Source organism: Alistipes sp. i18-0019-D1 (assembly GCF_042852885.1).
Taxonomy (GTDB): domain Bacteria; phylum Bacteroidota; class Bacteroidia; order Bacteroidales; family Rikenellaceae; genus Alistipes.
In genome coordinates, this window is the sequence record NZ_AP031424.1 from 3,736,061 (window position 1) to 3,793,731 (window position 57,671).

A 57,671-nucleotide genomic window follows, 5' to 3' on the forward strand; every position below is an offset into this window, starting at 1 on the left:
TTGCGATGCGCTGGACTCGCTGTTTTCAAGCGCGACCGAGGGCGACGAACTGCTCGAAAAAACGAACGCAATAGCTGCCGGATTCGGGCGGCAGCTCAAATTGTCCTACGATATCCGGGTGATCGGGGCCGATTACCTGATCTGGAATATCGACTACTCGTTCGGGCTGTGGCGGACGCTGAATTACCTGCGGCATCTCCGCTTCGAGGAGTTCTGCGAATACGTGCTGCCCTACAAATGCGCGGAGAAACAGCCCCTCGACACCTGGAAACGGGACTGGCGCGATTACGGGCGCGGGGAACTGGACCACATCGGCCAGATCAGGGACTACAAGTACAATGCGCGGCGTGCCGCGGAGGCTGTGAATTTCCAGTTCCAGGACAGCGTCAAGATGCGCAGGGTGAAGGACGCGAAGCTGATCGAAGTGCTGCGGCTGAATACCCTGGCCAAACAGCCCTACGGCGATTGCCGCGACCGTTCCCGTTTCGGGCTGCTGAACTGCCGGAGCAAGGGAATCCCCGTAGCGTTCGACTTCACCCCGAACTGGCCCGACCGCTCGGGCGGTCATTACTGGAACATCGTCCTGGCCACCAAACGGCGGAACGTCGACTACGAACCTTTCAGATCCTATCCCGGAAGTTACCATTACACCGATAACGGGCTGGCGAAGGTGTTCCGCGAGACCTACGCCCCGCACCCGCTGCTTCTGGAGGCGTTGGAACGCGAAGGCAGTCTCCCCGCGTCGCTGTCCTACCTGTTCATGCAGGACGTCACCGGCGAATACGGACGGACGGTCGACATATCCGTCCCGCTGTTCCGGGAACGCCTCCGGACGAAATACGCCTACCTCGCCGTCTTCGACAACAGCAAATGGGTTCCCGTCGACATCGGCAGGATACGGCGCAACCGGGCGTCGTTCGCAAGCGTCGGGCGGGACATTCTCTACCTGGTCGTCGGATTCCGCGACGGGGAGACCGTCCCGATGTCGGAGCCGTTCATCGTCGATTCGCGCGGCGACGTCTCGTACCCCCGTGCGGACACCACGCGGCTCGGAAGCATCCGGCTCGACCGGAAATTCCCGGCGTTCACCCATATTTATTCGATCCGGAAGTATTTGCAGCGAGGACGGATACAGGCGGCCGACAATCCGGATTTCAGAGGAGCGAAAACCGTTGCGGAGTTTCCCGAGTGGAACCTCCTCGCGGGCGAAACGGCTCCGTCCGACACCCTGCCTTACCGGTATTGGCGGCTCATGTCCTCTTCGGAGAAGTCGACCGATTTCGCAGAACTCTATTTTTACGAAAAAGGAACGGGGCAACGGATAACCGGAACGCTTCTTTCATCCGGCGCGGCGGTCCGCAATCCGAACTACGACACCCCCGGACACATCAGCGACAACGACCCGATCACTTACTTTGCGGTGCAGGATTCGACGCGGTGGGTCGGTTTCGACTTCGGGAAACCGGTCTCCCTGGAAACGATCGCCTACATCCGGCGCGGCGACGGGAATACGATATGCCCGGGCGACGAATACGAACTCCACTACTGGCAGGACGGCGGCTGGAAACTGCACGACCGCAAGAAGGCCGAACGGATCTACGTCGATTTCGACAGCGTTCCGCTCGGCGGACTGTATTACGTCAAGGGGATTTCCCGGGGCGAGCAAAACCGCACGTTCCTCTATGAAAACGGGGAAGTCGTCTGGTACTGATCCCGTCCGGACAGGCTATTTCTTCCTGCGCAAAAAGCGGTCGGTCAGGAACCGGCGCACCGGTTCGTCGTACAGTTTCAGACAGAGGTAAGCCAGTATCACGGAACCTGCGACGAGCGCCAGGGCGCCGGGCAGGGACTCCGTGAAGGTGAGGTTTTCGTTCTTGACCCAGGCGTAGTAGAGGTAGATGAAAGGGTAGTGCACCATGTACAGCGGGTACGAAATGTCCCCCAGGAATTTGCAGACCCGGGTCGTCACCCGGTCCGTCGTCTTTCCCGAAGCCCCGAGAAAGACGAGCAGCGGAAAGAGAACCACGGCGCACAGGGTGTCGTACAGCCCGTTCATCCACAAATGTTCGCTTCCCCCGATGCGCGGCACGGACAGCAGCGCCACGACCGCCAGCCCGCATATCCAGAACGCACCCCGAATCTGCACGGGTCGGAACACACGTGAAAGCAACAGCCCGGCCGAGAAGGCGAACAGCAGACGCAGGGAACCGCCGAGCATATTGTCCCCGTCCATGGCGAACCCGACGCAGATGTCGCCGAGGGGTCCCCAGACGGCGAACGCCGCCAGCCCGCAGCCGGCGAGCAGCACCAGCACGGAAAGCGCCCGGGTCGGGAGCTTATGGATGAAGAGGGCGTAGAGGATATTGCCGATATACTCGAAAAACAACGACCAGCTCGGGCCGTTGAGCGGATACATTTCGCCGAGTCCCCGTATTTCGGAGCCGGGTGTCGCCGGAATCAGCAGCGCGTTCAGCAGCGTGGCCGCCAGCAGCATGGATACGGACACCGTCGATACGTCCCAGACGGAACAGCCCTGGAAATAGAACATGACGGCGCCGATCACGGCCCCCATGACGACCATCGGATGCAGCCGGATCAACCGCCGCTTGAGAAAATCCGCTACCGACATCTTTTTCTTCCAGCGGTCGTCGTAAGCGTAACCGATGACGAAACCCGAAAGTATGAAGAAGAAATCGACGGCCAGATAGCCGTGGTTGATCCGCTGGTCGAGATGGCTGGTCGCATAGGCTTCGAACAGATGAAACCAGACGACCGTGATCGCCGCCACGCCGCGCAATCCGTCGAGTATGTCGTAGTGCGGTTTGGTGTCCGCAAATGCAGCTGATGAGATTTTTGACATCGGCTTTCGTTCGTTTAGGAGGAGCAAAGATCGTAAAAAAGCCGGATGGATGCAAAACCGGATCGTGTCCGGTCCGGCAGAGCCTCCCGACCAAAAAGTGTCGTTACGGCCCCAAAGATAATAAAATATCGCCGCTTTCAAAACGAAAACGGGGAACCCGTTTTTCCAGATTCCCCGTTTTCGGGTTTTCCGCGGCTTGCGGGCGTCAGGGATTCACCTGCACCACCTGCTTCCAGTCCAGTTTTCCGGGATAGCCCCAGTCAGGTTTCGCGGGGTCGCAGAAATCGCCCGCGGCTTTCATCCGGGCATAGAGCAGCCCGGTCAGCTCCTCGCGCTTTTCGCGGTAGGCGGGATCGTCGTAGAGGTTCTTCATCTCCATCGGGTCGGCCTTGAGGTCGAACAACTGCGGATGCCGCTGTCCGTCGACGTTGTAGAGGATGAGTTTGAAACCGTCCTTCTTGATGGCCCGCTGGAGGTTGATGTAGGTCAGCAGAATGTCCTCGCGTTTTCCGGCTTCGGGGTTGCGCAGGGTCTCCTCCAGCGAAACACCCTTCACGGTGGCCGGGACCTCGATGCCCGCCAGGCCGCAAAGCGTGGGGTAGAGGTCGTACAGATAACAGTAGGCGTCGCGCACGGTGTTCTGCGGGATGCCGGGTCCGCAGATCACCATCGGAATCCTCACGGCCGCCTCGTACAGGTTCTGCTTGCCCAGCAGGCCGTGCTCGCCGACGCAAAGCCCGTTGTCCGACGTGAAGACGATGATCGTATTAGCGGCCTTGCCGCTCTTTTCGAGGGCGTCGAGAATGCGCCCGATCTGGAAATCCACCTCGCTGACCATGCCGTAGTAATTGGCTCGTTCGGCGAGCACCTGCTCCGGGACGCGGGGCGTGGGGAGCAGTTTTTCGTCGCGTTCGTTGAGGTCGCCGTTGTCGAAGGGGTGCTGCGGAACGAAGTTCGCGGGCATCGACAGTTCCGCGGAGGCGTATTTGCGCCCGTAGCCGGGCAGCACGTTGCGCGGGTCGTGCGGCGAGGTGAACGCCACGTACATCAGAAACGGGTCGCCGGACGACGCTTCGGCCTCCAGAAATCCGATGGCGGCGTCGGCATAGAGTTTCGACGAAAATGTTTCGGGCGACGCATCCGCCCATGCGCCGTTCCTGTCGTTGTAATCGCCCGCAGGGTCGTACTGGTGGAGGTAAGGCCGCCGGTGACCCAGCTCGTTGTTCCGGCCGTAGGGATGCATTCCCCCGAAAAAGATGTTCGCCCCCGTGGAGAACGAACGGTTGAACGAGGCGTTGTCGCTGTGCCACTTCCCGGTTGCGAAGGTCGTGTAACCGTTCTCGCGGAACACCTCCGGGAAGGTCTTCTCCGCTTGGGGAATGAAGCCGCCGTTGCGGTGCACGTCCATCAGGCCGCGCCCGGTGAGAAGCATCGCGCGGCTGGGCTGCGAAACGGCGCCGTTCAGACCGCCCATCACATGGGTCTGGGTGAATGCCACGCCGCGCCGCACGAGCCGGTCCATGTTCGGGGTATGAATTTCGGTATTTCCCAACGCCCGGATCGTGTTGAACGTCTGATCGTCGGTCAACAGGAAAAGCACGTTGGGACGCCCGGTCTTTTCGCCGTCGTCTTCGGGTGTCTCCTTGCCGGAAGCATGCGCCCCGAACAACGGCGCGCCCAGGATTGCCGGAAGGCAGAACAGCAGGGTTTTGTTATTCATCGCGTATTCTCTTTAGTTTAATCGGTACAAATTACGCGATTCCGGCCCGAAATCCGGGGCCACGGCTATTCAAAAAACACCAGAATCTGGTCATGCCGTAACGGCGCAAGCCGAAAATGTCTTACCTTTGCCCGAAAGAACGGAACGAGCGAACGACATGGCGAAAATTCTGATTATCGACGATGAAGAGCAGCTGCGGCGGCTGATGGCACGGATCATCGGGCTGGAAGGTTACGAGGTGGCCGAGGCTCCGGACTGCGCTTCGGGGCTGAAAATGCTCCGCCGGTACGACCCCGACGTGGTGTTGTGCGACGTCAAGCTGCCCGACGGCAACGGCGTCGAAATGGTGGCCCGCATCAAGGAGGCCGCACCCGCTGCCGAAGTGATCCTGCTGACGGCCTACGGCAATATCCCCGACGGCGTGCAGGCCATCAAGAACGGCGCCTTCGACTACATCACCAAAGGCGACGACAACAACAAGATCCTGCCCCTGTTGAGCCGGGCGGCCGAAAAGGCCGAAATGCAGCGGCGGCTGACCCGCATCGAGAACAAACTCTCCGAAGAGCACTCCTTCGACCGGATCGTCGGCGACTCGGAGGTCCTGCGCCGGGCCGTGGACCTGGCCCGCAAGGTCGCCGTCACCGACACCTCGGTGCTGCTCACCGGCGAGACGGGAACCGGCAAGGAGGTCTTCGCACAGGCCATCCACCACGCCAGCCGCCGCGCGAAGGGGGCTTTCGTGGCGATCAACTGCTCGGCCTTCTCGCGCGAACTGCTCGAAAGCGAACTGTTCGGCCACCGGGCCGGCAGTTTCACGGGCGCCGCCAAGGACAAGAAAGGACTTTTCGAGGAGGCCGACAAAGGCACGCTGTTCCTCGACGAGATCGGGGAGATGCCCGTCGAGTTGCAGGCCAAACTGCTCCGGGTGCTCGAAAGCGGCGAATTCATCAAGATCGGCGAAACACGTCCCACACGGGTCGACGTGCGCCTGATCGCCGCCACGAACCGCGACCTCGAAAAGGAGATCGCCGCCGGGAATTTCCGCGAGGACCTCTATTTCCGCCTCTCGGTGTTCCGCATCCACCTTCCCTCGCTGCGCGAACGTCCCGGCGACATCGCCGGATACATCCGCGTCTTCGCGGCGCAGTTCGCCGACAAAATGGGGCGCCGCATCGACTCGATCGACGCCGGCTACATCGCCGCTCTCGAACGCCACACGTGGCACGGCAACGTCCGCGAACTGCGCAACGCCGTGGAACGCAGCATGATCATGGCCGAAGCCGCCCGCCTGCTGGGCATCGGCATCGCCACGCTGTACCGAAAACTCGACGGCTACGGGGTGAAATAGCCCCCGCACCGTCTCATTCCGAGAGGGCCGCCTTATCATTCTGATAGGGCGGCCCTCTTTTTCGGCACGCATAGCAAACCGATAAACAGCTATTTTTCAACACATTGAATCCGGAACAAAAATTCCGGCACCCCCTTCGTATGCTTACGGGCAACAAAACCCGACGGCAAAATGGCAATCGTTATCCTCATACTGATTTTCTGCGGCGCAATGCTGCTGCTGGACCTGATGCTGTGCGGGTTCGTGAAAAAAATGTCTAATTCAAAAAAACGAAGAGATGAATGAAATCATGCTGTTCCTGCTGCTCTGCGCCCTGGGTGCGCTGTGCTACGGATTCTATTTCAAATGTGTGGATTGGTTCGAAAAGATCTGATGTCTTATGTTTACGAGTCTCCTTATCTTGAGCATCCTCGGATTCGTCTATCTGATGTACGTGCTCGTAAAACCCGAAAAATTCTGAATCGATGAATACCGAAATTTCAGGCGTAATTCTGCAATGGACCCTTCTGGTGGCGCTCTGCTACCCGCTGGGGCGTTACATGGCCAAAGTCTACCGCGGCGAGCGCACGTGGCTCGATTTCATGGCTCCCGTCGAGCGCCGTATCTATAAGTTCTGCGGCATCGACCCCGCACAGGAGATGAACTGGAAACAGTTCCTCAAGGCCCTGCTGACGGTCAACCTCTTCTGGTTCTTCTGGGGCATGCTGCTGCTGGTCTTCCAGGGCTGGCTGCCGCTCAATCCCGACGGCAACCCGGGACAGTCGCCCGACCTGGCGTTCAACACCTGCATCTCGTTCATGGTCAACTGCAACCTCCAGCATTACAGCGGCGAAACGGGTCTGTCCTACTTCACGCAGCTGTTCGTCATCATGCTCTTCCAGTTCGTCACGGCCGCCTGCGGCATGGCCGCCATGGCAGGCATCATGAAGGCGCTGGCGGGCAGAACGACGAAGACCATCGGCAACTTCTGGGTGTTCCTCACCCGGAGCGTGACGCGCATCCTGATGCCGCTGTCGCTCGTCGTCGGCATCCTGCTCGTCATCAACGGCACGCCGATGTCCTTCGACGGCAAGCAGACGCTCACAACGCTCGAAGGCGCCGAGCAGGTCATCTCGCAAGGCCCCACGGCGGCCATCGTGCCCATCAAACAGCTGGGAACCAACGGCGGCGGTTACTTCGGAACCAACTCGGCACACCCGCTCGAAAACCCCAACGCCTTCACCAACATCCTCGAATGCTGGTCGATCCTGATCCTGCCGATGGCGATGGTCTTCGCCTTCGGGTTCTACACGCGCCGCCGCAGGCTCGCGGCATGGATTTTCGGTGTGATGCTCCTGGCCTACACCGCGGGCGTCGTCCTCTCCGTCTGGCAGGAGACGGGCGGCAGCCGGCAAATCGACGAGATGGGCATCGCGCAGGACCTCGGCTCGATGGAAGGCAAGGAGATCCGCATCGGCTCGGCCGCCTCGGCCATGTGGGGCATGACGACCACCGTCACATCGAACGGCTCGGTCAACTCGATGCACGATTCGCAGACCCCTCTGAGCGGCATGCTCCAGATGCTCAACATGCAGATCAACTGCTGGTTCGGCGGCGTCGGAGTGGGGTGGATGAACTACTTCGCATTCCTCATCATCGCCGTCTTCATCAGCGGGCTGATGGTGGGCCGCACGCCGGAATTCCTCGGCCGGAAGGTCGAGGCGCGCGAGATGAAGATCGCCACGCTGGTCGTGCTGATGCACCCCTTCCTGATCCTCGTCGGCACGGGCATCTCGGCCGCCGTGGCCGCCGCGAACCCCGAAATAGGGTGGCTGAACAACCCCTCGTTCCACGGATTGAGCGAAATGCTCTACGAATACACCTCCTCGGCGGCCAACAACGGCTCGGGCTTCGAGGGCCTTGCCGACAACACGCCGTTCTGGAACATCTCGACGGGCATCGCGCTGATCATGGGCCGTTACTTCCCGATCGTGGGACAGGTCGCCATCGCGGGACTGCTGGCCTCGAAGAAATGCATTCCCGAGAGCGCCGGCACGCTCCGCACCGACACGGGAACCTTCTCGCTGATGACCTTCGCCGTCATCATCATCGTCGCGGCCCTCTCGTTCTTCCCCGCACTGGCGCTGGGCCCCATCGCCGATTACCTCACTTTCTAACCATGTTACCGCTATGAAACGAAACAGAAATAACTCGCTTTTCGACCCTGTCCTGCTACGTCGGAGCCTCCGCGCTTCGTTCACGAAGCTCGACCCGAGGCAGATGATCAAGAACCCGATCATGTTCACCGTCGAGGCCGTCACCTTCGCCATGCTGCTGCTGATCGTCTGGATCGCCGTGACGGGCAACACGTCGCAGGGTTCGCTGCTCTACAACCTCGTGGTTTTCGCCGTGCTTCTTCTAACGGTGCTCTTCGCCAACTTCGCCGAGGCCATCGCCGAAGCCCGCGGCAAGGCGCAGGCCGACTCGCTGCGCAAGACCCGCGAGGAAACCCCCGCCAAACGCATCGAACCCGACGGGCAGTCGCACATCGTCAGCAGTTCCGAACTGAAACAGGGCGACCTGTTCGAGTGCGGCGCGGGCGACACCGTCGCCGCCGACGGCGAGATCGTCGAGGGCCTCGCCTCGATCGACGAGAGCGCCATCACAGGCGAATCGGCCCCGGTGATCCGCGAGGCGGGCGGCGACAAAAGCTCCGTCACGGGCGGCACGAAGGTGCTCTCCGACCGCATCCTCGTGAAAGTCACCGCCCGGCCCGGCGAGAGTTTTCTCGACAAGATGATCGCCCTGGTCGAAGGCTCCTCGCGCCAGAAGACACCCAACGAGATCGCGCTGACCATCCTGCTGGCAGGCTTCACGCTCGTCTTCGTCATCGTCTGCGCCACACTCAAGCCCTTCGCCGACTACGTGGGCGCGAACATCACCGTCGCGGCATTCATCTCGCTGTTCGTCTGCCTGATCCCGACCACCATCGGCGGCCTCCTGTCGGCCATCGGCATCGCCGGCATGGACCGCGCCCTGCGGGCCAACGTCATCACCAAATCGGGCAAAGCCGTCGAGACCGCGGGCGACATCGACACGCTACTCTTGGACAAGACGGGCACCATCACCATCGGCAACCGCAAGGCCACGCGCTTCCATCCCGCCGAAGGAACCGACCCCAAGGCTTTCGTGCGCATGTGCGTGCTCTCGTCGGAAGCCGACCCGACCCCCGAAGGCAAATCCATCGTGGAGCTGGGCGCCGCCGAAGGGGTCCGCACCGACCCGGTGGCGATGGTCGGCGTGCGGATGGTGAAATTCACCGCTGAAACCAAGTGTTCGGGCGTCGACATGCCCGACGGACGCCGCATCCGCAAGGGAGCCGCCGAAGCGATCTTCCGCATCGCCGCCGAGCACGAAAACCCCTGCCCGTCCGGAATCGCAGCCACCGTGCGCACCATCTCCGAAAACGGCGGCACGCCGCTCGTAGTCTGCGAAAACGAACGGATCACGGGCGTCATCGAGTTGCAGGACATCATCAAGACGGGCATCCGCGAACGCTTCGAGCGGCTGCGCCGGATGGGCGTGAAGACCGTGATGGTCACAGGCGACAATCCGCTCACCGCCAAATATATCGCCGAGAAGGCCGGCGTCGACGACTTCATCGCCGAGGCCCGGCCGGAGGACAAGCTCGAATACATCCGCCGCGAACAGCGGGCCGGCAAACTGGTGGCCATGATGGGCGACGGCACGAACGACGCCCCGGCGCTGGCGCAGGCCGACGTGGGCGTGGCGATGAACAGCGGCACGCAGGCCGCCAAGGAGGCAGGCAACATGGTCGATCTGGACAACGATCCGACGAAGCTGATCGAGATCGTCGAGATCGGCAAACAGCTCCTCATGACGCGCGGCACGCTCACGACCTTCTCCATCGCCAACGATGTCGCGAAGTACTTCGCCATCGTCCCGGCGCTGTTCATCGCCTCGATTCCGTCGCTCGGCGCCCTGAACGTCATGCACCTCCATTCGCCCGAAAGCGCCATCCTCTCGGCAGTGATCTTCAACGCCCTGATCATCCCGCTGCTCATCCCGCTGGCCCTGCGCGGCGTGACCTACAAACCGATCGGGGCCTCGGCCCTGCTGCGCCGCAACCTCTTCATCTACGGACTCGGCGGCGTGATCGTCCCGTTCATCGGCATCAAACTGATAGACATGTTAATAAGTGTATTTTTCTAAAGCATTGCTTCAACTATGAAAAACCTCTGGATTTCACTCAAAATAACGCTGGCAATGTGCCTGTTGCTCGGCGTGGGGTATGTCCTCGTACTGCGCGGCATCTCGGCCGTCGCAGGTCCCAACGGCGGTGAAGCCGATGTCGTGACCTTCAACGGAAAGGTCGTCGGCGCGGCGAACGTGGGGCAGCAGTTCACCGATGTCCGCTATTTCTGGGGCCGTCCCTCGGCCGTGGACTACAACGGCGGCGGTTCCGGCGGCAGCAACAAGGCTACGACCAACCCCGAATACCTCGCCGATGTGGAACAGCGCGTGCAGGACTTCCTCGCGGCGCATCCCTACCTCACCCGCGCGGAGGTTCCCGCCGAAATGGTCACGGCCAGCGGCTCGGGACTCGACCCCGACATCTCGCCCCGCGGGGCGCAGGTGCAGGTGCGCCGCGTGGCCGAGGCCCGCGGACTGGACATCGCTACGGTACGGCACCTGGTCGACTCGCTGACCCGAAAACCGTGGCTGGGACTTTTCGGTACGGAGAAGGTCAATGTGCTGCGCCTGAACGTCGCTTTGGAAGAACTGAACGAAAACTAATCGCAAACCATGAAAATCAATAAAACGATGAAACGCTGGATATTTATTCTGATCGCCGCTTTGGCCATTTTCCTGACCGCCGACCTCTGCGCCCGGGAGCGCGGGGTGAAATTCTCGGGCGGAACCGACCTGGTAAGCACCTACGTATGGCGCGGCGTCCGCGAAAGCGGCCCGGCCTTCCAGCCGACGCTGACGATGAGTGCCGGAAACTTCTCGGCGACGGCCTGGGGTTCGGTCGATTTCGACAGCACCTACAAGGAGATGGACCTCACGCTGGCCTACTCGCTCGGACCCGTGACCCTTTCGGTGGCAGACCTCTACTGGACCGGACACGCCGACGACCGCTATTTTGCCGTCGGCAGCAACTCGCCCCACCGCATCGAGGTGGGCGCCAGCTGGGTCGTTTCGGAAAAGGTCCCCGTCACGCTGTCGTGGTACACGGTTCTCTTCGGCGCGGCCGACGTGAACGACAAGGGCGAGCGCGCTTATGCCTCGTATTTCGAGGCGGCCTGCCCGTTCACGGTGAAGACCGTCGACATGAAGGCCGGCGTGGGCATGGTCCCCTGGAACGCCGCCGCGACCTACCTCACCGGAGACCGCGGATTCTGCGTGCAGAACGTCTTCCTCAATGCCGGAAAATCGTGGAAGATCAAAGGGACGGATTCGATGTCGGTCGGCGTTTTCACCAACCTGATCTGGAATCCGGCCCTGGACGACGTCAACTTTGTGGGAGGCATCTCCTTCCGGATGTAACCGATGGAAAAGCAGGACAGCGTTCAGCGGTTTCTGGAACTGATCCGGCGTTCGCACCGCGGCAAGTTCAAGGTCTACATCGGCATGAGCGCCGGCGTGGGCAAGACCTGCCGCATGCTGCAAGAGGCCCGTCAGCTGCTCGATGCGGGCGTCGACGTCCGCATCGGCTACATCGAAACGCACGGCCGCGCCGAAACGGAAGCCCTCGCCGAAGGGCTTCCGTTCGTGCCCCGCCGCAGGCTCTTCTACAAAGGCAAGGAGCTGGAGGAGATGGACACGCAGGCCATCGTCAGTCTCCACCCCGAGATCGTCGTCGTGGACGAACTGGCCCACACCAACATCGAGGGGAGCGAAAACCCCAAGCGGTGGCAGGACGTGATGCAGATTCTCGACGCGGGGATCAGCGTCATTTCAGCCGTCAACATCCAGCACATCGAGGGTCTGAACGAGGTCGTCGAGGAGATCACGGGCATCGAGATCCGCGAGCGGGTCCCGGACAGCGTGCTGGCGATGGCCGACGAGGTGGTGAACATCGACCTCACGGCCGACGAACTGATCGCGCGGCTGAAGGCCGGAAAGATCTACCGGCCCGACAAGATCGCCGCGGCGCTCGGCAACTTCTTCACGCAGGACAACCTGCTGCAACTGCGCGAACTGGCGCTGAAAGAGGTGGCGCTGCGCGTGGAGAAGAAGGTGGACAGCGAGGTGACCGGTTCCGAAACCTTCCGGCGCGACAAACTGCTGGCGGTGATCGACTCCTCCGAGAAACGCGCCCGGCGGGTCATCCGCAAGACGGCGCGCATGGCCACGCATCTGAACGCCGGCTTCACGGTGCTCTACGTGCAGGGCGACCGCGAGGCCGACGACCGCATTCCGCTGGCCCGGCAGCGTTACCTGATCAACAACCTGAACCTGGCCACGGAACTCGGCGGCGAGGCCCGCCGCATACGCTCGAACGCCCCGGTGGAGAGCATCGCCGGACTGTGCCGGGAGCAAAAAATAAACATCGTCTGCGTCGGGCGTCCCGAATTTTCACTATTTTCGCTGCTGAAAAGCGCAATCCGCCTGCGGCGTCTGACCGTCCGGCTGTCGCGCATGAACATCGACCTTTTCATTTTTTCATAAGCCATGAGAATACAAAGGAGAATCACCCTGGGCATCGGCATCCTCTTCACCATGATCCTGCTGCTGGGCATCCAGTCGGTCAGCTACGTCCGCCAGCTGTCGCGGGCGACGGGAACCATCCTCGCCGACAACTACAACTCGCTGCAATACGCCGGAGAGATGCTGCGGTCGCTCAACGACATCGGGCAGGATTCCATATCGCGGCACGCCCTGCGCGAAAACCTCGCCCTGCAACAGCAGAACATCACCGAGATCAGCGAGAAGGAGACCACCGCGGCGCTCGAACGCCACGTCGCCTCGCTGAGCGACCCGGTCACCGAAGCCGAAATCCGGACCGTGCGCGAAGACCTGTTCCGGATCATGGAGCTGAACATGGCGGCCATCCGCGCCAAGAGCGCCGGGGTGGAGCAGCGCGCCGACTACGCCATGTGGTGGCTGATCGCCGTCGCCGCGCTCTGCGCCCTGATCGCCGGGGGCATCCTCGTCTGGTTCCCGCAGTCGGTGCTGCGGCCGATCGACGCCCTGAAAAAGGGCATCACCCAGATCGCCAACCACAACTACCGGGAACGGCTCGATTTCCCGGGCAACCGCGAGTTCGAATCCGTCGCCGAGTCGTTCAACGACATGGCCGCCAAGCTCGACGAATACCGCCGCAGTTCGCTCGACGACCTGATGACCGCCAAGAAACGCATCGAAGCGATTGTCGACACGCTGCACGAACCGATCGTGGGGCTGGGTCCCGACCGCAGAATCCTCTTCATGAACCGCGAGGCGCTCTCGGTGCTGAACCTCCGGGAGGACGCCGTGGGGCGCGACGCCGCCGAAGTGGCGCTGTCGAACGACCTGCTGCGGCGGCTCGTCCGGGGGCTGAACGACACGAAGAAGGGCGCCGACGAGGAGCCGCTGAAAATCTACGCCGACAACAAGGAGAGCTATTTCCAGGTGGAGAACACGCCGCTCTACATCACTCCCGTCGGCGGACGCGAACAGCAGTTCGTCGGCAACCTGATCGTCTTGAGCAACATCACCCGCTTCAAGGAGCTGGATTCCGCCAAGACCAACTTCATCTCGACCGTCTCGCACGAAATGAAAACCCCGATTTCGTCGATCCTGATGAGCTTGCAGCTGCTCGGCGACGACCGGCTGGGCACGCTGAACAGCGAGCAGAAACAGCTCGTCACGAGCATCAAGGAGAGCAGCGACCGCCTGCTTTCGATCACGGGCGAACTGCTGAACATGACCCAGATCGAGACCGGCAAACTTAAACTGATACCTAAAGTAACCAAGCCTATCGAACTGATAGACTACGCCGTAAAGGCCACGCAGGTGCTGGCCGAAAGGTTCTGCTGTTTCGTCGAAGTGGACTATCCCGAAAAGATCTCGAAACTCTTCGTCGACAACGAGAAGATCGCCTGGGTCATCACCAACCTGCTGTCGAACGCCATCCACCATTCGCCCGAACGGTCGCGCATCATCGTCGGCGCCGTACAGCGCGAAAAGGCGGTCGAAATCTACGTTCAGGACTTCGGGCGCGGCATCGACCCGCGTTACCACAAGAGCATCTTCGAGCGCTATTTCCGTGTCCCGGGAACCAAGGTGCAGGGCAGCGGGCTGGGGCTTGCCATCTCGAAGGAGTTCGTCGAGGCGCACGGCGGCACGATCTCGGTCGAGAGCGAAATCGGCCGCGGCAGCCGATTCTCGATTCTGCTCCCGGCCTGAAAAGCCGCCCGTCGCCCGCTTCGGCGACAGTCCGGAGCGCCGCGGACGGACGGGATCCCTTACTTCGGCTGCACCGTCGGCCGGGGTCCGGTCTTGGCAGCGGCGGGCAGGCGGCAGGGCACGGCGCTGTCGGCCTCGGAGGTGAGGATCACGACCGGCATGCCGACGTAAACATACTTTTTCACCAGTTCGAGCAGATCGCCGTTGTTCAGCCGGATGCACCCCTCGGTCGCACGCGTGCCGATCGAGGCGGGGTCGTGGGTTCCGTGGATGCCGATGCCGCGGTGGCCGGGTGTCTTCAGACGGATGAAATGCGAACCGTAGGCCCCCCTGATCTCCCCCTTGCCGTCGCCGAAATCGTGCGTCCACGCCCTCGCGTCCTGAATCTGCTGGACGGAGAAAAGCCCTTCGGGTGTCTTCATGTCGCCCGGCTTCTCCTTGTTGCCCAGCGCCCGGCCGCAGGCGACGGGGTAGACGGCCAACAGCCGGCTGTTGAAATCGTAGACCGCGAGGGTCATCGACTCCTTGCTGACGGCGATAAGCGCCGCGCCCGAAGGCGGCGTCTGCTGCGCACGCACGCCGGCGGCGCAGAACAGTGCGCATGCGAGAAAGATGCGTAGAATTGTTTTCATAGGTGCAAAGATACGATTTCCCGGAGAAAATCCGCAGCATCGTTCCGAAAAGCCGTACGCCGTCCTCCGGAAAGACGCCAATAGCCTCCGTATGAACAAAAATAGGCATTCCGGCATCATATTCGCCCAACTTCTTCGTTTAAATAGCATATCGGCGAAAAAATCGTATTTTTGCGCCGACATACCGGACACCAGGCAAACAATTCCGGAATTTGGAAACAACATGAAACTATCACGCGAGAAAATCGTGCAGCAGGCGGCCCGTGCCGGCCGCCGTACGCTGCAACTCGGCGGAGAGGCGGGCGGCAGAATCCGCCGTCTGTCGAAACGTACCTGGCTGATCCTGGCCGCAATCGCCGTATTGATTGCCGGAGGGCTTTGGTGGTGGCTGCGCCCCGAACCCGTACAGCCCATATTGCCCGTGGTCCAGGTCGAACCTGTCGAAACCGACGACATCGAACTCTACGGCGAATACGTAGGCCGCATCCGCGCCCAGCAGTTCGTCGAAATCCGCGCCCGGGTGGAGGGTTTCCTCGAAAAAATGCTCTTCGAGGAGGGAACCTACGTCAAGAAGGGGCAGCCGCTGTTCATCATCGACCCCAAGCTCTACGAAGCCCGGGTAAACAAGGCAAAGGCACAGCTGAACAAGGACAAAGCCATGGCGCTCAAGGCAGACCGCGACCTGAAACGCATCCGCCCGCTCTACGAGCAGAACGCCGCGAGCCAGCTGGACCTCGACAACGCCATCGCCTCCTACGAAAGCGCCACGGCCTCCGTGGCGATGAGCGAGGCCGACCTCACGCAGGCCGAAACCGCCTTGAGCTACACGACCGTCAGTTCGCCGCTGTCGGGCTATATCTCCGAGCGCAGCGTCGACATCGGCACGCTCGTAAGCCCCAACGGCAAATCGCTGCTGGCGACGGTGGTCAAGAGCGACACCGTGCGCGTGGACTTCAGCATGACGGGACTCGACTACCTCAAAAGCAAGGCCCGCAACGTCAACCTGGGCCAGAAGGACTCCACCCGCAAGTGGGACCCCTACATCACCATCACGCTGGCCGACAACACGCAGTATCCGCTGCGCGGACTGGTCGACTTCGCCGATCCGCAGGTCGACCCCGAAACGGGAACCTTCTCCGTGCGCGCCGAGATGGCCAACCCCGACCGCATCCTGCTGCCGGGACAGTTCACGAAGGTGCGCCTGCTGCTCGACGTGCGCGAGGACGCCACGGTCGTGCCGGCCAAATCGGTCGTCATCGAGAAAGGCGGCGCCTACGTCTTCGTCATACGCCCCGACAGCATCGCCGAACGCCGCCTGATCGAACTCGGCCCCGAGGTACACAACCGGGTGATCGTCGAACGCGGCGTCGTTCCCGGCGAGAAGATCGTCGTGGAAGGCTTCCACAAACTGACGCACGGCGACAAGGTCGACCCCGTGCCGGCCCCCGAAAAGAGTAGTGCAACCGAGGCGGAGACCTCCGAAAAATAGCGGGCCATGAAATCGGATTTCTTTATCGACCGGCCCGTGTTTTCAACCGTCCTGTCGGTGGTCATCGTGATCGTCGGCCTGCTGGGACTGGTGATGCTCCCCGTGGACCAGTATCCGCGGATCGTGCCCCCGGTGGTCAAGATCTCGGCCTCCTATCCGGGAGCCAGCGCCCAGACCGTGACGCAGGCCGTGGCGACGCCCATCGAGCAGGAGCTGAACGGAACCCCCGGCATGCTCTACATGGAGTCGACGAGCAGCAACTCGGGCGGATTCTCCGCCACCGTAACCTTCGACATCGACACGGACGCCGACCTGGCGGCCGTCGAGATTCAGAACCGCGTGAAGGAGGCCGAAGCGCGCCTCCCGGCCGAAGTCATCCAGAACGGCATCTCGGTCCAGAAACAGGCGTCGAGCCGGCTGATGACCATCACGCTGCTGTCGAACGACCCCAAGTTCGACGAAATATACCTCTCGAACTACGCCACGCTCAACGTGCTGGACATGCTGCGCCGCGTGAAGGGCGTCGGCAGCGTCTCGAACGTCGGCAGCCGCTACTACGCCATGCAGATATGGGTGCAGCCCGACCGGCTGGCCAACCTCGGGCTGACGGTGCAGGACCTGCAGAAGGCGCTCAAGGACCAGAACCGCGAATCGGCGGCCGGCGTGCTGGGCCAGCAGCCCATCACGGACCTCGACGTCACCATCCCGATCACCGCCCGCGGCCGTCTTTCGTCGGTCGGGGAGTTCGAGGAGATCGTCGTGCGCGCCAACCCCGACGGATCGCTCATCCGCCTGCGCGACGTGGCGCGCGTCTCGCTCGAAGCCTCGTCGTACAGCACCGAGAGCGGCATCAACGGCGGCAACGCAGCCGTAATGAACATCAACATGCTGCCGGGCGCCAACGCCATGGAGGTCGCGCGCGCCGTCCGGGAGACGATGGACGAAATCAGCCGCAACTTCCCGGAGGGAATCTCCTACGAAATTCCGTTCGACATGACCTCCTACATCTCACAGTCGATCAAGGAGGTTTACCACACGCTGTTCGAAGCCCTGCTGCTCGTGATCCTCGTGGTCTACCTCTCGTTGCAGAACTGGCGCGCGACGCTGATTCCGACCATCGCCGTGCCGATCTCGCTGATCGGAACCTTCGGCGTGATGCTGGCCTTCGGCTTCTCGCTCAACATGATGACCCTGCTGGGCCTGATCCTGGCCATCGGTATCGTCGTGGACGACGCCATCGTGGTCGTGGAGGCCGTGGAACGCACGATGGACGAAGAGGGGCTTTCGCCCTACGAGGCCACGAAGAAAGCCATGAGCGGACTGGGCAGCGCCATCATCGCCACGTCGCTGGTGCTGTGCGCCGTGTTCGTCCCCGTGAGCTTCCTCTCGGGCATCACCGGCCAGCTCTACCGGCAGTTCACCATCACGATCGCCGTGTCGGTGCTGATTTCGACCTTCGTGGCCCTGACCCTCTCTCCGGCCCTCTGCGCCCTAATCCTGCGCCCCGACACGGGACGGAAGAAGAACCGTCTGTTCCGCCGCATCAACCTCTGGCTGGCCGGCGGCAACAAGTTCTACGAAAGGATGATCCGCGGCGGCGTGCGCCACTCGAAACGCATGCTGGCGCTGTTCGGGCTGACGTTAGTGGCGCTGTGGGTGCTCAACAAGGCCGTTCCCCAGAGCTTCATGCCCCAGGAGGACCAGGGCTATTTCACCGTCGAACTCGAACTTCCCGAAGGGGCCACGCTCGAACGCACGCGCCGCGTGACGGAACGCGCCATGAAATACCTGATGTCGCAGGAGGACGTGGAATACGTGCTCAACGTCACCGGGTCCAGCCCGCGGGTGGGGACCAACCAGTCGCGCAGCCAGCTGACGGTGATCCTCAAGCCGTGGGACGAACGCAAGACCTCGGACATCCGCAGACTGATGGACCGCGTGCGCAGGGAGATGCGCCGCTATCCCGAAAGCAAGGTCTACCTCTCGACGCCGCCCGTGATCCCGGGACTGGGCGCCTCGGGCGGCGTCGAGCTGGTGCTCGAAGCGCGCGGAAACGCCTCGTACGGCGATCTTCAGCGCGCCGTCGACACGCTGCTGCACTACGCCTCGCAGCGCAAGGAGCTGACGGGTCTTTCGTCGTCGATACAGAACGACATCCCGCAGCTCTATTTCAATGTGGACCGCGACAAGGCCCAGATGCTGGGCGTGCCGATGGCCGACATCTTCTCGACGATGAAGACCTTCACCGGATCGGTCTACGTCAACGACTTCAACATGTTCAACCGCATCTACCGCGTCTACATCCAGGCCGAAGCCCCGTACCGCGCCCACCAGGAAAACCTCGGGCTGTTCTTCGTCCGGGGCGCCGACAAGGCGATGATTCCCATCACGGCGCTCGGCACGACCTCCTACACCACGGGACCGGGCACGATCCGCCGTTTCAACATGTTCAACGCGGCGACCATCTCGGGCGAGGCGGCACAGGGATACAGCTCGGGGCAGGCGATGGCCATTCTCGAACAGATCGCACGCCGCCACCTGCCGTCGACGATCGGCGTCGAATGGAGCGGCCTTTCCTATCAGGAGAAGCACGTCAGCGGGCAGACGGGCTACGTGCTGGCACTGGCCTTCCTCTTCGTCTTCCTGTTCCTCGCGGCGCAGTACGAGAGCTGGCTGATCCCCGTGGCGGTGATCCTCTCGCTGCCGATCGCCGGCATCGGCGCCTATCTGGGCAACTGGGCGTGCGGGCTGGAGAACAACATCTATTTCCAGATCGGACTGGTGATGCTGGTGGGCCTCGTGGCCAAGAACGCCATCCTGATCGTCGAGTTCGCCAAGGACGCGGTCGAGAAGGGGCACGATACGCTGACGGCCGTCATCATGGCCGCGCGCCTGCGCTTCCGGCCCATCGTCATGACCTCGCTGGCCTTCATGCTCGGCATGATCCCGCTGGTCTTCGCCAGCGGTCCCGGGTCGGCCAGCCGCCAGGGCATCGGCACGGGCGTCTTCTTCGGCATGCTCGTGGCGATCACCGTGGGCATCGTCTTCGTACCGCTCTTCTTCGTCTGGGTTTACAAACTGAAAGAAAAATGGACAACACGATGAAACGAAGCGCAACATATCTCCTCGGACTGCTTCTGCTGCTCGCGGCGGGAAGCTGCTCCGTGCAGAAGAAGTGCAAGGCTCCGAAGCTCGACATGCCCGCGGAGATCGTCGCGGGGCAGAGCGACACGCTGACGCTGAGCGACCGGAAGTGGTGGGAGGTCTACACCGACACGACGCTCTGCCGGCTGATCGGCCGCACGCTCGACCGCAACCGCAACATGCTCTCGGCCGAAGCGCGCATCCGCCAGCTGGAGGAGCTTTACCGCGTGAGCCGAGCGGCGCAGCTGCCGTCGCTCGGCGGACTGGTTCTCGCCGACAACGAGACCAACGACTACTACGGCGAAGCGCACAAAAGCGACGCCGAATTCAGCGTCAAAGCCACCTTGAGCTGGGAAGCCGACCTATGGGGCAGCCTGCGCTGGGCCAAGCGCAAGGGCGCGGCGGAATATCTCGCCTCGGTCGAGGCGGCGCGCGCCGTACAGATGACGCTTGTCGCCGAGGTCGCCACGGCCTACTTCGAACTGGTGGCCCTGGACCACGAACTGGGCGTCGTACGCCGCACGGCGGAGACCCGTGAGGAGAGCGTGCGCCAGGCGAAACTGCGTTTCGAAGGAGGACTGACCTCCGAGACGGCCTACCAGCAGGCGAAGGTCGAACTGGCGAGCGCCTCGGCGCTGATTCCCGACCTCGAACTGCGCATCGCCCAGAAGGAGAACCAGATTTCGGTGCTCGCGGGCGACTATCCCTCGCGCGTGGCGCGCTCGAAGATGGATATGAACGTCCGGATGCCCGACTCGCTGCCCGTGGGCCTGCCTTCGACGCTGCTGCAACGCCGTCCCGACGTGCGGCAGGCCGAGCAGAACCTCAAGGCGGCGATGGCCGCGGCAGGCATGGCCTATGCCGACCGGTTCCCGCGGCTGACGATCTCGCTGACGGGAGGACTCGAAAACGACGCGGTCAAGGGGCTGATCAACTCGCCCTTCTCCTACGCCGTCGGCAACCTCACCGCGCCGCTGTTCGCCTTCGGATCGAAGCGTGCGAAATACCGCGCGGCACTGGCGGCCTACGACCAGGCGCGGCTGGCCTACGAACAGAAGGTGCTGGAGGTTTTCCGCGAGGTGAACGACGCCGTGACGGCCTACCGCAACATGCGCAGGACGGCCGAACTGAAATTCAACCTCAAGGAGGCGGCCCGGCAATACGTCGTGCTGGCCAAATTGCAGTATATCAACGGTGTGATCCGCTACATCGACGTGCTCGACGCCCAGCGGAAGTTCTTCGACGCACAGGTCGAGGAGAGCAAGGCGGTGCGCAACGAGCACCTCGCGCTCGTGGGATTGTACAAGGCCCTCGGGGGCGGGTGGCAGCCGTCGGATGTCGAAAAAAAGGGTTGACCTCAAAGGTCAACCCTTTTTCTTGCCCAGTTTGGCCCGGATGCGGCTCAACGACTGCGGCGTGATCCAGAGGTAGGAGGCGATGTGCTTCAGGGGCACGTATTGCAGCAGTTCGGGGCTTTCTTCCATCAGCGTCCGATAGCGCTCCTCGGCTCGCGGGGCGCCGCCCGAGAGTATCCAGTTTTCGAGGGCCAGGAACTGCTTCTCGAAAAGCCGCCTCCCGAAGTTGGCCGTCTCGGCGGATTCGGCGAAGAAGACCTCCAGGTCGGCTTTGGAGATGCCGTAGAGTTCGGCGTCGCACATCGCCTCGATGGAGATTTTCGAAACCTCGTTGCCCACGTAGCCCCACGTCGAAAAGAGCGTCTCTCCCTCGCCGGCGAACCAGACCGAGACATCCGCGCCGTCGTCGGAATAGTGTCCCAGCCAGATGCCGCGGCTCACGATGTAGAAATCGGAATTCCGCTCGCCCTGACGGACGACGCACTCCCCCTTGCGGAACACGCGCCGCTCCATCAGCCCGATCAGCCGCAGGCAGTCCGCCGCGGACAGGTTGTATTTCCTGCTGAATTTCTCGATAAACGCCTCCATGCCTTACAGATTTGAGGCGGTAAAGATAGCAAAAAAACAAATTCCCGGCTTCGTTTCAGCGGCAAAGCTACGCCGCGATCCTCCTAAAACCCGCTTCTTAAACGGGTCCGCCAGTAAATCGCCGCGACGACCGCGAAAGTGAGCACCTCGGCCAGCGGCACGGCCAGCCAGATGCCCTCCACGCCGAACAGCAGGGGCAGTCCGAAGAAGCACGCCGCCATGAAGACGAATCCGCGCAGGACGGTCACGGCCATCGCCGGGCGGGGCCGCTCGACGCTCTGGAAATAACCGATCGAGACGATGTTCACCGCAAAGAAAACGAATCCCGAAGCGAAGAGCGGAAGTCCCCGGACGGCAATCGCGTAGGCGGGGCAGGAACTGTCGATGAACATGGCCACGATCCAACGGCTGAACAGCGCCGTAACGCCGAAAAACGCCAGCCCCGCCACCACGGCCGTCAGGAGCGCCAACCGGAAGGCCTTGCGCACGCGCGCGCTGTTTCCCGCGCCGAAATTGTAGCTCAAAATCGGCTGGGCCGACTGTCCGATGGCGTTGTAGACCATGAAGATGATCGGGAAAAAGTAGCAGGCGATGCTGAACGCCGCCACGCCGTCCTCGCCCAGATAGCGGATGAAGACGTAGTTCCCGGCGAACATCATCGTGGCGATGGCCCCCTCGCAGAGGAAGGTCGACAGCCCCAGCCGGCACATGTAGCCCACATTGCGGAGGGTCAGGCGCATGCTCTTGCGGCTCGTCTTCACACGGCAGAAACGCACGACGTTGCGGCGGCGTCCCAGGTAGCCGAGGATCATCCCCGCACCCACGATATAACCGAGGCTCGTGGCCAGCGCCGCGCCCGTCATGCCCCAGCCGAGGATGAAGATGAAAACGTAGTCCAGCACGATGTTGATGACCGCCGGAACGGCGTTGCAAAGCATCGCGTAGTTGGGCGACCCGTCGAGCCGGATGAAGAACATGCCCGAGCTTAACAGCGCGCTGAAGGGCAGGAACGGCGCGAACCAGTGCATGTACTCCACGGCCAGCGGAAGAAGCCGCTCGGAACTGCCCAGCAGCAGGGCCACCTCACGGGCGTAGAAAGTGATCAGGAAGCTGTACGCCGCCAGGAGCAGCGACGACACCGCGACGGCCTGCGTGACGTTGATGCGCGCCGCCTTGACCTTCCTCTGCGAGAGGTGGATCGACGCCACGACCGACGCCCCGACGCCGAACATCAGCCCGACGCCCGTGCTGATGAGGAACAGCGGCGCGGTGATGTTGACGGCGGCCAGCGCGTCGCTGCCGATGCCGCGCCCCACGAAAATCCCGTCCGTAATCACGAAAACGGCCGAGAAAACCATCCCCAGAACAGTGGGGATCAGCAGTTTCCGAAAAAGTCTCGGAATCTCCATGCTGCCGAAATCGATACTGTCTTTCATCGCATTCATTTTTTGGAGTGCAAAGATACTCGCTTCAGGCCGGGCAAAAGTTAACATTTGGTAAAAAAAAGCCCCTCCCGTCGGGGATGAGTGTTTTTTAAGAACGGGGAGGTAAAAAGTGTAAAACGCAGATAATCAAGATATATAAAATCTGTCTTTTGCACGAATTTCAGGCAGAAGAGCCTGAAAAAGTAGAATTCGACGGGAGTTTCGTTACCAAATCGTAACCCCGTCGAATTGCTTTACAATAGCATATATGCGACTGAATTACAATTTCTTGCGCAAATATACGTAATTCTTGAGAACTCAACAACCGATACCTTTGTCACATTAAAAATTGTTGAGTTATGAAAAGTACGTTCAAAGTTCTGTTTTATCTGAAAAAGGATAAAATCTCGAAAGACGGGAAAGTTCCGGTCATGGGCCGCATCACGGTCAATGGCACGCAAGCCGGTTTCAGTTGCAAGTTGAATATCGACCCGGCGCTATGGGATGAGAAAACCAATTATCTGAAATCGCAACGAAATACGCTTTCGCGCGAAATTCACCAGATGCTTGAAAACATCAAGGCTCAAATCACCAAACATTATCAGTCGATCTGCGACCGTGATGCGTATGTCACGGCCAATAAGGTCAAGAATGCTTACCATGGTTTCGGCGACCGATATAAAACGCTTATCGCAGCTTTCGACTACCATGCCGATTCTATAAAAGCGAGAATCGGACGTGACAGAGCGCAACGTACTTACGATAGGCTGATGGAAGAACGCCGTTGCCTGGTGCGGTATCTGGTTCTGAAAAAACTGGAAGATGTGACTTTGAAGGAGTTGGATGTTACGTTCATCGAAAGATATTACGCATGGATGCTCTCAGACGGACATTGCGGCAAGACAACGGCTTTCAAACGCACCCAGACGTTGAAATGTGTTTTATATGTAGCCGTTGAGCAAGGCTGTATAGACCGTCATCCCTTTCTGGCGTTCAAATGTGCTCCGGATTATAAGCCCCGCATGTTCCTGTCCGACGAAGAAATACAACGGCTTATGAATATAGAATTGCGTTATCATCGGCAGCGGGCCGTGCGGGATATGTTTATTTTCTGTTGTTTCACCGGACTGGCTTATATAGATCTGAAGAATCTGACTTACGATCATATCGTAACAACTCCGACGGGAGAACAATATATCTATAATCGCCGTCAGAAGACCGGTACGCCTTATCACATCATGTTGCTGCCCATTGCGCAAGAGCTTATCGAACGATATAGAGGATATCCGGGTAAAATCGACGAAACGCGGGTCTTTCCCGTGAAAGATCGGAAAAGTATGTGTACAACGATAAAACGTATTGCCCAAAAATGCGGCATTACCAAAAACCTATCGACGCACATCGGTCGGCATACGTTCGGAACGACGGTCACGCTGGAGAAAGGCGTACCCATCGAGACCGTTTCGGAGATGCTCGGACATAAGCAGATTACGACGACTCAGATCTACGCCAAATTAACCGCCAACAAGATGAAGGAAGACGTACGTCTTCTTACGCAGCGCATCGGCAATCTGTATGAACTCACACAGCCTACGACCCGGCTGCTTTCCAAAGAGGCTTAACCCTAAACGAACGGCGACCAGATCAGTCTGGTCGCCGTTCGTTTACTTATTCCAGGGCCGGAAGTCGCGGTAGTTTTTCTTCAGCACCTCGAAGATACCGGATTCGGGATAGAGGATTTTCCCGCCGAGCGTCGTATAGGGAATCGCTTTCGTATCCCGCAAGGTCTGCAACGTCCGTTTGCACACATGGAAGCGTCTGCAAATCTCATCTCCGGTCAGATAATGCTCCTGACCGATCGTCGGTCGCAGATGTTTTATGGCCGTTTCGATCTCGCGCGTGGTTTGCACCATCCAATCCGTCAGTTCCTTGAACTCTTCGGATCGCTTCGTAATAATGTCCGACATACTATCTGCGGATCAGAGCTTCGCGGATGACGCGTTCGATGTCGGTCTCCCGGTAATAGAATTTGGAACCTATCGTGGAATACGGGATGATTCCCCGATCGCGATAATTCTGCAAAGCCCGCTGCGAGATATGCAGTGCCTCGCATACTTCCGGCGTGCTGAGTCATTTCTCCCGTGTGGGCGGAGCTACCTTACGATACAATTCCGTTACGGCAACCGACAGGCCGCACAGACGCCTTCTCAGTTCCAAATAGGCGTCGTTTTCCATCATGGTTACTTCCATAAGTCGAATGTTTTATGAATTAGTATTTAGTATAATTTAAGCACCGGCATCGGATACCGTCGTGTTTCATTCCGTCGTTTCAAATCCGGTGCACACAGCCGGATTTGCCGTCGTGCCGAAAAGTAATCCTCCGTCAGCATCAGCTTTTCGGCTTCCGGTGTAAAGAGCATTACGCCTTTCATCGCCGCATAATACACCTCGTCATTCGCCACGACATGACGGGGCTGTAACTTCAGACGAGTCAATTCCGGCAATAATTTCCGCATGTATAGTTCATCGGGCCGCTTCGCTTCTTCCGTCGTCGCATGGAAGGATGCTTCCGGAGGCAGATCGTATTGCAGATAGAACAGGTTTTCGAGCGCCCGTCCGGGTATCGTCTTTTTCAACTCTTCGGAGATGTGATGCCTGAAACCCTCTTCGCCGTTCGTTCCGACAGCGAAACGTACGGCATGCAGCGTTCAGTCGAGCGTCAGGTAAATACTTCGTATCCGGTCTTCCCGCATATCCGTTATATTTTTATTGCGGCACGTTTGCCGCTGACAGGACGGGAATGCCGCAGCCTGCGTTCCGTTTCCCGCCTTTTGGTTACGGTGCCCGTTCCGGGCAGGGAAACATGCTGTTTTGCATCCGGCGATGACTCTTTGTATTCCGTCAGGAATCTCCCGTTCTGAATGTTGTATTCCGTGCGAAGAATACCCGCTGCGATTTCACGGGCCTGCTGCTGCAAGGCACCGTACCCGAAGTCGTGCGTCGATTGCCGGTTTCCCATACGCGCCCGGTCGCAATCCCGGAGTTTCGACGCCACCTCGGAGAAGAACTCCCGATGTCTGAAACGATGCAACCCGTCGTCGGCCACAGATGCGGCGTACCCGTTTTCCGCGATATACAACAGCGTTGCGAGATCGTGATTGCCTGACGATACCTGTGTCCGGTTCCCGGCAACGAACCTCTCGAAGTCCTCGTAGCACGGCGATATGGAATATGCTGCCGAACATACGCCTTCCGAAAGTACCGATGTCGGAATCCACTTCTCCTCGGTAAAACTGTATCGGGATCTCTCCAGTCCCGGATACTCGCTTTTCAGGTCGCTTTTCACGAATTTGTCGATACACTTGTCCGCCATCGCGGCAATTCGGGGCGGCAAATGTTTCAATTCATAGATTTTCAGCGTATCTGCATCAGTCCGCATTCCGAAGAAACGATCCGTCATGTATTGCATATAGCAGTACATGGCCCGCCGGCCCTTGGGCGTATCGCTGAAGAGATAAGTTCCCAGCGAAGAGGTTACAGCCCGATAGAGCGGTGCATCGTCGGGCGCCGTACGGGCACAATGCATCGTAAATCTCCGGTATTCGGGATCGCGCATCAGCTGTTCCCGCCGCCCTGCCGGAGAGAGGGGCGAAAGACCTTTCGAGAGTGCGAAAGCCGCATCCCGGAGCGAAACGGCCGGTTCGGGGTGTATATCCTGCCGGATAAAAGCCGGAGCCAGCTTCCCGTAAAAATACTCGTTCGTCGTACTTCGGCGCGACGGAATCGCTTTGCTGTCGGGAAAGGTCAGATGCAGCAGCGTGTGGTCGGGAACGACCGATGAACGGGAGCAGGCGGCAACCTGTTCGCGTATATAATCTTCGAAAGACTGACGTCCGTTTTCTCGGACGGCGATACGCACGGCCTGCATCTGCGGGTTCATCGTAACGAAAACACTCGCCGGAATCTTGCGCCTCATGAGGCGGTCTAAAAAATCTGCGATTCGGGACATGAACGGTAAATTTCAGAGGATTTTACAAGACAGAATCGGAAATAATGTCTATTCCCTGACACAACGCACCAGCCCTTTACCTTTTCCGCCTTCGAAATTCGTCCACCCGCTGTTGATCTCGAATTTGAAATAGACGGTCGGATACGGCGTAGCGGATGTCGGTTCGGATACCGCCCCGGTCAACATGACAGCAACGCCGTCACGATCCAGCCAAAAATCGTCGTTCCCGACCGGTACGGGATAAAACGTCCCCTTCGTATCTCCCCTGAAGCGCTGGAACCAATAGCCGTTGTCGAACGCTCCGACCACATAAGGTTCTCCGGGAAAAACGTAATTCTCGAAAGCCGTCCATGTATAACGGCTCGGCAGCCGGTACCCTTCGGGGCAGGGGTCATGCACGCTTTTCGCACTCGCCCAACCGTAAGTGTCCACAGGCGCGGGATCGCCCCAAAGGGCATTGTCGTAATAGGTATAAAGTTTGGCGTACCACCCCGTATAGACATACGTCGTCGGGTGCCGGGTCATATAGGTCAGATCGTATGTTTTGGCTTCGGATCCGTTCGAGGTGTAGATTGTCGGCCAATGGTTTATGAACCGATCCTTACGTCCTGCGGCGTTGTAGACCTCGTTCGACGTAAAGGGATCTTTGCGCCCCCATGTGTAGACCAGGCCGTAGCGGGTTTTCAAATCCGTACCGATGGCCCCCAGATTCCGATCCATGACAAGGAACTGTTCGCCCGCCCGGTTCGTATACCGGTCGTCCTGCGGCCGGTCGCCGGGCAGGCACCATATATGCCAGCTCCAGAGAATCGTCCCGCCGGCATCGTACACCGCGACGAGCGCATTGCCCCGCTGACCGTTCGTGTGCACCGTAAGACGGTTGTCCGCAAGCGTGAATCCTGTAATGATCTTATTGTCCTGCCACAGCAGCCCGGCGGATGCCGGAGCGTATTCATTGCCCGCCTCGATTCCCAGATAGGCGTAATTGCGGCTGCGGGACGTGCGATACGGGGTAACATCGAACGTAACCTGATCGCCGGTGCAGATATGGCAGTTCGCCGTTCCGTAATACAGGCCGTCGTAGACGAGAACCCGGTTGTCGATCTCATCTTCGCCCCTGATAACAAGCTCCAGATTATGCCACGTGTTTCGGCGGACATTGAAATCCGACGTGTTATTTTCACCCGGATAAACGATGTATTCGACAAGGGCTTTGTCCGCGCTCCGTTCCGCGAGAATCCGCAGGTAGGTGGCACAGGACGGAGCATTTTCAGGGCACTTGTCCTTCTGGTCGGTGATCGTGTCTACCGAGCCCTGCAAGTTCTCGAAAAGATACGCTGTACCCGCGGTTCTCCGTTCATTGCCGACAGGCATCGCCTCGCCGTCATAGTAGTTCGCCTCGACCGTCGAGGAAATACTGCCCGAATCGAAGGGACGTATCGTCCGCGGCAGATTGCAGAACTGCACAGAGCGAAGACGGAGCGACGGTGCGACGGCGTCGGCGACCTCGATGGTATAGGCGATCTTCGCCGCACTGCGCGTTACGCGAAGCGATGAGGGGGTACACCGGCCAGCGCCATCGACGGCCAATGTTCCCCGATCCGTCATCGGGATAGCGTCCGAAGACTCCATCACGTCCACTGCCGTTTCGTAAAACTGGATCTTGAACGCATTTTTATCCCCCAGATCCTGCCCGGCGTTCGCAATCGCATAGCTCTGATAATTGCCGGGAAGGACGTTGAACACCAGCGGCGAGGAAACGGAGGGGAAATAAAAATGATATTCTGTATCTCCGTATAGATACAAATTCACATCCCGAATGCAATTTTCATCCATTGCGCGGGTGGCGGCCTGCTGCTCGGTCGTCAGATGCAGTTCGACCCTGACGGGCGATTGTTTTTCGGGCGCCCGAGCCGGTATCTCTACCGCTTCGGTGCAGGCTGCGAGCATCGAAAGCATGCCCGGGAGCCAAATCAACAGTTTTTTCATCGTGACAGCGGTTAAAATTCGGGGGTTGCGATTTCCTTATCCCAGCCGGGAATGTCGATCGTATCGGCTTCGATCACCGGGCAGCGGATAATTTCCACCTCTTCATGTTCATAGACATGGCAGCCTGCAAATAGCGATGCGATAAGCGCGACCGCCGTTGCTGCAAGAAAGCCGTACGCGACGGCATATTTGATTTTCAGTCTGTTCATAAGTTCGATTGTTAAGTTCGTTTTTTTCGGTATTCCTCATAATCCACGGAGTAGAACAGCGGCTTGCGGTTGCACCAGTAGGCCAGCCGCCATTGCTCCCGCGAGGGTTTCCCCTCGTGTTCGAAATCCCGGTACGGCTGCGCGAAAGGCTGACACCCCAACGCTTTCAGCTCCCGGATACGTCCGAGCGCATCTTCGGAGTCATCCCTTATCAGCACATAGAAGAAGAGCTTCCGGGCCGGAACGCCGTGCTTACGGAGGAGTTCTATGGCTTTATGAACGTCATCCTGCATGGCACGGCTATCGTAGGCCATGCGCAGAAAACGTATCCATTTGACCCGTGCGAGCAGCGCAGCGATCTCCGGTGTGCGGGCGATACGCCGGGCATCGAGTCCTTGGTTGAAATCTACCCGGATGCCCATGCGGACGATCTTCTCGATCTGCATAAGTCCCCACTCCGAAGCCAAGACATTGTTGTCGAGTAGCACGGCACGCTTACGCCCGTCGAGAAATTCTTCGATGTCAGCGTGTGCCCGGACTTCACCTTCCTTATGGGGCACGACGCACCACGAACAGCGGTTCACGCATCCGCGCGTCAGAAACCCATAGGCTTCCTTGACCCCATAAAGCGAGTAATCCGGGCATATATGTTCGATCTCTTCGGGAAGAATCGTCGCATAGTCCCTGTAACCCGTCCCGGCACGCACGACCTCGCAGTCGTAGCGATCCGTACAATCGCGCGAAAAGGTAAAGACCTTCGACATATAGACCTTGTCATAACGCCTCGCCGCGGGATCGGTGAACTCCACCGTATCGCCCCGGCGCTTGTGCCATGCCGAGAGTTTCATCAGCGCTATGTTCGGGAAGTTATGCCCGTCCACATCCACCAGTCCGATCCGCATGACTATTGTTTTAAGAGTTCAGCAATCTCCGGATCGAGATTGCCCCGATACTCCATACGCCCGTCCAAGCGGCATGCTTCGAGGAAATGCTCCCGGCCCTCGGCCTTGCGTCCCAGCCGCGAGCAGGCGATGGCCCGCAGATACTCCGTCACGGCATCCTTGGGCATCGTTGCCAACAGCTCCATCGCCCGCTCGTTATGATCCAGCGACAGATGCGCCACGACCGTATTGCGGTCGTTGTAGTCGTTGAGAATGTACAAGGCTTTGGCGTATTTGCGTTTCTGCAACAGCTCCACGCCGCGGGCATAGGCCGTATCCAGCTCCGTGGTATGGATCGTATCCTTGACCATTCCTTTGCGGCGCAGGCTGTAGCGAAAATTCACGGCCCGCAGCTGCGGGTAGATCACCGAACGGATATAGGCATACTCTTTCGGAAACCGCTGCCGGATGGCCTGCTCCCGCCGGTCGGGATTCTTTTCTGCGACGATCAGCTCCAGAATAGCGTCACGGCTTACGATCTCCCGGTCTGTTCGGATGCGGTTTGTCAACTCCTGCCAGTCCTCGGCCACCCACCGCACGGTCAGCATCGTGTCGATGCTTCTGCCGTATCGGCGGACAAGATAGCGTTTGAGCGCCGCGGCCCTTCCTTGCGAGAGCCGGTCGTTGAAGGCATAGGCTCCCTCCGGAGACGATGCCGCCGTCAGCGTGATGGTATCGACCCAAAATTCCTGCTGTTCGACGATCTGCCGCATCAGGCCGGTGATCTTGTCCAGCTGCCGCCGATTATCGCCCAGCGTATCGACCACACGGGTATCGCCCACGAAGAACTGAATGTAGTTGCGATCTTCGACGGTCACGAACTTGTCGACGACCTTGATGCGATACCTCGGTATGGTATCTACGAAGGAGAGCATCGAGGATACGATGTAGCTCAACGTATCGGATGGCGGCAGACGATAGGCGCTGTCGTCCACGGCCAAGACCTGTCCCTGAAGCGTTACAAGCATCTTCTTCGAGGTCTCGTCGGTTTTCACTGCTTGGGAATAGTAATACGTAACGGTGCTCCGTCCTTCGACCAGTGAGTCGAGCCGTGCGTCCTCCGGATAGGGAAACTTCACGAAGCGGTTGAAGGCCGCCTCGCGCCCCACAGTGTCGGGGCGGAAGCGTTCGACATAGGTTTCATACTGCCAGTAGTCGCGCTCTTGCAGCAGCGAGAAGCGGCCGCCGCGGATCACCAGATCTTCGAGCGCCACGGATTCGTCGGGCTTGTGCAGAATGGGTGTAATGACGACGCTGCGGCTCTTGCCCAACAACTGCTTGGGCAGCGTCACGATGAAATCCAGCACGACGCGCCCGTTGCGTTCGGGAATAGACCGCATCTTCGCCACGACAGTCACCTGCTCGATCTGAAGCGCCATCACGCGTTCTCCGTCGGCAAGCGTATCCACGGGTGCAAGAAAGAATGTGTTGCTGTCACGCTGGAGTTTTACGACCTGCGGGCGGTAGTCCTGCTGCCGCTCCTGCCGTTCGGCGCGGGTAAGCTGCGAGAGCGAGGCAGTCATCTGCTGCCGCTGAAGCCGTCCGGCTACCGAGCAGCCGAACAGGCTTCCGAGCGCTGCCGACAGCAGACCTATCTGCAATATCTTATTGCATATCTTCATGGCTAAAAGATATAAGAGAATGAGACTTCCAGTTTTGTCGGCGCCAGCGTCCAGCGTCGGTAACGGTAGATGTATTCATCCTCCCAGTCAGAGACGGTCGGGTCGCGGCGTGTGTCCTTCGTGCGGTAAAGCCCGACTCCTGCCTCTACAGCGATATTCCAGCGTTTCGAGAGCATCCACGCATACCCGTAGCTGACACCGAGGCCATAGGCATTGCCCTTATAGCGTTTTGTGCGGCTTCCGAGGTCGTAGTCGGCATAAGTGAGGTGCTGCCCGAGAAAGTGCCCGACGAAGGATTCGTAGAACCAATAGCGGCCGCCGAGCTGCACGGCATGGAAGTTCATCGAGAGGGATGCGGTTTGCACCGGATTCCAATAGCCGGACAGCTCCAGCGACCAGTTGTCCGTCAGGGCCGTTTCGGCCCCGACGTTCAGCGTCGCGCTGCATGCCGCGAGGGCATTGGCCCTTACGGCGAAGATCTGTGCCGCAGCCCTGCGGGGCAGACCCCACAAGGCCGCCGACAGCAGCAGGAACAGTATGATTCGTTGTTTGTTCATTGTTGAAAGTTAATTCGGTTTATTCCCGGATGCAGCGCACCGGATTGGCGGCATAGCGGTAAAAATCCGTTGTGTTGACGAACGGCGGGTAGTTGCTCGTATCGAATAGGATCGAGGTGCAGGCTACGTCATGGAACACGCCGGTCAGGTCGTCCCAGTGAAGATAATACGGAGCGTTCGTGTAGAGCCTTCCGAGCGACCCGTTGCGGTCGTAACGTCCTTCGTAGAATGTTCCGCCCAAAGGTATTTTCGCCGTCTGCGTGCTGTTACAGCGGATTGTAACGTAATAAGGTGCCGATACGCCTATCCGCTCTATTCCCGCAAAATCCTCAGCACCGGGCACTTTCCATCCCGGAGGGCAGGGATCGTAAATGGATTTATGGCTGGTGCGGCTGATATTGTTCTTCCCGGTCGTGACGTTGCCCCAGAGGTTCGGGTGATGGACGTAGAGCCAGTCGGCGACCGACGTCCACTCTTCCCAATCCTCGTAAAATACACCGTCCATATAGGTCGTTGGATGCGCTGTGGCCCATTCGAGGGTCATCACGTCGTAAGGCGATTCAGTTCCGGAGGTTCGGGGATTGCTTTCAGCATACTCGAATCCCGGAGCATAGACGGTCGGAGCCTGCGTGTAGGCGTCCGTGGCCAGCGCCGGATACGAAAACGGATCTTTGCGGCCCCACTGGTAATAGAGTCCTTTGGCAGCGGCCTGCGTGCAGTCCGTAGCCAGGGCCCCGAGGTTGCGATCCATAAAGACGGCTCCCGAAGCGTAGGTCTGGGCCGTGGCCTCGATCTCGTAATCCACCGACCAAATGTGCCACGACCATATGCATACCCCGCGGCTGTCGAGAAGACCGATCACGGCATTACCGCAGGTCATGCCGGTTCGGAATACGATACGTCCGTCGCCGGTCAGCTCCGCACTTTCGACGATCGCTCCGCGGGTCGTGCCCGTTTCCCAAAGCACCCGTGCTTCCGCACCCCGCAGGGGCTCCGGGCGGATATTCGTCGTTGCACGGCCGTTGCCCATCGTCGTAGCGTCGAACGAATAGGAGGTATTCAACTCCGGCGCGATATAGCAGTTGGCCGTGCCCCCGTCGTCGAGCGGCCGGGTATTGACCGTGAATTTCGGGAAGATCGCGGCTTCGGGCGAGGTCGGAATGTAGGCATACGAAGCCGAGGTCGAAAGCCGTGTCTTGTAGTCGGCTGCCGAATACCATCCCTCGAAGCGGTATCCGGCTTCGGGTACGGCTGTCAGCGTGCATCCCTTTTCATGGCACAGGACGACCCGGTCGTGCGTCAGGGAAGAAGTTTCAGCGTCATACAACGCTCCGGCGACGGTTACCGTACCGTTCCCGTTTTCAGCCGTCGCGGGGTGAATATATACGTCGAGGCGGTTGGCGAAGCGGTGTCCGATGTCGAACGACTGTGCAAATCCCGCATCATCCTCGACCGTGACGGTATAGACCACCTGCGAATTGACTGTCGTATAGATTCCCGGAGCGTAGTTCACGCCGAAGACATTGGGGCCGGGTTGCTCCGGAAGCGTAAGGTCGCGGCCTTCGCCTACGGGAGAACCGTTCAGACAGAACGCTCCGGCGTTGCCCTGCGCGACACCGATACGTCCCCGAAGCGTCAGGGGTGCGGGGTTTCCGTCGATCTCCACAGCGAGCATCTGAAACGGATTGTAGGTGCAATATCCGCCGACCGAGTTTTCTTCGTAGGTATCATGCACATTGACGGCATAGCTGCTAATGCGGGTATCGACCTCGCTGTCGCCCAGGATCAAGATGTTGAACCGGTAGTGTACGTTCGCCCGGACGTTGAAATCCGAAGTGTTGTTTCCTCCGAGATAAATATAATAAGCCAATACTTTCGACCCGCGCACGGCGCGGATCAGCAGATACGAGGCATTCGCGGGGGCATTCTCCGGGTTCTTCTGACGCTGGTCGGTAATGGCCGCCACCGTTCCCTGCATATTGGGTAGCAGATAGCAGTCGCCCGCGGCCTGCTGTCCGGAAAGTTCCACCTCCGGACAATCCGTATAGTCGTCGGGATCATCCGACGGTGCGGCCGCCATATCGAACACAGATACAGAACGCGGTACGGAAAGAAGCTGCACGGAACGCAGTTCGATGTCGGCAACGGCCGGAGCAACGGTAATGTTATAGGAGATTTTCGACACGCAGCGTTGTACTTCGACGGCAGGCAGCGTCAGCATCCCGTCTGCCGAGGGAATTATCGTTATATCGCCCTCATAGGCCATAGGCAATACATCGTACTTGTCGGCGTGTGTAACGGTGAAATCTTCCCATGTCGGGTTTTCGCCCATATCGCGGCCCAGATTGGCGGCAATGCACATCCGGTAATCGCCCGGCAGGCATTCGAAACGCAGCGTTGCGGAGGTCTGGTAACGGTGCAGGACAACATTGCCGTTATCGTCGTAAAGGTAGAGGTTCAGGTCGCGGATGGCCGTTTCATCCGCAGAGCGGGTTACGGAGGACATCCTTTCGGGCCGTACCGTCAGGCTGACGAAGACACCGCGGGGATTTGTACATTCTGTCCTGTCCTCGGCGATGCAGCCCCACAGCAACAGGATGGCAGCGAGTATCAACAGATATTTTTTCATAGTCGGAAAAATCTGAAAAAGGGATTGAAAACAGCTCCCGCCCGCGAGGGACGGGAGCTGCCAAAACAAGAGGGCTATGCCCCCAGTTCGACGTTCTGCGTCACGGGCGTCTCCCAATCGGCGACGGTGACCGATACGGCGCAATCCTGACCTACAAGACCCGTGATATTGGCCGCGACACGGTAGTAGCCGTTTCGGAGAATCTCGCCCGCGGCCTTGCCCGTCAACTCGACCGAGTAGGTCACCTCCGAGCGGTCGTCCGTAGTCGAGGTGTTGCCATCCGAATCGTATGTGGCGTTAATTTCCAGCAGAACGCGGCTGCCCGCGGGCAAAGCTCCATTCTCGAAACAGTAGAACAGCGCATTGTATTTTCCCGAAGCCATGGCGGGCGTCTGCGTGTGGCTGAAGGTCATGGGCCCGGGTGTCGGCGTTCCGACCACGACGAGCGACTGCGAGGCGGCTTTGGAGAGTTTTACCGAGTTGATGGTAAGCGTTCCGGCATATTTGTCGGCGAACGACGGGTCGATGGTCGTCTGAAGAGCTACTTTAGCGACAGTGCGCTTGAGCGTGATGCCGACATTGGTCGTGGAGTTCATGGCCCCGACGGTCTGCGATTTCATGCCCGACATCACGAAGCCGCCCGAACGTTTGGCTGCGGTGGACACCTCGACGAAGGTGCCGTTATAGTCGGCGGCCGACTTCTCCACAAGGGCCGTAAGGGCTGCGCGGGTCTTGGCCGACGAGGCGTCGTAGTTCGCTATGGCGTAGAATGAGCAGGGGGTGCTGGCAAGAGATTTAGGTAGGGAGAATGTCGCCGATTTCGCGGCCAGCTCGCTGGATGTTAAATCCCGGCGAATAACGAAGTTGTCGGCATTATCGAAGACGAAAATCGACAGTGACGACAACGAAGACTCTCATGCCTCGGCCGAGGCTGTCGAATCGAAGAAGGAGCGGGTGTCGGCGGCATCATCGGTAAGCGTAAGTGCGATACGTGCCCCATCGGTGAAAGAATTGGGGGAAGGTACGACTTCGGTCTCCTTGTTGCAGGAAACGAATGCGGCAGCGAAGACTGCAACGGCTAAAAGGATGTTTTTCATGTTATTTGGATTTTGAATGCAGCGATGCACTATGCGTCGCTTTCTGCTGCAAATGTATAATACAAAATCACTGAAAAGTACACTTTTCCGGATGCCTCTCGGGAAAAATCAAAAAGTTTTTTGTAAAGTATGAAAATATAATCAACTGAAAAATAACCTGTTGAAATTTTGCAAACGGAGAAAAACTTTCTGATTTTCTCGTCCTTGACAGGTCTCCGCTCTCTCTATCGCAGGTGTCTTTCGACGACTTGCTCATAGGCTTTTTTCAATTTATCCAGAAAAGGTGTGACCGCCGTGCTGCGGTCAAGCATCCTGGTTTTCTTGACATAGACATCGTTGATCGTGATATGGAATGTAGAAGACAAGGCACGGACGATCTCGATGAAACGCGCCTTGCGGTTGCCGTACATGATAATCCCGTTTTTATGAAGGGCAACGGCAAGCTCCAGCAGCTCTTGCTGCGTCCCTGTCCACAGCAACTCGCCGTCCTGATAGGATAAAGGGAACGAATAGTCTTGGTTCGAGCTATATTTCGTACTATTGCTGACGATATTGATTTCGCAATCCAGAATATACATGATTTTATAGATGAACGTCGTCCTTAAAACATTGTTCGAATATCGATTAAACGATGGATGGGACAATACGTCGAATTCAACCCGGCTGTAATACAGTATTCTCAAAATATCATCCCGGTTATCGAAATTAGCAACCATCTCGGTCATCGTCTCGATAAACTCTTCGTATGCATGGGCTAATTCCGACGGATTCGATTCATTTTGAGTTAGCAACGCGTATATACGGGTATGAATAAGCGTTTTCATAAGACAGGATTCCGTATCTATAGGGTCACATTGCAATATTCTTAATCATATGCGATTAAAATATTTTTTAGATACAGACATAATAGAGATTGTCACTTACCTATGTCATCAATGCATATGACCGTTACTAATGACGAAATAATAGACCGAAAAATGATAAAAGCAGTATGAATAACTTTGAATTTACTCTTTAGTAATCGAGTGTTTAAATCGCGCTATCGTTACATCCTTTGCAAAATCCATTTATTTTCCATTTAACTTAAAGAAAAACCCGTACACCGCCTTTCGGTCGATGCACGGGCCAGATGACGTCGCCTAACGTCTATCCTATACGGATTTACATCGAGTGAGTGCTACTGAATATCTGCATAAGTAATCGTGTATCCCGCAGGGTTGAATGTCCAATCCTGAGAATACTCCGTACCGGTATAAGTTACAGTTGCGCCAAATGCACCTTCTGCGATCTTCTGGAATACAGGCAGCGGATTGACATTCGATGCCTTACGGACGTTAAACATCATAATACCGCCGTAGTTGCCGCTGGCAGCCTGCGAGGAGCGGGTCTTGATCTGATTCAGGTAAATTGCATTGTACGATTGTCCCATCTGGATAGCCTGCGGGCACCAGCGATCGTTCGTTACGCCGGCGAATGCGCTGGAAGTCTGGAAAACATTCGGGCCAAACAATCCGTGGTCGGCCAAATCGATCTCCGCACCTGCCGCTGCGGAAATGTTAGACGCATAATTCCATTCGAACATCTGGATGATTTTGCGTTCGCCGGGGAATTCAGCATTGAATTTCTCACGCAGTTTGAGAACGAGTTTGCTGGCCGAAGTGGGATCAATGGGAGTCGAATAGTCGGCATATTCATCGTCGAATCCGATTCCGTCCAGGCCGTATTCCTTCACGATGTAGGTGAGAATAGCGGCGAACTTCTCGATCTGGTCATCCGTCAGGTTCGAGATGCCGATCCCTTTGTGGTCGCCCAGAACGTTCAGAATCACCTTGATTCCGGCATTCTGCAACGGCTCGATATAGGTCGCCTTCGCAGCCATCACCGGAGCCAGCTTGTCGTTGAAGAAAATGCAGGGATCACCATTCGCGTCTTTCTGGATATTCGAAGCGAAAAGCTGTACGAGATCGATGAATTTCTTGCCGCTCATCTCGTACGACAACGCGTTGAGCGGATTGGTGTCGTTGATCTCGTAATACACCTCGATCAGCGGTGTTTTGTCGCCGTAGGCCCGCGTTACCTGAGCCGTTTCTTCCGGTTGTGCCTGCATGTCGGGATTTTCCACGTCTTTGTTGCAGGATGTAAACATTGCACCCGCGGAAAGGAGCAGAGTCGTAATAAATAAAGTCTTTTTCATAGTTAATAATTTTAAAATGGTGATTGTAATTTGTGATTGCACGATGCAAATCCGTATTTTATCGTTTTTACCAGTCTTTCGCCAACTCTCCGTAGTGTAAACCTCCCTGATCGTTATTTACGAGGACATTATACATATACGTTCCATCCATAGCTTCATCGCCGAATATGGCCCATAACATACCCGGAACCATGCCCCAAGACATTTCATACTCATTTTGTTGATTGGAGATAAGGTCGGCCCATACGATCGTATTGTTCGGCGCATAGCCCATCATATCCCAGATGGCCACATTCATAAAACCTTGTGCCGTCATCAGGAAATCGCTTGCCGCCGGATACCACGGCACAGCGAAGTATCCGAAATTTTCGGGTGAAAGTCCGGCGATCGGCCGGCGCGGATGGTTCGTCGTCGGGAGCATCATGCCCAAATCGGCCGCATCGCCCGGTGTGAGGTCGATTACTTCCCACGGATCGAGCAACTGGATATCCTCGCTCTCCGACATATATCCCGACCATGCATAATCGAGGTACTGTCCGACCTCGATGCCGCCCGTCGCCTCGGTGTCCCCGAAATATTCGGTCGGCTCTTCGTAATCGGCCAGCGTCAGCAGTTTGTCGGGCATGGCTTCGCGCATGGCCTTTATCAGCTTGGGATAGGAAGTCGTGTTCATCTCCGGCATTCCTTCCACCTGACCGTAACCGGCATTGCGGTCGAAGAAATTCACGCCATCCAGATCATACAACTCCAGACAGGCTTTCACCTGCGCCGTGAAGTCGGCGATCTGGCTGTCGGTCAGGTTGCAGAATCCGAGTCCCGAGCCATTTCCCTCCAGCGAAAGACAGACCTTGCGCCCCTTGTCCTGCAACGGACGGATATACTTGTCCGCATGTTCCAGCACATAGCGTATGTCAGAGTTAAGCACCAACAAGGCACGCTCCGTATCGGCCTCGTAACCTATCTGCACGATGCGCAGATTGACGATATTGCCGTAAGTCCGCTCCCAGAGCGTATTGAACGGCGGCATGGCTTCGGTTTTCTGCAATATCCAAATGTCGGCCAACAGCGGCTGGTATTCGGTCGTGTTCAGATAGAATACGTTCAGGTAATCCGTATCCAGTTCGTAGTCGCCTATATCAATCCCACGGACTTTCACGCCGTAATAGACCGCCTTGCCTCCGTCCGTAAGAGCCGCATCATTCGATGAGATCGCAATCGGCAGCAGGTATGTTCCGGCAGCCAGTCCGTCCGACTTGAACGATACCTGAATTTTGTCGGAGATACGCTCTCCCGCCGCTACGGCAATCGTACCGTTACCGGCAATGGTAACATTCCCTGCCGGGAACGGGAGTAAATCCGTACCGTACTCCTCGTTACAGGCTTCGACCAGCGATTCGTCCACGGCAGCCGTGATAGTCATCGCTCTCTCTGCCGGGCGGGTCAGCCGGCAGTAAATTCGATCTTCTGTTACTGTTGTTCCCTCCGACAGATTGACAACGGCAAATTCAGTCGGGGATTTGATGCTGCGGATTTTGACATAGGTATTCTCCAACAAATCTTTGTCGGGAAGTTCTCCGCGCTGCGATTTCACGGGATCGGTCTCGCAGGCCGTAAGGCCCGCGATGACCGCCGCGAAAAGAAGCGTCACTATTCCCTTCTTTACATTATTTATCCTTGTTTTCATAGTTTACTCCTCCGTTTCGTTAATTTTCGGAATCTCCACACCGTCGGGCCATACCAGATCGTACTCGGCTTCTCCGTCGTTATGGTAGCGCGAATAGTCCTTGATCGTATTGCCGGCTCCCTCGTTGAACTTCCAATAACCGACGAGCGTCGGGTCGCTTTCGGGATCGGCGATTTCGTACATGTTCTCCCGGATCTGCTCTTGCGTGCGGGCTACCGACCAGACACGGGCCTCGGCGATTTTGCCGTTCAGCGGGCGGTAGGCGTCGTAGGAATAGCTGATGAAGAACTGGCGGGCATCGGCCCAACCGCCGTATTTTTCTTCGTTCTCCGGCGTCGGATTATTGAGGTAACGATCGTAGAAAGCACGCATGGCCAGATTGATGCGCGTGTCGTCGCTCATCGACGCAAGCCCCATATCCTTGCCCTCGCTCTGCAACTCGCCATTGACGAAAATCCGTACCGTGCGCGTCGCCTGGTCATAAGTGCATGCGATATGGTACCATACGCCTTCGTTCAGGATTTTGCCGGCATCACGACCCGGGAACTTGCCGAAGGCCGAACCGCTGCCCGAACCGTCGAACTGCAGCTGCTGGCGCTCGAAATTCGTGTCGCCGATACGCAGAAGTAGGTAGTCCTCGACACCCATGATGGTGGAGATGCTGACGGGGTTGGCGACACCGGCCGAGTTCAGAGCCGAGGTGGCGAACTTGTCGATATAGATCAACGCCTCGTAGGTCACGGCCGTCAAGTTGTTGAGGGCCATCGCCTGCTCCGTATCCTTGTCGAGTGTCGGGAAATTGATCCAGTTGTCGGTAAGCTGCGCTGCCGTAGTGATGTTCGACGATCGTTTGATAACATACCAGACGGTCGAAGAACTGTCCAGCGTCGGAACGGACGCATTCGTGATCGTCACGGGCAGCAGATAGGTAGCATCGAGGGTCAGCGCACCTGTCTGGTCTTCGCCCTCGCCCAGCAACTCCTGCAGATGGAGCGTCACGGCATCCGAAGCGGTCTTGCCGGCCGGGATGGTTACCCGCTCGTCGGAAAGCGAATAGTATTTCGCATCGAGCATCGGCCACGAGGTGTTGTGACGGGCGTTGTAGGTATCGACGAGCGATGGATCGACTGCAATGGAGACCGTGACGTCGCCACCGGACGGATAAGCCAGCGTTGCGGAGAATGTCCGATCGAGTTCATCGAGCGTGTTTTTGATCGTTGCCGTCTGCACGTCAGTCGTTTCCGCCACGTCGAGGTAGACCACATTACCGAACTTGTGGTCGTCGGCATCATAGGACTGACAGGAGCAGAAAGCGGCCGAAGCGATCAGCCATAAGTATTTATTAATTCTTCTCATTGCTCACTATTTTGAGGGGTTCAACGTCTGGATGGCATTGCGAACAAGTTTATAGTTCATGTCCAGATCATAATAGTCATTATAAATGTCGTAGGTTCCCAGTCCGGCCAGCGGCCCGAGCGATACAACCCGCTCGGCCATTTCCGTGATAGCGGCATGTTCCTCGACATTCTCGTCATAGAGAGGAGCGCCTGCGGCAGCGGCCAGCAGCAACTTCGTAGCCGGAACGCCGGCATACCCCGTAGCGTTGAGTACCTGCATCTTCAGGTCGGTCACATTCTCCGTAGCCTCGGTGTCGAGCACGACATAATCGACCTTCGACAAAGCGTCCTCCGTCAAGAAAAGCGGATTACCTTCGAAAACGAGCAGTTGTCCTTCGGTCTTTGCCGCGGAAAGTCGTTCGACGATAAGTGTAGCCGCCGTTGCGGTCGCTGCGTCGCCCGCATTGGGGATACCCGTAAACGAGTAACCGTCCAGTCCATTCTTCTTGACCGCGGCGATAACTTTATCGAGGTAAGCGCCGAGTTTTGTTTCATCGGCCAGTTCCCCGCTGCGGCCTGCATAATCGACCTGATAGAGCACTTTCGTACCTTTCTCACGCATAGCCGGCATATCTTCCGCATCGTACTTCGAGAAGTTGTCGGCATTGGTCAGCGACACGATATCGAGCGAGTCGGGCAGGCAACGCATGAAATCCTTTTCACTGGTACCCGGTTGGGGAGAGTTGAACAGACGGGCGTAGACGATAAAATGTTCCGACTGCTTGTAGTCGCGCAACGCCGCCGTATATTCCGCCCACAATTCTGGATTTTGATCCTCCGGGCGTTCGACTTTTTGTTTGACGGCTTCCGTTTCGTTCCAATCTTCACACGATGCGAACGTCGCGGCCAGCAGGCATAAGGAGAGAAGCCCGATCAATTTATTTCGTTTCATATCCATACTAATTTAAGTTTTTGCGATCCCACCATACTCGGGTTCCCTGCGTATCGCCCGCTCCGTTTACTGACTCACCGTTCAGTGCGGAAACGGCGGCTTGCAGGTTCGTCGGGTTCTCGGTGTACTCTTCGACCGGATAAGGCAGACGGCGTGCGCCCAGCGCCACGTTCACGGCGCCACCGCTGTTATCCACCACAGCTGGCAGCAGACGGGGATAACCCGTACGGCGGTGTTCTGTCCACGCCTCGGTTCCCAGCGGGAAAATGGCAATCCATTTCTGGGTAATGATCCGTTCGAGGTTGGTTTCGAAATCCGCCGCGGCGTTCCATGCCACGGTGATCGTGCTCTGCGGAGAAGCCATGGAGTGCTTGTTCAACGGATCTTTGTAGGCTGCCGGAGTACTTGTCGCATCGGAAAGATAGCCCTTCACGTTATCGGCACCACGCTCCTCGAACGAGAGCGTGACAGCCTGCTCATAGAGTGTTCCGGCAGTTTCGGCCGAGCCCCAGCGCAGTTCGTATTCGGCACGTAGGAACGTCGCTTCAGCGGCGTTCATCCACAGATAGGGATCCGTACCCGTAACGCGCATGTTCGAGTAGGACGACACGGTCTGCGCCTTACTCGTCACGTTGATACCAATGCGAATACCCGCATATCCCTGTATTTCTTGTCCGTTCTCCACAAGGGTTACAGTCGTAAACATCTTCTCGCGGCGCGGATCGTTGTAGCCGTTCATGTAATTGATGATGTCGGCCCCAATACGATGGTCGCCCCAGTCGTTGTAAATGAGCGTCGTTCGGTTGTCCGAGGTGTGCATCATGGCATTGTCTGCGTTGGTCGTGATGACCCCGGCGGCAATGGCTTCGGCAGCTTTCGACTTCGCCAGATCGGGCTTAACCTCCGTTAGACGCATGGCCATACGTAACTTGAGCGAATTGGCGAATTTGAGCCACTGCGAGATATTACCCGAATAAACACCGTCGTAACGGCCGAAGGCATCCGAGGGTAGTGAAAGGTTGTCCTGAAGCGAAGCGATCACGTCGTCTAATTCTGTAAACATCGCCGTGTAGACCTCTTCCTGTGTATCGTAGGCTACCTCCAGCGATTCGGTCTTACTGGCCATGACCTGCGTATAGGGAATCGGGCCGTAGCTATCCGTGACGCGCTGCATGATGGCAATGCGGAACAATTTGGCCAATGCCTGCGCCACTACGTCCTCCGTACCGTTGATAATCGCACGATAGGCCGGATAGGTATCGGAGATCATATCCACGAACGGAACTTTCCGCCAGTCAGCCGAGGGATTGTAGTTTTCGAATGTCGCCTGCCAGGTATCGACGGTCTTACCGTTGTAGCCAGCGTAAGGGCATCCGACGATGCTCTCGACGAATTGAAACCGGTGCTCTTCCGTCGGAACGACCAGGCCCTGAAGGGTCTTGAGGTTCGTACCGATCTTATAGTTGTTAGCCTGCAACTGTTCGTCGGTCACTTCATTCGGATTACGATTGATGTCCGCGAAATCGCCCGTACAGGCAGTCGTACCGAGCAGCACCACCGAAAGCAGCAGTAGCTGCATTTTGTTGTTTGTCTTTTTCATGGTTTTGCTGTTCTTTAGAATTGGAATTTTACATTGAAGCCCAGATTACGCATCGAAGGCATCATAAAGTAGTCGATACCCTGATAGTTCATGCCTGTCGAAGCTACGGCTTCGGGGTCGAACGGGGCCTTGCAGTAGATCATCCACAGGTTACGGCCTACGAACGAAACGGTCATACGCATCTTGTCGCGGAACCATTTCGAAGGGAGCGTGTAACCCAGCGAGAGCTCCTGTAAGCGGACATTCGTGGCGGAATAAGTGTAATACTGCGGTAATCCCGACTGCGAACCGATTACTTGATACCATTTCTGTGCGTCGATCATGTCACGGCCGTTAATCATCACGCCACCGGCATCGCGGGCTGCGGCCGAGGCCTCCGACACGCCGTACAAATCCATATTGGCTTGCGTAGCCGAATAACAGATACCGCCGATGCGGGCCGTGAACAGTACGCCGAGATTGATACCCTTATAGTTGAAATCATTACGCCATGCGAGATTGTATTTAGGAAATACCGAACCGAGATAAATGTCATCCATATAGTCGTCCTTGACGGCTACGTTGCCGTTCTTGTCCACTTCGATATACCCGTCGTCGTTATAGACCAAATCGGAATTGGTATAGAGGTCACCCAGTGTTCCGCCCGGTTTAAGGATATATTTGGCCTTACCCAGCCCCTTGATCTCCAGTCGTTCTTTGGTGATGAGTTCGCCGGTCTCGGGATGCACATAGTTGTGAACCAGTTCCACGATCTCGTTCTTGTTCCACGAGAAGGTAAAGTTCGTAGACCAACCGAAATCGCGCCATTGGTTCTGATAGCCGAGCGACGCTTCGACACCCGTATTGCGAACGTGGCCCGTCTGGAGATAGATCGTCGAATAACCCGATGATACAGAAATCTGCGGGTCGAACGTCTGGTTGTAGGTATCGGCCCAATACCACGAAGCCGACAAACTGAAGTGCTTCCACAGACGCGCGTCGAGGCCCAACTCATAAGTGCGGGTGCGTTCGGGATAAAGATCGCCGATCGGATAGTGTGTCTTGGCTGTCCAAACTTTATTCGTTGCGTCGTACTCGTAGGTCGGAACGGTCAGGTGACGCGGAAAAGGCATACCTACCGAAGCGATCGAACCGCGAATCTTCAGATATGTCAGCGCATTGCCCATATCCCAAAGTGAGGTCGGCACCCACGAAAGACCCACCGACGGGTAAAAGAACGACGATTGCGGGGAGTTGGCCAATTGCGAAGCCCAGTCGTTACGGCCCGTGAGGGTCAGGTAGAGCATCTGTTTCCAACCCACTTCCACCGAGGCGAATATCGACTGCGTCTGTTCCTGCCAGCCGTATTTTTCGGCGCGCTTCTTCGAATCGTCGAGGTCGAAAACATTGAACACGTTCGGCAATCCATTTTCCTGAATCGGGCCGCGGTACGACAATTGGTCGATTTTGACGTTGTTGATCGAAGCGCCGACGTTGGCTTGCAGCGACCAATCGTCTCCGAAGGTCTTGTTGATGTTCACCATAATGTCAGCATAAGTCTGCGTATCGTATTCGCGCTGTTCGGTATAGTGACCGTTCTTACCGCCGTCGGTAATCGTCGTATTCGACGAAGCATAAAGTTTCTGCGTATAGAGCGAGTTCGCATTGTCGATGCGCACACGGCCAGCAACGTTCAACCACGGAAGAATGTCATAGGAGGCCGAGAACGACAGCATGTAACGCTTCTTATCGGTATTGCGTAGGTTGCGGTGGGCAATCCAATAAGGATTTTGCATACGCAGGTCACCGCCCTCAAGGTCGTCCGACCAAAACTGTTCCATAAGTTTAGAGGCGGGATTGTAACGCTCGAAAATACGATAGGAGTCGAAGTTCGTCCCGCGGGGAAAAAGATAAGCAGGAACCAGCGGGTTGGAGTAGACACCCTGATTGGTCATGTTCTGATCCTGCTGGTAAATATAGCTGGCCGAAGCATCCAGACGCAGCTTGTCTTTCAGGAAATAGGACGTATTACGAAATGTGAAATTGTAACGGTCGTATTCATTATTGGGAATGATACCGTCCGAATTGACCGAGGCTGCCGAAAAGTAAGTCTGGTTCTTGTCCGTACCGCCCGATACCGTCACGGCGTTGGTGTAGACGTGTCCTGTCTCGAAAAAATCATCCGGCGTATATCCCAGACGCGCCGCAGGTGCCAATTTCTCGCCCCAGCTGTAAATGGCCGACCCGGACTGAAGACCGTTTAGTCCCGTGCCATAGCGGTTCTGGAACTCCGGCTGAACGAACGGGTTCAGAAACTCCGTATTGCTCGAAAGCGTCACTTTCAAAGCTCCAGCCTGTCCCTTTTTCGTGGTGATCATCACAGCACCGTTGGCAGCATTCGAGCCGTAAAGAGCCGCGGCTGCTGCACCTGTCAGCACCGAGATGGATTCGATATCCTCGGGATTGATGTCCGCGATGGCTTCGGTAGCACCCTTCGAATCGAATTCCGTACCGCCACCACCGCCGAAGTTATACATCGGAATACCGTCGATCACATAGAGGGCATTCGACGACTGCGAAATGGATTTATTACCGCGCAGCACGACTTTCGATGCACCGCCGACACCTGACGACGAAGCATTGATCGTAACGCCAGCGACTTTACCTGTCAGCGAGTTCATGAAGTTGGCGTCCTTGACAGTCGTGATGTCTTCAGCTTCAACTTGTTGTACATTATAACTCAGCGCCTTCTCTTCACGTTTGATACCTAAGGCAGTAACGACTACCGATTCGATTTCCGAAGCCGATTCCGCCAGTGTAATCTCAAAAGAGGTGCGGTTGCCGACAGCTAAAGTTTGAGGTTCGTAGCCCAAGTAGCTTATTTCGAGCTGTGCAGTGGCAGGTGAAGCGATCGTTAGCGTAAAACGACCGTCGGCATCGGTTGAAACACCATTCGTCGTACCTTTGACCAGCACCGTGGCGCCGATAATCGGTGCGCCGCCGACATCGCTGACCTTACCTCCGATCAGAACTGAACTGGATGTGGATTTCGGTCGGTTGAAAATAATAATGCTTGTTTTTTCGATGCGATAACCGATATTGAAAGGGGTAAAAATCTGATCTAACACCTCGACAATAGCTTTATCCGAAACATTCAGACTTACTTTGTGGTTATTGAGATCCTTGACATCCTGATTGATGAAAAGATATCTGGTCTGGTTCTTGATCTCATCCATGACCTGTCCGAGCGATGCGTCTTGAACTTTGAGCGTCACGCGGGCAGTCTGTGCCTTGGCTGATAATACGCCGAGGCTCAGGCAAACAAGTAAAGTAAATCGAAACAGTCTTCTGATTTTGTGGAATACTGTTTTTTCCATACTTTTGTAATTTTAGATAATAGTTTACTCGATTAGTTTTTTTGCTGACTATTATCGCGGGTCTGCGAATAGGCGATTTCGCAGACCTTTCTTTATTATAGTCAACGCTTTAGTGTATTAAGTCACGCGGTCATTTCCTCATAGATTTTAGAGTTTTTAGTGCAACATGAGTGCTTGCACGAAATTCAATTACAATCACATTATTATTTAATTACAATCACGTTCGTTTTTTCATCACGAGTATAACTAAAGCCGGTAGATACCTGCTGTAAAATCTGGAGCGCATAATCTACACCGTCCGAAATGCGGACTTCTCCGCTCATCACGTTAATCTGCGGCATCCGCTCGCATTCGATGCGTATTTCGACATTGAATGCTCGCTCGAACTTGGCCATCAACTCGTCGAATGGCATCCTCTTCAGATGAACCAACCCTTCCGTCCAGCAGAGTTCTGCAAAATCTTCGGCACGTTCTTTATACAGGCGCCCGTTAGAGAGTGAGACGACATCGTGCGGATACATGGTGATTCGCTCATTAGAATTGGCCCGGTTCGTCACCTGTACTTGTCCCTCGATCAGCGTGGTGGTAAATTCACCACGCTCGGCATCGGCCAGCACGTTGAATTTCGTTCCGAGTACCCGGATATCCGACGCGAAGGTCTGGACAATGAACGGATGCTTCCTGTCTGGTGCAACATCGAACAACGCCTCACCGGAGAGTTTCACGCTGCGGGTCTTGCCGAAGACGACCGGATATTCCAGTCGAGTACCCGAATTGAGCTGTACCTGTGAATTGTCCGGAAGCGTGAGAGACATCTGCTGTCCGGCAGGAACGACAATCGACATATTCTGCTGCGACAACGCATTCCGATAAAGCGTTTTACCCGTATACGCGGCTCCGATCATCAGTATGACGGCAGCTGCCGAACGCAGACTATAACGGACGACTTGCCTCCAGATTCGGCGGCGCTGCGGCGCGGCTGTCGGCATAGCGTTCGGCTTGGCGGCATACACCGCCAGACCGGAGAAAATCATGAAAGCGGTCTTGAACTCCTTACGGTTGGCTGGGGTCTCCTCGACCCATGCCAGTATCGCATCTTCTTCTTCCGACGTAGTTTCGCCCCGAAAATATTTGAATAATAATTTCTCGTCCATAGTTGTCAAAATTCTTGTTCGATCTCCCCGGATCGGTTGTTATTTTTTGGTCTTTAATAATATATCGAATGAGCGTGGGTATGTTTACCCCTTTTTTTGCAAATAAATATTTTTATGAAATTATATAAAATATTGATTAATGTAAATTATTGAAATACACTCATTTGTATAAAAACATCGAATCTATTTTATTTTTTCAGAATATAACTTATCTTTGAATTCCCAAAAAACTACGAATCCGCTATACTCAATGACACAGGCGATATTAGATACGCATGAGTTCGATCGACTGTACTCCGAATATAAATCACGGTTCATCGTGATCGCCTATGCCCTGTTGCGTGACAAGACGTTAGCCGAGGATCTTGTTACGGATAGCTTCCTGCTTCTTTGGGAAAAAAGACGGGAAATTCAGTTGTCACAAGATGAGTTTCCGGCTTATATTCTCGGTATTGTGCGTCACAAGTGTATTGATGCATTGCGCGAGCGTCAAACCCACCTTCAAATACAGCATCAGATGTATCTGCGTGGCATGCGCAACATCCGCACAAGCCTCGGACTACTTGAGGATTGCGATCTCTCGAAGGTGCTTTTTCATAAGGATGTCGAGGAAATATTCCGGCGGCGTCTGGCCGAAATGCCCGAACTGTCGGCGCAGATTTTCATTGCCAATCGTTTCGAGGATCAAACCTATCAGCAAATTGCCGAGCGCTATGGCATATCGGTACGCAAGGTCACACGCGAAATCCAGCGATGCCTGCATCTGCTACGCGAAGACTTGGGCGACTACCTGCCAGTGGTAATGCTGCTATTCCCGAACCTGCTCAGCAAACCGTAGAAAAAAGAAAGGGACGGCCGAATCGTGATTGTGATTGCGATCGCGGTTGAATTTCGTGAAACACCGTGAACTGATCGGGGGCCGTCCCTTTTTCCTACAAGAAATCGGAATATTTTCGATAAAAAGAGCAGAAATATTCATGTTTTCATAATATTCCTTTCGTCCTGATTCCGAATGATTAAAGGGTATTGATGATTGGAAATAGTCCTCTGCCCTGATACTATAATTTGCTGATAAAGTTCGGCGTAATACAACGATTTCCACCAGAACTCTACATATCGAAAATAAAAAAGGACAATGCCGGTGACGTTAGGCGACGTTCTTGTTCGGAAAAAACGGTGATGTAAATCCGTATCAGGTACCGGCATTGTCCGTAGTGTCGACTCTGCAAAAATACAAAAATCATATTGCATTGATGTATTTTGCTGAAAACAACTACTATTCCGACTGAATTTTATAATATTGCCCCTCCTCGTAGCAGTCGATAACGGAGCGAGGGGGCGTATAATAAAACGGATGCGGTGATATTCGACGTGATAGTGACGCAACTTCACACTGTTTTTTGAAGAATTCAACCGAATAGCAGCCGCATCCGTTATTTTTTTATGGTCGATCCGGTAAGAAAAATTTATCCCGGAAACAGGAACCGGGCTGCCGTTACCAGATTTAGGAGCCACAGTTGTTGCGGGAATTATATTGCCGGCGGCCGTTCCGTATATAATATGTGCCGCCCGCACATACCGATTCCGTCTGCCGGCGGTCGCTCGGCGGGTGCAATCCGTATGATGTAATGTATTCGGCAAATGGCGGCGCATGACGGTTTCGGGTTAGTGGATGATGCGCCCGCAGAAAATAAAAAGGGGGCGCGGTGTCAGCCCCTACTTGTCGGTCTTGGAGTTACCTTCAGATGGAAGCTGTCCTGCGCCCCAGTCAAGCCCTGCTTGCAAATAACAAACAGGACATAACCGGAGCTGACAACCATTATACCATCTGATTAAACATCCTCCGAAGAGGTCTCCAAGTTTACAAGTAGGTATAAAGAGTTGTTTACCCTTTATGATTATGTCCGTCGGCTACGCCGAACTATTCAATCGCAAATGTAGCATAATTTCTGTATTTAGAAATCCACGTATGCAAATATAATCAAATTTTTCGAATACACGTGAAATCACGTGTATAAAATTTTAGACATCACCTTTCCTTTGCAAAAAATGCGAACAAAGGTTCCCAAATATAGAGATACTACTTTTCAACGGCTCTTGATAGAACGTATGCAACAATTACGTTCGGATCATGGGTATTCTCAAGAAGAAGTTATTGAGTTTACACATTTAGATATTTCTCGGTATGAATCAGGAACCTCCGTTCCAAACACACAATCTATACTGAAACTCTGTAAATTATATAATATCACAATCGCTGAATTCTTCGCACCGATAAATTATCCTGCGAAAAAAGAATAGAAAAGACGAAACGGAGCGGTTTCGTCTTTCTTTTTGCAAAAAAGCGACTATATTTGTGTTGAAGGAAAGAACTTGCCCAAACTTATTGATGGAAGAACTCACAACCATACAAAGTAAAATTTACGAAATCCGCGGCCAGCGCGTGATGCTCGACCGGGATTTGGCCGAGCTTTACGGCGTTACGACCGGCAACCTGAATAAAGCTGTAAAGCGAAATATCGAACGTTTTCCGGAACGGTTCATGTTTCAACTGGCAGAACAGGAATTTTTGATATTCCAAAATGGAACATCAAATTGGGGCGGCACACGAAAACGTCCTTATGCTTTTACCGAACAAGGGGTCTCCATGCTTTCTGCCGTGCTACGCAGCCCGACAGCCATACAAGTCAGTATCCGGATTATGGATGCTTTCGTCGCCATGCGCAACTACATTATGACAACCTCGACTATGACGGCCGAGCTGTCCGAAATCCGTGCGAAACTGACCCTGTTGGAACGGGCGGACGAGGACAACGCCGAAGCGGTGAACGACCTTTCGGAAGACATGCGCAAGGAGCTGGATAACATCTACGAAGCTATTGCCGCTCTTTCGGTTAAAATCCCCGATGTTCGCCAACCACGCCGACCGATCGGGTTTAAATCTTCAAAAAAAGACAAGTAAAATGGTCTTGTTTAAAAGGCTTCATGTATATTATGTCACGGAATAATTCAAAGTTTTTTCTAAAATGGGGAGATGTCATACTGTTTACAATCAGCTTAATATGCCTAATATGGATTTTGCTTTACAAATTAGTCTGGATTGAGATAGATACTATTTTTCCGAAAGCAGACATATATGCCGAAATTACATACACAATCTTCGCATCAATAATAGCATCCGCTATTTTCTATTTAATCAACGTTTATCTTCCCCAAACCAATCGAAAGAGAATATTAAAACAACCAATACAAGAGATTCTGAAACGTTTTGCACATGATGCCTTCTTTATTACCAATGATATATTGAGTAAGGCTAAATGTACCACAAAATACAATGATATAGTCCCCAGAGATGTATTTATAGAAGCATGCAAAAGATTGAAATTACACTCTGCGGCTCCGCTTATTTTCAATAATCCACGGTACCAGCCTAAAGATTGGTTCGAATATTTCGAATATTATATAGGGTTAGAGCGGAGTAATATTAATATCTTACTGCAATTCTATAAAATGCAACTTCCTGACTCGGTTAATTCCGATTTATTATATATATTCAATAATAATATGCACGCAGCGCTGAATACGTACAAAATAAATCCACAGTACGACTTTCCCGGATTAGCAAGCGTTCTCTACGAACATATCAAAATCATGCACGAATTACCAAAAAAGTTTGAGCGCGACTACTGGTAAATGCCTTTGCTACAACAGGTAGTAGCTTGCAATCGTTGACTGCCGACAATATGATACAATCTTGCCAAAGACAAATAAGCAGATATGTTTCAGATATATCTGCTTTTTTATATCCGGGTTGAAAATTCCTCGTATGTCTTTGTGCTGTTTCCGAGACTACCTACTCCCCGTTTAGCACGTTATGCACCGCATTTGCCTTGCTTCCGTTTCCGTGGGCGAAGCTATGGCAGGGGGTCGGAAAACAACCAAGATCGGGGCCCTTCGGGTTCAGACAAATAAATCAGCCGCAATGTACAAGTTGCGGCTGATTTTTTTGTCCTGAAATCTTGTTTGTATTCCGCCCCTCTGAAATATAGCCCCCAGAAACGGAAGCAAGGCAAACGCGGCCCATACGGCATAAAAAAAAGGTCGTAGTTATGAAACAGCACAAAGACATACGGGAAATTTTGAAACGGAGCGGCACCGCTCCCACCGGCATCTGCGGGTTTTGGAGGTCTGCGGTAGGTTTCGCGGCTGCGCTTTTCGGCGCGTTTGCGGCGTTCAAATTTCTCGCGGGCATCTATCTCGGCGCGGGCGGTTTTTGGGGCTTCTGCCTCTCGTTATGGTTCTTGCGGCGGTGTCGGGACATCGTGCGTCTCGTCCTTTCCCCTGGGGTCGTCCTCGTGCGGTTTCTTCTGCGGCTGTTTTACTAACATTCAACACCTTACAACTATGGGAAAAGTCACATTGTTATTCGCAGGAAAGAGTTACGACACCGACGTACAGAACGTGCGGGAGAATCAGATCGTCATTTTCGACGGCCCTTACAACATGCGCCAGCGCATGGTCGTGGCCGGAATCGAACACACACAATCCGGTTACAATTACCGATTGATCGACCCCGAAACCGCCGAGGAGCACACTGCCGATCTGATCCGCCCCTTGCGGGACAAATTCGGTATCGGGCACTATTACGACGACGAGCACCCCGAATTTATGGATGCCGCCGAGGTCGCGGCGCTCCGCACTCGTGCCGACGCCCTCAAAGCCGAGCAGGAAGCCGCCCGACGTGCGGCGGCGGAAGACGCGGAACGGTTACGCACCATCGGCGCGGAGCGTCTGCGGCAGATCGTTCCCGACAATGCCGTGGCCGTCATCATCGGCGAACAGCATGAAAGCGAATGCGACCCCTATACGGACTATTTCGGCTCGCGTATCGTGCGCACGGTGATCCTCGGATTCTCGACCCACACGCGCGATCTGTTCCCCGAAATGCGCAAGGCCGCGGCACGGTTCGAGGGCACGGCACACCTGGCCGAGCGTAATGCCGAGTACGAACACCGCGAAAAGTACAGCATGGGGCACGGCTATTACCTTGGTACGCACCGCTATTCGGGCTGGCAGGTCAGTAAGGAATCGTGCCGCGACAAAGAGGGCATTATCAAGCGTTTCGCCGTCGTGGCCGGAAATTCCGACAATGTATGCATCGAGAACCCTGCACCCGTGCAGACCGCCGCCCCCGAAACCGTGGCCGACGCACGTGTCGAGATCGTGGAATACTCCGCGAAGTCGATCGCCGTATTCGGCGATACGAAACCCCTGCGTGACACGCTCCGCGATCTGAACGGGCTGTTTCGCGCCTACCTTACGCACGACGGCACCCGGTGCGCCGGGTGGATTTTCTCCAAACGCCGAGAACAAGAGGTGCGCAGCGCATTGGCCGCCTATCTCAAATAACATTCAATCCGGGGCGGGCATCCGCCCGCCCCACAACACCCGAAACCATGAACGAACAGATAACAGCTATCGCCGCGCTCCTGCTGGAGATCAACGGCAAAGAAAAATACACCGCCTTTTTCGATTTCAGCGGCCATGTACGCACTTTCAGCATCCGGATTTATTCCGGCAAATGGTCGCAGGGGAAAGACCCTCTTTTCAACCTCTCGTTACAAAACAAGGACGGACAGCAATGGCGGAATTGGGACAACGCGCATGCCATGTCCGGCGATTCGATCCTCTCATTCTTAACGACTTTATTATGAAATCATACGAAGAAATCATACAGCGCACGGCGGATTTCGACTACATGATGCGCACACGGTTGCCGGAAAAATACATGCCGGAGGTGTTCGGCGTCACGGCCGGGGAAGACCCCGATCTACGGCAACTCCTCCACAACGCATCCCGTAACGGCATAGGCATTACCTACCTGCTGTTCAAAATACCGTACGACCGCCACAAGCAATTGATCAAATACCTTTCAAAATAATCTTAAAATCATCAAACCATGAAAACGAACGAAACCGACACCACGACCGCAACCGCCGCCCAGAGCACGAAGTCGACCGTTTTGCTCTCCATTGACAAAATCCGCCCCAACCCCTACAATCCGCGGCGGAGTTACGATGAAAACGCCCTCGCGGAACTGGCCGCCTCCATTGCCACACACGGCCTTATTCAGCCCATCCGGGTGCGAGCCGCAGAACAAGGCGGCTATATCATCGTCTGCGGAGAACGCCGCTACCGCGCCGTGCAACTGCTCGGCCAGACCGAGATCGAGGCAATCGTCGATGCCGCTCCCGCGGACGAACGGGCGATCTTCGACCTCGCGCTCTCGGAGAACATTCAGCGCGAGGAGATGCCGCCGCTCGACGAGGCCGAAGCCTACAAAGCCGCCATGCAGACCCTCCGAGGAGATGCCGCCGCCGTGGCCGCACGCTTCGGCAAGAGCGAGCAGTATATCTACTACCGGATGAAACTCGACGAACTGATCCCCGACATCAAAAAACTTTTGCGCGAAAACTCTATTACATTGGGTCTCGCTATGGAGTTGGCACGATACGGGAAAGACCTGCAAAAGACGATCTGCAAAGACCGCCTCAAAGACGAGGAGGGGTGGCGGAAATACTCCGTAAAGGAGTTCAAGCGAATGGTGGACGTCCATTATACGAACGATCTGGCCCGGTATCGCTTCGACCAGACGGCGTGCGCCAAATGCAAGCACAACACCAATCTATACGATATGTTCGCCACGGGAAGCGGACGGTGTACGAACCGGGAATGTCTCGAAGCCAAAAACCGCGAATTCATCGAGCGAAAAAGCGGAGAACTGCTCGCGCAAAACCCGAAATTCATCCTTTGCAAAGACCGTTACGGATGCGACGACCATGATAAGGCCGTAGAGCATATGACCGAAAACGGGGTCGAATGCAAGGCGTTCGAATACGGGCAGGTGCAGGAAATGCCCGCTATACCCGCGGAACCATGTCCGGCGGATTATGCCACCGATGCCGATTATACCGCGGCGATGCAGATCTATGAACAGCAGAAAAAGGCCGCCGAGGAAAAGACCGCCGACCTGCTGGCCAAGCACGACGCCGGGGCGATCCGTATCTTCGTCAAGACTTCGCGCGACGACGCCCGGCTGGTCTATGTGAACCAAGCCGCCAAAGGCAGGGAATCGACCGGAGAACTGATCGCCCGCCTTGAGGAGAAGAAAATCCGCAACACGGAACTCGCACACGAAAAAACCGTCGAAGCCGTCCGGCAGATCGTCCGCGACGAGGAGATCGCCCCGACGCCGTTTACCCAGCTGGAAGACAACATTCTCTATTACATCATGCTCGGAAGCCTGCGGCGCGAGCACCTCGCCGCCGTGGGATTCCCCAAGGCGTATTATTTGACATCCGAACAGAAAATCGCTGTCGTCAACGCGCTGACCGACGAACAGCGCGACCTCATCACCCGCGATTTCTTGGTAAAAAGTCTTACATCCGACATCGGTTTCGACAAAACGGGGAGGCAACTGCTGATGGAATTCGCAGCCTTGCACCACAAAGAGAAATACGAGGTTGTGAAAGCGCAGTTCGATGAGGAATACACGAAGCGCAACGACCGTCTCGACGAGCGTATTGCCGTGGCCGAAGCGCAGGAGAAAGCCAAGACCAAAGCCGCCAAGAAAGAGGGCAAAACGGGTAAGAGCACCAAGAAAACGACAAAGAAAGCCGCCTAAATTCTGATCGGGGACGGCCTGCGGGCCGTCCCCATAAAACCGAATAGAATCATACTGAAAGAATTTATCGACGCTCTTCGCCGGCATGGAATCGCCGTTTTCGATCTGATCCATGTAGGTGCGGGGAATCACATTTTTTTCGCACGCCGAAACGGCCATACTTGGGGTATCCGGATTTCCCGGGAGCGAGCGGCACGCTGCTATACCGTACATATTTTCTCCGAAGAATTGAACATTAGGGACACTTGTTCCTGTCCGCCGGGATTGTTGCAGACAACTATCGAACTGCGATTCAACGACCTTGCGACACCATAAATAAGTTTCGGTTTCCGTCTGCGGCATGACTGCCGCAGACGCGAACGGGCGGACGCCCGCGGCTCCCGCCATACCGCCACCCCGAATTGTGTCAAAACATCATCTGACGAACCTATGAAATCTTATATACGTATCGCTCCCGATGTGGAATATTTCACCGATTACGACCGTTTCCGCGAGGCGCAAATCTGCTGCGCCGTCGCCGAAGACGGCACAAGCCTGTTCAGCCGCATCGAGAACCGCCGCTTCATGCACACGGTGCGGCACGATCTTTCCGAACGGGTTATCGAGCTGCTATGCCGGCAGATACATCGTGAAATATGCACATTGCACTATGGCGGACAAGTCGTGGAATGACCTGCCTGCCACACCAGAGAATTGTAAGTTGTAAAATATTAAAAGTGCCCGGTTTTACCGGGCACTTTTAATTGGGTTCAACCCCGGATCAATATCTGTGTTTCGGATACTCCGGAAAGAGGATCAACCAACATAGTCCGATGGCGACCAGTACCGACAATATTCCCATTGTCAGGCAAAGAGCCGTTAGAAAGTGTACGAGCATCGAATCTTATTTTTCCCGTTACAGCAGTTTTGCTTCTAACAACTCTTCGGCTGGTATTTCCACCGTCTGATGCCGGGCTCCGTTTTTCTCGATGATTTCCAGCAAAAGCACCTTGTCATCGGAGATCGTCAGTTTAGGCAGCGCGAATACCGCCCTTTGCCGCTGGTGCCCCCTTACGACGGCCGGATCGTTGCATACGCGCAGGATTTCGAGCGTCGACTGCTGCTGTGCCGTACGCTTGGCGAGTTTGCGATCCGCTACGATGAATCGCCGCGCATCTACCTCGAATGAGATATTCGTGTCATTCGAGATACAGGAGTGAATGTATATCACGTCATTGAACACGTAAATCCCCAACACTTCGACTTCGATGCCGTACTTTTTCGTGCGAATGCCCTTTACGTCCGTACGGTTTTGGCGGTATATGTCACTCAATATGCGCTTTACGGTCGCGGGCTTCTCGCGCCCTACCTCGCGCAGCAGCACCCGACCTTCGGATGCTGGGGCCGTCGGCTGCGGATAGCCCACGGCAGTCGGCTTCTTCACACCTTCCGTCTGCGGTTCTTGCACTGTAAGATTGAGGGTCGAAACAGCCGGATTCTCGGCATAATGGACATCGAAAGTGAAAAATCCGCCGTCTTCGGTGATGACCGTCAGGTTTGTTTCTGCTGCAAAATTCCGCACGGCGGCTTTCACCCGTACGACGTTCTCGGCTCCGTCGGCCTTGCCGGCGATGATGTCCATCGAGCCGATGTCGATATACGTGACGGGCGACGGGAAGAGGATGTGTACAGTCTTGGTGAATCCCGCTTCGATCTTTCGGGGT

47 protein-coding genes and 1 pseudogene (2 of these 48 running past the window's edge) are annotated in these 57,671 nt (G+C 56.2%); 22 read left to right on the forward strand and 26 right to left on the reverse strand.

The window, feature by feature from the left end; all coding sequences use genetic code 11:
* Positions 1 to 1,711, forward strand: partial view of a hypothetical protein gene (locus ACGHP5_RS15615; protein ID WP_295900679.1) — the 3' portion only. It extends 245 nt beyond the left edge of the window; the window shows 1,711 of its 1,956 coding nt (coding positions 246-1,956); its start codon lies off the left edge, out of view; the stop codon is at positions 1,709 to 1,711.
* Positions 1,712 to 1,726: 15 nt separating this feature from the next.
* Here the strand turns inward: ACGHP5_RS15615 and ACGHP5_RS15620 are convergent, their stop codons facing one another.
* Both ACGHP5_RS15620 and ACGHP5_RS15625 read right to left on the reverse strand, forming a co-directional pair.
* The gene (locus tag ACGHP5_RS15620) at positions 1,727 to 2,860 is read right to left on the reverse strand and encodes an acyltransferase (protein WP_337756822.1); all 1,134 of its coding nucleotides are present in this window, start codon (positions 2,858 to 2,860) and stop codon (positions 1,727 to 1,729) included.
* Between the two features lie 205 nt (positions 2,861 to 3,065).
* Complete coding sequence (locus ACGHP5_RS15625; protein WP_337756821.1) at positions 3,066 to 4,580, reverse strand: sulfatase-like hydrolase/transferase; 1,515 nt, start codon at positions 4,578 to 4,580, stop codon at positions 3,066 to 3,068.
* A 157-nt stretch (positions 4,581 to 4,737) separates the two neighbouring features.
* On the opposite strand from ACGHP5_RS15625, the gene ACGHP5_RS15630 reads away from it, so the two are divergent.
* The 8 genes from ACGHP5_RS15630 to ACGHP5_RS15665 all read left to right on the forward strand — a co-directional run bounded on the left by ACGHP5_RS15630 (position 4,738) and on the right by ACGHP5_RS15665 (position 14,322).
* Positions 4,738 to 5,928 carry a sigma-54-dependent transcriptional regulator gene (locus ACGHP5_RS15630; protein WP_390567635.1) on the forward strand — a complete coding sequence of 397 codons (1,191 nt, stop codon included), beginning with the start codon at positions 4,738 to 4,740 and terminating at the stop codon, positions 5,926 to 5,928.
* Between the two features lie 379 nt (positions 5,929 to 6,307).
* Complete coding sequence (locus ACGHP5_RS15635) at positions 6,308 to 6,388, forward strand: potassium-transporting ATPase subunit F (protein ID WP_015546182.1); 81 nt, start codon at positions 6,308 to 6,310, stop codon at positions 6,386 to 6,388.
* 4 nt (positions 6,389 to 6,392) lie between these two features.
* Positions 6,393 to 8,084, forward strand: coding sequence for a potassium-transporting ATPase subunit KdpA (kdpA, locus tag ACGHP5_RS15640; RefSeq protein ID WP_337658017.1), 1,692 nt, complete (start codon positions 6,393 to 6,395; stop codon positions 8,082 to 8,084).
* Positions 8,085 to 8,097: 13 nt separating this feature from the next.
* Entirely contained in the window at positions 8,098 to 10,140 is a 2,043-nt protein-coding gene (kdpB, locus tag ACGHP5_RS15645) for a potassium-transporting ATPase subunit KdpB (RefSeq protein ID WP_337756819.1), read from the forward strand.
* Positions 10,141 to 10,155: 15 nt separating this feature from the next.
* Complete coding sequence (locus ACGHP5_RS15650) at positions 10,156 to 10,725, forward strand: K(+)-transporting ATPase subunit C (RefSeq protein WP_337772176.1); 570 nt, start codon at positions 10,156 to 10,158, stop codon at positions 10,723 to 10,725.
* A gap of 9 nt (positions 10,726 to 10,734) precedes the next feature.
* Positions 10,735 to 11,478: a hypothetical protein gene (locus tag ACGHP5_RS15655; RefSeq protein ID WP_337772178.1), complete on the forward strand. Its 744-nt coding sequence runs from the start codon at positions 10,735 to 10,737 to the stop codon at positions 11,476 to 11,478.
* A gap of 3 nt (positions 11,479 to 11,481) precedes the next feature.
* The gene (locus ACGHP5_RS15660) at positions 11,482 to 12,603 is read left to right on the forward strand and encodes a sensor protein KdpD (protein WP_295900700.1); all 1,122 of its coding nucleotides are present in this window, start codon (positions 11,482 to 11,484) and stop codon (positions 12,601 to 12,603) included.
* A 3-nt stretch (positions 12,604 to 12,606) separates the two neighbouring features.
* On the forward strand, positions 12,607 to 14,322 hold the full coding sequence (locus tag ACGHP5_RS15665; RefSeq protein WP_337772181.1) for an ATP-binding protein: 1,716 nt from the start codon (positions 12,607 to 12,609) through the stop codon (positions 14,320 to 14,322).
* Positions 14,323 to 14,381: 59 nt separating this feature from the next.
* Here the strand turns inward: ACGHP5_RS15665 and ACGHP5_RS15670 are convergent, their stop codons facing one another.
* A complete protein-coding gene (locus tag ACGHP5_RS15670; protein WP_290531930.1) occupies positions 14,382 to 14,954 on the reverse strand; it encodes a L,D-transpeptidase in 573 nt (190 codons plus the stop codon).
* A gap of 223 nt (positions 14,955 to 15,177) precedes the next feature.
* On the opposite strand from ACGHP5_RS15670, the gene ACGHP5_RS15675 reads away from it, so the two are divergent.
* Genes ACGHP5_RS15675 through ACGHP5_RS15685 form a run of 3 tightly spaced genes read left to right on the forward strand, consistent with a single transcriptional unit; the run spans position 15,178 to position 20,942 of the window.
* Positions 15,178 to 16,443 (forward strand): efflux RND transporter periplasmic adaptor subunit, encoded by a 1,266-nt coding sequence (locus tag ACGHP5_RS15675; protein WP_290531931.1) that lies wholly within the window; start codon positions 15,178 to 15,180, stop codon positions 16,441 to 16,443.
* 6 nt (positions 16,444 to 16,449) lie between these two features.
* Positions 16,450 to 19,548, forward strand: a complete 3,099-nt coding sequence (locus tag ACGHP5_RS15680; RefSeq protein WP_290531932.1) for an efflux RND transporter permease subunit — start codon at positions 16,450 to 16,452, stop codon at positions 19,546 to 19,548.
* Complete coding sequence (locus ACGHP5_RS15685; RefSeq protein WP_390567640.1) at positions 19,545 to 20,942, forward strand: efflux transporter outer membrane subunit; 1,398 nt, start codon at positions 19,545 to 19,547, stop codon at positions 20,940 to 20,942. Before ACGHP5_RS15680 ends, ACGHP5_RS15685 begins: the two co-directional genes overlap by 4 nt.
* A gap of 9 nt (positions 20,943 to 20,951) precedes the next feature.
* Here the strand turns inward: ACGHP5_RS15685 and ACGHP5_RS15690 are convergent, their stop codons facing one another.
* Positions 20,952 to 21,530 carry a Crp/Fnr family transcriptional regulator gene (locus tag ACGHP5_RS15690; RefSeq protein WP_290531934.1) on the reverse strand — a complete coding sequence of 193 codons (579 nt, stop codon included), beginning with the start codon at positions 21,528 to 21,530 and terminating at the stop codon, positions 20,952 to 20,954.
* A gap of 83 nt (positions 21,531 to 21,613) precedes the next feature.
* Complete coding sequence (locus tag ACGHP5_RS15695; protein ID WP_390567642.1) at positions 21,614 to 22,966, reverse strand: MATE family efflux transporter; 1,353 nt, start codon at positions 22,964 to 22,966, stop codon at positions 21,614 to 21,616.
* Positions 22,967 to 23,313: 347 nt separating this feature from the next.
* Here ACGHP5_RS15695 and ACGHP5_RS15700 point away from each other — a divergent pair, with 347 nt between their 5' ends.
* The gene (locus ACGHP5_RS15700; RefSeq protein WP_117507008.1) at positions 23,314 to 24,576 is read left to right on the forward strand and encodes a site-specific integrase; all 1,263 of its coding nucleotides are present in this window, start codon (positions 23,314 to 23,316) and stop codon (positions 24,574 to 24,576) included.
* A 42-nt stretch (positions 24,577 to 24,618) separates the two neighbouring features.
* Here the strand turns inward: ACGHP5_RS15700 and ACGHP5_RS15705 are convergent, their stop codons facing one another.
* The 20 genes and pseudogenes from ACGHP5_RS15705 to ACGHP5_RS15800 all read right to left on the reverse strand — a co-directional run bounded on the left by ACGHP5_RS15705 (position 24,619) and on the right by ACGHP5_RS15800 (position 48,284).
* Complete coding sequence (locus ACGHP5_RS15705) at positions 24,619 to 24,921, reverse strand: helix-turn-helix domain-containing protein (protein WP_117507007.1); 303 nt, start codon at positions 24,919 to 24,921, stop codon at positions 24,619 to 24,621.
* A 1-nt stretch (position 24,922) separates the two neighbouring features.
* Positions 24,923 to 25,072, reverse strand: a pseudogene (locus ACGHP5_RS15710) (helix-turn-helix domain-containing protein); the annotation flags it as partial.
* Positions 25,073 to 25,230: 158 nt separating this feature from the next.
* Positions 25,231 to 25,590 carry a hypothetical protein gene (locus ACGHP5_RS15715; RefSeq protein WP_117507006.1) on the reverse strand — a complete coding sequence of 120 codons (360 nt, stop codon included), beginning with the start codon at positions 25,588 to 25,590 and terminating at the stop codon, positions 25,231 to 25,233.
* Between the two features lie 122 nt (positions 25,591 to 25,712).
* Complete coding sequence (locus tag ACGHP5_RS15720; protein ID WP_259295430.1) at positions 25,713 to 26,963, reverse strand: DUF6047 family protein; 1,251 nt, start codon at positions 26,961 to 26,963, stop codon at positions 25,713 to 25,715.
* Positions 26,964 to 27,011: 48 nt separating this feature from the next.
* Positions 27,012 to 28,952: a DUF4906 domain-containing protein gene (locus tag ACGHP5_RS15725; RefSeq protein WP_390567645.1), complete on the reverse strand. Its 1,941-nt coding sequence runs from the start codon at positions 28,950 to 28,952 to the stop codon at positions 27,012 to 27,014.
* Between the two features lie 11 nt (positions 28,953 to 28,963).
* Positions 28,964 to 29,161: a hypothetical protein gene (locus ACGHP5_RS15730; RefSeq protein ID WP_015547821.1), complete on the reverse strand. Its 198-nt coding sequence runs from the start codon at positions 29,159 to 29,161 to the stop codon at positions 28,964 to 28,966.
* A gap of 11 nt (positions 29,162 to 29,172) precedes the next feature.
* Positions 29,173 to 30,063 (reverse strand): radical SAM protein, encoded by an 891-nt coding sequence (locus tag ACGHP5_RS15735; protein ID WP_117507003.1) that lies wholly within the window; start codon positions 30,061 to 30,063, stop codon positions 29,173 to 29,175.
* Between the two features lie 2 nt (positions 30,064 to 30,065).
* Positions 30,066 to 31,724 carry a hypothetical protein gene (locus ACGHP5_RS15740; protein WP_390567648.1) on the reverse strand — a complete coding sequence of 553 codons (1,659 nt, stop codon included), beginning with the start codon at positions 31,722 to 31,724 and terminating at the stop codon, positions 30,066 to 30,068.
* 2 nt (positions 31,725 to 31,726) lie between these two features.
* A complete protein-coding gene (locus ACGHP5_RS15745; protein WP_217729125.1) occupies positions 31,727 to 32,281 on the reverse strand; it encodes a DUF3575 domain-containing protein in 555 nt (184 codons plus the stop codon).
* Between the two features lie 19 nt (positions 32,282 to 32,300).
* On the reverse strand, positions 32,301 to 34,910 hold the full coding sequence (locus ACGHP5_RS15750; protein WP_390567650.1) for a DUF4906 domain-containing protein: 2,610 nt from the start codon (positions 34,908 to 34,910) through the stop codon (positions 32,301 to 32,303).
* 74 nt (positions 34,911 to 34,984) lie between these two features.
* The gene (locus ACGHP5_RS15755) at positions 34,985 to 35,815 is read right to left on the reverse strand and encodes a DUF4906 domain-containing protein (protein ID WP_276743537.1); all 831 of its coding nucleotides are present in this window, start codon (positions 35,813 to 35,815) and stop codon (positions 34,985 to 34,987) included.
* Between the two features lie 9 nt (positions 35,816 to 35,824).
* Positions 35,825 to 36,007: a hypothetical protein gene (locus ACGHP5_RS15760; RefSeq protein WP_015547824.1), complete on the reverse strand. Its 183-nt coding sequence runs from the start codon at positions 36,005 to 36,007 to the stop codon at positions 35,825 to 35,827.
* Positions 36,008 to 36,231: 224 nt separating this feature from the next.
* Positions 36,232 to 36,831 carry an RteC domain-containing protein gene (locus tag ACGHP5_RS15765; protein ID WP_015547825.1) on the reverse strand — a complete coding sequence of 200 codons (600 nt, stop codon included), beginning with the start codon at positions 36,829 to 36,831 and terminating at the stop codon, positions 36,232 to 36,234.
* Between the two features lie 353 nt (positions 36,832 to 37,184).
* Positions 37,185 to 38,201, reverse strand: coding sequence for a glycosyl hydrolase family 18 protein (locus tag ACGHP5_RS15770; RefSeq protein WP_117506997.1), 1,017 nt, complete (start codon positions 38,199 to 38,201; stop codon positions 37,185 to 37,187).
* A gap of 67 nt (positions 38,202 to 38,268) precedes the next feature.
* Entirely contained in the window at positions 38,269 to 39,885 is a 1,617-nt protein-coding gene (locus ACGHP5_RS15775; RefSeq protein ID WP_390567653.1) for a BT_3987 domain-containing protein, read from the reverse strand.
* A gap of 3 nt (positions 39,886 to 39,888) precedes the next feature.
* Positions 39,889 to 41,241 (reverse strand): DUF1735 and LamG domain-containing protein, encoded by a 1,353-nt coding sequence (locus ACGHP5_RS15780; RefSeq protein ID WP_141417902.1) that lies wholly within the window; start codon positions 41,239 to 41,241, stop codon positions 39,889 to 39,891.
* 6 nt (positions 41,242 to 41,247) lie between these two features.
* The gene (locus tag ACGHP5_RS15785; protein WP_141417903.1) at positions 41,248 to 42,174 is read right to left on the reverse strand and encodes a glycoside hydrolase family 18; all 927 of its coding nucleotides are present in this window, start codon (positions 42,172 to 42,174) and stop codon (positions 41,248 to 41,250) included.
* A gap of 7 nt (positions 42,175 to 42,181) precedes the next feature.
* On the reverse strand, positions 42,182 to 43,774 hold the full coding sequence (locus ACGHP5_RS15790; RefSeq protein ID WP_390567656.1) for a SusD/RagB family nutrient-binding outer membrane lipoprotein: 1,593 nt from the start codon (positions 43,772 to 43,774) through the stop codon (positions 42,182 to 42,184).
* Between the two features lie 14 nt (positions 43,775 to 43,788).
* A complete protein-coding gene (locus ACGHP5_RS15795; RefSeq protein ID WP_390567658.1) occupies positions 43,789 to 47,130 on the reverse strand; it encodes a SusC/RagA family TonB-linked outer membrane protein in 3,342 nt (1,113 codons plus the stop codon).
* Between the two features lie 203 nt (positions 47,131 to 47,333).
* A complete protein-coding gene (locus tag ACGHP5_RS15800; protein ID WP_026318576.1) occupies positions 47,334 to 48,284 on the reverse strand; it encodes a FecR family protein in 951 nt (316 codons plus the stop codon).
* 250 nt (positions 48,285 to 48,534) lie between these two features.
* Between ACGHP5_RS15800 and ACGHP5_RS15805 the strand changes: the two genes are divergently transcribed.
* From ACGHP5_RS15805 to ACGHP5_RS15845, 9 genes are all read left to right on the forward strand, one after another.
* On the forward strand, positions 48,535 to 49,122 hold the full coding sequence (locus tag ACGHP5_RS15805; protein WP_018696898.1) for an RNA polymerase sigma-70 factor: 588 nt from the start codon (positions 48,535 to 48,537) through the stop codon (positions 49,120 to 49,122).
* Positions 49,123 to 50,393: 1,271 nt separating this feature from the next.
* Positions 50,394 to 50,585 (forward strand): helix-turn-helix domain-containing protein, encoded by a 192-nt coding sequence (locus tag ACGHP5_RS15810; RefSeq protein ID WP_240048038.1) that lies wholly within the window; start codon positions 50,394 to 50,396, stop codon positions 50,583 to 50,585.
* An 88-nt stretch (positions 50,586 to 50,673) separates the two neighbouring features.
* Positions 50,674 to 51,246 (forward strand): ORF6N domain-containing protein, encoded by a 573-nt coding sequence (locus ACGHP5_RS15815; protein WP_117506993.1) that lies wholly within the window; start codon positions 50,674 to 50,676, stop codon positions 51,244 to 51,246.
* A gap of 1,147 nt (positions 51,247 to 52,393) precedes the next feature.
* On the forward strand, positions 52,394 to 52,669 hold the full coding sequence (locus tag ACGHP5_RS15820; RefSeq protein ID WP_117506991.1) for a hypothetical protein: 276 nt from the start codon (positions 52,394 to 52,396) through the stop codon (positions 52,667 to 52,669).
* A 19-nt stretch (positions 52,670 to 52,688) separates the two neighbouring features.
* Positions 52,689 to 53,693, forward strand: a complete 1,005-nt coding sequence (locus ACGHP5_RS15825) for a fusion protein (RefSeq protein WP_117506990.1) — start codon at positions 52,689 to 52,691, stop codon at positions 53,691 to 53,693.
* 47 nt (positions 53,694 to 53,740) lie between these two features.
* The gene (locus ACGHP5_RS15830; protein WP_117506989.1) at positions 53,741 to 53,998 is read left to right on the forward strand and encodes a hypothetical protein; all 258 of its coding nucleotides are present in this window, start codon (positions 53,741 to 53,743) and stop codon (positions 53,996 to 53,998) included.
* The gene (locus tag ACGHP5_RS15835) at positions 53,995 to 54,225 is read left to right on the forward strand and encodes a hypothetical protein (protein WP_117506988.1); all 231 of its coding nucleotides are present in this window, start codon (positions 53,995 to 53,997) and stop codon (positions 54,223 to 54,225) included. Before ACGHP5_RS15830 ends, ACGHP5_RS15835 begins: the two co-directional genes overlap by 4 nt.
* An 18-nt stretch (positions 54,226 to 54,243) precedes the next feature.
* Complete coding sequence (locus tag ACGHP5_RS15840; RefSeq protein WP_390567662.1) at positions 54,244 to 55,968, forward strand: ParB/RepB/Spo0J family partition protein; 1,725 nt, start codon at positions 54,244 to 54,246, stop codon at positions 55,966 to 55,968.
* A gap of 429 nt (positions 55,969 to 56,397) precedes the next feature.
* Entirely contained in the window at positions 56,398 to 56,640 is a 243-nt protein-coding gene (locus tag ACGHP5_RS15845; protein ID WP_015547838.1) for a hypothetical protein, read from the forward strand.
* A 223-nt stretch (positions 56,641 to 56,863) separates the two neighbouring features.
* Here ACGHP5_RS15845 and traN read toward each other — a convergent pair whose 3' ends face one another.
* Positions 56,864 to 57,671, reverse strand: the 3' portion of a protein-coding gene (gene traN / locus ACGHP5_RS15850; RefSeq protein ID WP_390567664.1) for a conjugative transposon protein TraN. The gene runs 98 nt beyond the window's last position; 808 of the gene's 906 nt are visible here — the last part of the coding sequence; its start codon lies beyond the right edge, outside the window — the gene reads right to left on this strand; its stop codon occupies positions 56,864 to 56,866.

Excerpts from the sequence above, each read along its gene's own strand:
- ACGHP5_RS15620 (WP_337756822.1), bottom strand. The coding sequence starts at position 2,860 with ATGTCAAAAATCTCATCAGCTGCATTTGCGGACACCAAACCGCACTAC.
- ACGHP5_RS15625 (WP_337756821.1), bottom strand. The coding sequence starts at position 4,580 with ATGAATAACAAAACCCTGCTGTTCTGCCTTCCGGCAATCCTGGGCGCG.
- ACGHP5_RS15630 (WP_390567635.1), top strand. The coding sequence starts at position 4,738 with ATGGCGAAAATTCTGATTATCGACGATGAAGAGCAGCTGCGGCGGCTG.
- ACGHP5_RS15635 (WP_015546182.1), top strand. The coding sequence starts at position 6,308 with ATGTTTACGAGTCTCCTTATCTTGAGCATCCTCGGATTCGTCTATCTG.
- kdpA (WP_337658017.1), top strand. The coding sequence starts at position 6,393 with ATGAATACCGAAATTTCAGGCGTAATTCTGCAATGGACCCTTCTGGTG.
- kdpB (WP_337756819.1), top strand. The coding sequence starts at position 8,098 with ATGAAACGAAACAGAAATAACTCGCTTTTCGACCCTGTCCTGCTACGT.
- ACGHP5_RS15650 (WP_337772176.1), top strand. The coding sequence starts at position 10,156 with ATGAAAAACCTCTGGATTTCACTCAAAATAACGCTGGCAATGTGCCTG.
- ACGHP5_RS15655 (WP_337772178.1), top strand. The coding sequence starts at position 10,735 with ATGAAAATCAATAAAACGATGAAACGCTGGATATTTATTCTGATCGCC.
- ACGHP5_RS15660 (WP_295900700.1), top strand. The coding sequence starts at position 11,482 with ATGGAAAAGCAGGACAGCGTTCAGCGGTTTCTGGAACTGATCCGGCGT.
- ACGHP5_RS15665 (WP_337772181.1), top strand. The coding sequence starts at position 12,607 with ATGAGAATACAAAGGAGAATCACCCTGGGCATCGGCATCCTCTTCACC.
- ACGHP5_RS15670 (WP_290531930.1), bottom strand. The coding sequence starts at position 14,954 with ATGAAAACAATTCTACGCATCTTTCTCGCATGCGCACTGTTCTGCGCC.
- ACGHP5_RS15675 (WP_290531931.1), top strand. The coding sequence starts at position 15,178 with ATGAAACTATCACGCGAGAAAATCGTGCAGCAGGCGGCCCGTGCCGGC.
- ACGHP5_RS15680 (WP_290531932.1), top strand. The coding sequence starts at position 16,450 with ATGAAATCGGATTTCTTTATCGACCGGCCCGTGTTTTCAACCGTCCTG.
- ACGHP5_RS15685 (WP_390567640.1), top strand. The coding sequence starts at position 19,545 with ATGAAACGAAGCGCAACATATCTCCTCGGACTGCTTCTGCTGCTCGCG.
- ACGHP5_RS15690 (WP_290531934.1), bottom strand. The coding sequence starts at position 21,530 with ATGGAGGCGTTTATCGAGAAATTCAGCAGGAAATACAACCTGTCCGCG.
- ACGHP5_RS15695 (WP_390567642.1), bottom strand. The coding sequence starts at position 22,966 with ATGAAAGACAGTATCGATTTCGGCAGCATGGAGATTCCGAGACTTTTT.
- ACGHP5_RS15700 (WP_117507008.1), top strand. The coding sequence starts at position 23,314 with ATGAAAAGTACGTTCAAAGTTCTGTTTTATCTGAAAAAGGATAAAATC.
- ACGHP5_RS15705 (WP_117507007.1), bottom strand. The coding sequence starts at position 24,921 with ATGTCGGACATTATTACGAAGCGATCCGAAGAGTTCAAGGAACTGACG.
- ACGHP5_RS15720 (WP_259295430.1), bottom strand. The coding sequence starts at position 26,963 with ATGTCCCGAATCGCAGATTTTTTAGACCGCCTCATGAGGCGCAAGATT.
- ACGHP5_RS15725 (WP_390567645.1), bottom strand. The coding sequence starts at position 28,952 with ATGAAAAAACTGTTGATTTGGCTCCCGGGCATGCTTTCGATGCTCGCA.
- ACGHP5_RS15730 (WP_015547821.1), bottom strand. The coding sequence starts at position 29,161 with ATGAACAGACTGAAAATCAAATATGCCGTCGCGTACGGCTTTCTTGCA.
- ACGHP5_RS15735 (WP_117507003.1), bottom strand. The coding sequence starts at position 30,063 with ATGCGGATCGGACTGGTGGATGTGGACGGGCATAACTTCCCGAACATA.
- ACGHP5_RS15740 (WP_390567648.1), bottom strand. The coding sequence starts at position 31,724 with ATGAAGATATGCAATAAGATATTGCAGATAGGTCTGCTGTCGGCAGCG.
- ACGHP5_RS15745 (WP_217729125.1), bottom strand. The coding sequence starts at position 32,281 with ATGAACAAACAACGAATCATACTGTTCCTGCTGCTGTCGGCGGCCTTG.
- ACGHP5_RS15750 (WP_390567650.1), bottom strand. The coding sequence starts at position 34,910 with ATGAAAAAATATCTGTTGATACTCGCTGCCATCCTGTTGCTGTGGGGC.
- ACGHP5_RS15760 (WP_015547824.1), bottom strand. The coding sequence starts at position 36,007 with ATGAAAAACATCCTTTTAGCCGTTGCAGTCTTCGCTGCCGCATTCGTT.
- ACGHP5_RS15765 (WP_015547825.1), bottom strand. The coding sequence starts at position 36,831 with ATGAAAACGCTTATTCATACCCGTATATACGCGTTGCTAACTCAAAAT.
- ACGHP5_RS15770 (WP_117506997.1), bottom strand. The coding sequence starts at position 38,201 with ATGAAAAAGACTTTATTTATTACGACTCTGCTCCTTTCCGCGGGTGCA.
- ACGHP5_RS15775 (WP_390567653.1), bottom strand. The coding sequence starts at position 39,885 with ATGAAAACAAGGATAAATAATGTAAAGAAGGGAATAGTGACGCTTCTT.
- ACGHP5_RS15780 (WP_141417902.1), bottom strand. The coding sequence starts at position 41,241 with ATGAGAAGAATTAATAAATACTTATGGCTGATCGCTTCGGCCGCTTTC.
- ACGHP5_RS15785 (WP_141417903.1), bottom strand. The coding sequence starts at position 42,174 with ATGAAACGAAATAAATTGATCGGGCTTCTCTCCTTATGCCTGCTGGCC.
- ACGHP5_RS15790 (WP_390567656.1), bottom strand. The coding sequence starts at position 43,774 with ATGAAAAAGACAAACAACAAAATGCAGCTACTGCTGCTTTCGGTGGTG.
- ACGHP5_RS15795 (WP_390567658.1), bottom strand. The coding sequence starts at position 47,130 with ATGGAAAAAACAGTATTCCACAAAATCAGAAGACTGTTTCGATTTACT.
- ACGHP5_RS15800 (WP_026318576.1), bottom strand. The coding sequence starts at position 48,284 with ATGGACGAGAAATTATTATTCAAATATTTTCGGGGCGAAACTACGTCG.
- ACGHP5_RS15805 (WP_018696898.1), top strand. The coding sequence starts at position 48,535 with ATGACACAGGCGATATTAGATACGCATGAGTTCGATCGACTGTACTCC.
- ACGHP5_RS15810 (WP_240048038.1), top strand. The coding sequence starts at position 50,394 with ATGCAACAATTACGTTCGGATCATGGGTATTCTCAAGAAGAAGTTATT.
- ACGHP5_RS15815 (WP_117506993.1), top strand. The coding sequence starts at position 50,674 with ATGGAAGAACTCACAACCATACAAAGTAAAATTTACGAAATCCGCGGC.
- ACGHP5_RS15820 (WP_117506991.1), top strand. The coding sequence starts at position 52,394 with ATGAAACAGCACAAAGACATACGGGAAATTTTGAAACGGAGCGGCACC.
- ACGHP5_RS15825 (WP_117506990.1), top strand. The coding sequence starts at position 52,689 with ATGGGAAAAGTCACATTGTTATTCGCAGGAAAGAGTTACGACACCGAC.
- ACGHP5_RS15830 (WP_117506989.1), top strand. The coding sequence starts at position 53,741 with ATGAACGAACAGATAACAGCTATCGCCGCGCTCCTGCTGGAGATCAAC.
- ACGHP5_RS15835 (WP_117506988.1), top strand. The coding sequence starts at position 53,995 with ATGAAATCATACGAAGAAATCATACAGCGCACGGCGGATTTCGACTAC.
- ACGHP5_RS15840 (WP_390567662.1), top strand. The coding sequence starts at position 54,244 with ATGAAAACGAACGAAACCGACACCACGACCGCAACCGCCGCCCAGAGC.
- ACGHP5_RS15845 (WP_015547838.1), top strand. The coding sequence starts at position 56,398 with ATGAAATCTTATATACGTATCGCTCCCGATGTGGAATATTTCACCGAT.